The sequence below is a fragment of the Rhodanobacter sp. UC4437_H4 genome (genome assembly GCF_052978425.1).
The window spans coordinates 1,860,970-1,917,002 of sequence record NZ_CM129673.1 but is presented as its reverse complement, the minus strand read 5'-3'; the positions used below and the strand labels follow the sequence as shown (position 1 = coordinate 1,917,002).

At 69.9% G+C, this 56,033-nt stretch carries 53 protein-coding genes (2 of these 53 only partly in view); 42 read left to right on the top strand and 11 right to left on the bottom strand.

The window, feature by feature from the left end:
• The 7 genes from ACVCL3_RS08930 to ACVCL3_RS08900 all read left to right on the top strand — a co-directional run.
• Positions 1–235, top strand: the 3' end of a protein-coding gene (locus ACVCL3_RS08930) for a M14 family metallopeptidase (protein WP_447101040.1). The gene continues 692 nt to the left of window position 1, outside the view; 235 of the gene's 927 nt are visible here — the last part of the coding sequence; its start codon lies beyond the left edge, outside the window; its stop codon occupies positions 233–235.
• Positions 236–563: 328 nt separating this feature from the next.
• Positions 564–1,331, top strand: a complete 768-nt coding sequence (locus ACVCL3_RS08925) for a TerC family protein (protein ID WP_447097395.1) — start codon at positions 564–566, stop codon at positions 1,329–1,331.
• A 367-nt stretch (positions 1,332–1,698) separates the two neighbouring features.
• Positions 1,699–1,899, top strand: coding sequence for a hypothetical protein (locus ACVCL3_RS08920; protein ID WP_395116088.1), 201 nt, complete (start codon positions 1,699–1,701; stop codon positions 1,897–1,899).
• A gap of 73 nt (positions 1,900–1,972) precedes the next feature.
• On the top strand, positions 1,973–3,604 hold the full coding sequence (locus ACVCL3_RS08915; RefSeq protein ID WP_447101039.1) for a carboxylesterase/lipase family protein: 1,632 nt from the start codon (positions 1,973–1,975) through the stop codon (positions 3,602–3,604).
• Positions 3,605–3,697: 93 nt separating this feature from the next.
• Positions 3,698–5,887, top strand: coding sequence for a M3 family metallopeptidase (locus ACVCL3_RS08910; protein WP_447097393.1), 2,190 nt, complete (start codon positions 3,698–3,700; stop codon positions 5,885–5,887).
• A gap of 164 nt (positions 5,888–6,051) precedes the next feature.
• Positions 6,052–7,818, top strand: coding sequence for a sensor domain-containing diguanylate cyclase (locus tag ACVCL3_RS08905; protein ID WP_447101038.1), 1,767 nt, complete (start codon positions 6,052–6,054; stop codon positions 7,816–7,818).
• Positions 7,815–8,294: a YbaN family protein gene (locus ACVCL3_RS08900; protein ID WP_447101037.1), complete on the top strand. Its 480-nt coding sequence runs from the start codon at positions 7,815–7,817 to the stop codon at positions 8,292–8,294. The genes ACVCL3_RS08905 and ACVCL3_RS08900 overlap by 4 nt, the downstream gene beginning before the upstream one ends.
• A gap of 48 nt (positions 8,295–8,342) precedes the next feature.
• Here the strand turns inward: ACVCL3_RS08900 and ACVCL3_RS08895 are convergent, their stop codons facing one another.
• A complete protein-coding gene (locus ACVCL3_RS08895; RefSeq protein ID WP_395116098.1) occupies positions 8,343–9,032 on the bottom strand; it encodes a murein L,D-transpeptidase catalytic domain family protein in 690 nt (229 codons plus the stop codon).
• Positions 9,033–9,180: 148 nt separating this feature from the next.
• Here ACVCL3_RS08895 and ACVCL3_RS08890 point away from each other — a divergent pair, with 148 nt between their 5' ends.
• Positions 9,181–10,875, top strand: a complete 1,695-nt coding sequence (locus ACVCL3_RS08890) for a L,D-transpeptidase family protein (RefSeq protein ID WP_395116100.1) — start codon at positions 9,181–9,183, stop codon at positions 10,873–10,875.
• A gap of 318 nt (positions 10,876–11,193) precedes the next feature.
• Positions 11,194–11,439 (top strand): hypothetical protein, encoded by a 246-nt coding sequence (locus ACVCL3_RS08885; protein ID WP_395116102.1) that lies wholly within the window; start codon positions 11,194–11,196, stop codon positions 11,437–11,439.
• Here the strand turns inward: ACVCL3_RS08885 and tsaA are convergent.
• Positions 11,434–11,997 carry a tRNA (N6-threonylcarbamoyladenosine(37)-N6)-methyltransferase TrmO gene (tsaA, locus tag ACVCL3_RS08880; protein WP_447101036.1) on the bottom strand — a complete coding sequence of 188 codons (564 nt, stop codon included), beginning with the start codon at positions 11,995–11,997 and terminating at the stop codon, positions 11,434–11,436. The genes ACVCL3_RS08885 and tsaA overlap by 6 nt on opposite strands.
• A 45-nt stretch (positions 11,998–12,042) precedes the next feature.
• Here tsaA and ACVCL3_RS08875 point away from each other — a divergent pair, with 45 nt between their 5' ends.
• Positions 12,043–12,417 carry a YciI family protein gene (locus ACVCL3_RS08875; RefSeq protein ID WP_447101035.1) on the top strand — a complete coding sequence of 125 codons (375 nt, stop codon included), beginning with the start codon at positions 12,043–12,045 and terminating at the stop codon, positions 12,415–12,417.
• Complete coding sequence (locus ACVCL3_RS08870) at positions 12,417–13,136, top strand: HAD family hydrolase (RefSeq protein ID WP_447097387.1); 720 nt, start codon at positions 12,417–12,419, stop codon at positions 13,134–13,136. The genes ACVCL3_RS08875 and ACVCL3_RS08870 overlap by 1 nt, the downstream gene beginning before the upstream one ends.
• Positions 13,137–13,182: 46 nt before the next feature.
• On the opposite strand, the gene ACVCL3_RS08865 is transcribed toward ACVCL3_RS08870, so the two are convergent.
• A complete protein-coding gene (locus tag ACVCL3_RS08865; RefSeq protein WP_395116110.1) occupies positions 13,183–13,437 on the bottom strand; it encodes a hypothetical protein in 255 nt (84 codons plus the stop codon).
• A gap of 79 nt (positions 13,438–13,516) precedes the next feature.
• Positions 13,517–15,505: a winged helix-turn-helix domain-containing tetratricopeptide repeat protein gene (locus ACVCL3_RS08860; protein WP_447101034.1), complete on the bottom strand. Its 1,989-nt coding sequence runs from the start codon at positions 15,503–15,505 to the stop codon at positions 13,517–13,519.
• A 286-nt stretch (positions 15,506–15,791) separates the two neighbouring features.
• Between ACVCL3_RS08860 and ACVCL3_RS08855 the strand changes: the two genes are divergently transcribed.
• The 3 genes from ACVCL3_RS08855 to ACVCL3_RS08845 all read left to right on the top strand — a co-directional run bounded on the left by ACVCL3_RS08855 (position 15,792) and on the right by ACVCL3_RS08845 (position 17,666).
• Positions 15,792–16,823 carry a hypothetical protein gene (locus tag ACVCL3_RS08855; RefSeq protein WP_447097384.1) on the top strand — a complete coding sequence of 344 codons (1,032 nt, stop codon included), beginning with the start codon at positions 15,792–15,794 and terminating at the stop codon, positions 16,821–16,823.
• A 139-nt stretch (positions 16,824–16,962) separates the two neighbouring features.
• Entirely contained in the window at positions 16,963–17,421 is a 459-nt protein-coding gene (locus tag ACVCL3_RS08850) for a putative toxin-antitoxin system toxin component, PIN family (RefSeq protein ID WP_447101513.1), read from the top strand.
• Between the two features lie 56 nt (positions 17,422–17,477).
• On the top strand, positions 17,478–17,666 hold the full coding sequence (locus tag ACVCL3_RS08845) for a CPXCG motif-containing cysteine-rich protein (RefSeq protein WP_395116116.1): 189 nt from the start codon (positions 17,478–17,480) through the stop codon (positions 17,664–17,666).
• A gap of 85 nt (positions 17,667–17,751) precedes the next feature.
• Here ACVCL3_RS08845 and pncA read toward each other — a convergent pair whose 3' ends face one another.
• Complete coding sequence (pncA, locus tag ACVCL3_RS08840; protein ID WP_447101033.1) at positions 17,752–18,381, bottom strand: bifunctional nicotinamidase/pyrazinamidase; 630 nt, start codon at positions 18,379–18,381, stop codon at positions 17,752–17,754.
• 108 nt (positions 18,382–18,489) lie between these two features.
• On the opposite strand from pncA, the gene ACVCL3_RS08835 reads away from it, so the two are divergent.
• Both ACVCL3_RS08835 and ACVCL3_RS08830 read left to right on the top strand, forming a co-directional pair.
• Positions 18,490–18,861 (top strand): hypothetical protein, encoded by a 372-nt coding sequence (locus tag ACVCL3_RS08835; RefSeq protein WP_447101032.1) that lies wholly within the window; start codon positions 18,490–18,492, stop codon positions 18,859–18,861.
• 705 nt (positions 18,862–19,566) lie between these two features.
• Positions 19,567–20,175, top strand: coding sequence for a hypothetical protein (locus ACVCL3_RS08830; protein ID WP_447101031.1), 609 nt, complete (start codon positions 19,567–19,569; stop codon positions 20,173–20,175).
• Between the two features lie 223 nt (positions 20,176–20,398).
• Here the strand turns inward: ACVCL3_RS08830 and cls are convergent, their stop codons facing one another.
• The 4 genes from cls to ACVCL3_RS08810 all read right to left on the bottom strand — a co-directional run bounded on the left by cls (position 20,399) and on the right by ACVCL3_RS08810 (position 24,671).
• Entirely contained in the window at positions 20,399–21,790 is a 1,392-nt protein-coding gene (gene cls / locus ACVCL3_RS08825; protein ID WP_447097382.1) for a cardiolipin synthase, read from the bottom strand.
• 18 nt (positions 21,791–21,808) lie between these two features.
• Positions 21,809–23,176, bottom strand: a complete 1,368-nt coding sequence (locus ACVCL3_RS08820) for an FAD/NAD(P)-binding protein (protein ID WP_447101030.1) — start codon at positions 23,174–23,176, stop codon at positions 21,809–21,811.
• Between the two features lie 32 nt (positions 23,177–23,208).
• A complete protein-coding gene (locus ACVCL3_RS08815; protein ID WP_395116154.1) occupies positions 23,209–23,787 on the bottom strand; it encodes a cysteine dioxygenase in 579 nt (192 codons plus the stop codon).
• 227 nt (positions 23,788–24,014) lie between these two features.
• Positions 24,015–24,671 carry an energy transducer TonB gene (locus ACVCL3_RS08810; protein WP_395116156.1) on the bottom strand — a complete coding sequence of 219 codons (657 nt, stop codon included), beginning with the start codon at positions 24,669–24,671 and terminating at the stop codon, positions 24,015–24,017.
• A gap of 239 nt (positions 24,672–24,910) precedes the next feature.
• On the opposite strand from ACVCL3_RS08810, the gene ACVCL3_RS08805 reads away from it, so the two are divergent.
• Together ACVCL3_RS08805 and trhA are read left to right on the top strand one after the other, a co-directional pair.
• Positions 24,911–25,339, top strand: a complete 429-nt coding sequence (locus ACVCL3_RS08805; RefSeq protein ID WP_447099492.1) for a hypothetical protein — start codon at positions 24,911–24,913, stop codon at positions 25,337–25,339.
• Between the two features lie 94 nt (positions 25,340–25,433).
• Positions 25,434–26,102 carry a PAQR family membrane homeostasis protein TrhA gene (gene trhA, locus ACVCL3_RS08800; protein WP_447101029.1) on the top strand — a complete coding sequence of 223 codons (669 nt, stop codon included), beginning with the start codon at positions 25,434–25,436 and terminating at the stop codon, positions 26,100–26,102.
• Positions 26,103–26,111: 9 nt separating this feature from the next.
• On the opposite strand, the gene ACVCL3_RS08795 is transcribed toward trhA, so the two are convergent.
• Positions 26,112–26,594: a DUF456 domain-containing protein gene (locus ACVCL3_RS08795; protein ID WP_447097378.1), complete on the bottom strand. Its 483-nt coding sequence runs from the start codon at positions 26,592–26,594 to the stop codon at positions 26,112–26,114.
• Between the two features lie 198 nt (positions 26,595–26,792).
• Positions 26,793–27,569 (bottom strand): ferredoxin--NADP reductase, encoded by a 777-nt coding sequence (locus ACVCL3_RS08790; protein WP_395116162.1) that lies wholly within the window; start codon positions 27,567–27,569, stop codon positions 26,793–26,795.
• A 409-nt stretch (positions 27,570–27,978) separates the two neighbouring features.
• On the opposite strand from ACVCL3_RS08790, the gene ACVCL3_RS08785 reads away from it, so the two are divergent.
• The 24 genes from ACVCL3_RS08785 to ACVCL3_RS08670 all read left to right on the top strand — a co-directional run.
• On the top strand, positions 27,979–28,959 hold the full coding sequence (locus ACVCL3_RS08785) for a sigma 54-interacting transcriptional regulator (protein ID WP_395116164.1): 981 nt from the start codon (positions 27,979–27,981) through the stop codon (positions 28,957–28,959).
• A 263-nt stretch (positions 28,960–29,222) separates the two neighbouring features.
• A complete protein-coding gene (locus ACVCL3_RS08780) occupies positions 29,223–30,668 on the top strand; it encodes a C2 family cysteine protease (protein WP_447101028.1) in 1,446 nt (481 codons plus the stop codon).
• 243 nt (positions 30,669–30,911) lie between these two features.
• Positions 30,912–31,187 (top strand): hypothetical protein, encoded by a 276-nt coding sequence (locus tag ACVCL3_RS08775; protein WP_447101027.1) that lies wholly within the window; start codon positions 30,912–30,914, stop codon positions 31,185–31,187.
• 37 nt (positions 31,188–31,224) lie between these two features.
• Complete coding sequence (locus tag ACVCL3_RS08770; protein WP_395116170.1) at positions 31,225–32,742, top strand: phage tail sheath family protein; 1,518 nt, start codon at positions 31,225–31,227, stop codon at positions 32,740–32,742.
• A 10-nt stretch (positions 32,743–32,752) separates the two neighbouring features.
• A complete protein-coding gene (locus tag ACVCL3_RS08765; RefSeq protein WP_447097374.1) occupies positions 32,753–33,280 on the top strand; it encodes a phage tail protein in 528 nt (175 codons plus the stop codon).
• Positions 33,281–33,285: 5 nt separating this feature from the next.
• The gene (locus ACVCL3_RS08760) at positions 33,286–34,023 is read left to right on the top strand and encodes a T4 family baseplate hub assembly chaperone (RefSeq protein WP_447101026.1); all 738 of its coding nucleotides are present in this window, start codon (positions 33,286–33,288) and stop codon (positions 34,021–34,023) included.
• On the top strand, positions 34,020–34,766 hold the full coding sequence (locus tag ACVCL3_RS08755) for a hypothetical protein (RefSeq protein ID WP_447101025.1): 747 nt from the start codon (positions 34,020–34,022) through the stop codon (positions 34,764–34,766). The genes ACVCL3_RS08760 and ACVCL3_RS08755 overlap by 4 nt, the downstream gene beginning before the upstream one ends.
• A complete protein-coding gene (locus ACVCL3_RS08750; RefSeq protein ID WP_447101024.1) occupies positions 34,763–36,007 on the top strand; it encodes a DUF4255 domain-containing protein in 1,245 nt (414 codons plus the stop codon). The genes ACVCL3_RS08755 and ACVCL3_RS08750 overlap by 4 nt, the downstream gene beginning before the upstream one ends.
• On the top strand, positions 36,004–38,154 hold the full coding sequence (locus tag ACVCL3_RS08745; protein ID WP_447101023.1) for an ATP-binding protein: 2,151 nt from the start codon (positions 36,004–36,006) through the stop codon (positions 38,152–38,154). The genes ACVCL3_RS08750 and ACVCL3_RS08745 overlap by 4 nt, the downstream gene beginning before the upstream one ends.
• The gene (locus ACVCL3_RS08740; protein ID WP_447101022.1) at positions 38,151–38,438 is read left to right on the top strand and encodes a hypothetical protein; all 288 of its coding nucleotides are present in this window, start codon (positions 38,151–38,153) and stop codon (positions 38,436–38,438) included. The genes ACVCL3_RS08745 and ACVCL3_RS08740 overlap by 4 nt, the downstream gene beginning before the upstream one ends.
• A 1-nt stretch (position 38,439) precedes the next feature.
• A complete protein-coding gene (locus tag ACVCL3_RS08735; RefSeq protein WP_447101021.1) occupies positions 38,440–39,261 on the top strand; it encodes a hypothetical protein in 822 nt (273 codons plus the stop codon).
• Between the two features lie 13 nt (positions 39,262–39,274).
• Positions 39,275–41,389 carry an eCIS core domain-containing protein gene (locus ACVCL3_RS08730; protein ID WP_447101020.1) on the top strand — a complete coding sequence of 705 codons (2,115 nt, stop codon included), beginning with the start codon at positions 39,275–39,277 and terminating at the stop codon, positions 41,387–41,389.
• Positions 41,390–41,441: 52 nt separating this feature from the next.
• Positions 41,442–42,098 (top strand): hypothetical protein, encoded by a 657-nt coding sequence (locus ACVCL3_RS08725; protein WP_447101019.1) that lies wholly within the window; start codon positions 41,442–41,444, stop codon positions 42,096–42,098.
• Between the two features lie 28 nt (positions 42,099–42,126).
• Positions 42,127–42,735 (top strand): M15 family metallopeptidase, encoded by a 609-nt coding sequence (locus ACVCL3_RS08720; protein ID WP_447107252.1) that lies wholly within the window; start codon positions 42,127–42,129, stop codon positions 42,733–42,735.
• Positions 42,736–42,777: 42 nt separating this feature from the next.
• Positions 42,778–43,098 (top strand): LysM domain-containing protein, encoded by a 321-nt coding sequence (locus tag ACVCL3_RS08715; protein WP_447101018.1) that lies wholly within the window; start codon positions 42,778–42,780, stop codon positions 43,096–43,098.
• Complete coding sequence (locus tag ACVCL3_RS08710; protein ID WP_447101017.1) at positions 43,091–44,227, top strand: hypothetical protein; 1,137 nt, start codon at positions 43,091–43,093, stop codon at positions 44,225–44,227. The genes ACVCL3_RS08715 and ACVCL3_RS08710 overlap by 8 nt, the downstream gene beginning before the upstream one ends.
• Entirely contained in the window at positions 44,224–44,730 is a 507-nt protein-coding gene (locus ACVCL3_RS08705) for a phage baseplate assembly protein V (protein WP_447101016.1), read from the top strand. The genes ACVCL3_RS08710 and ACVCL3_RS08705 overlap by 4 nt, the downstream gene beginning before the upstream one ends.
• An 11-nt stretch (positions 44,731–44,741) precedes the next feature.
• Positions 44,742–45,065: a hypothetical protein gene (locus ACVCL3_RS08700; protein ID WP_447101015.1), complete on the top strand. Its 324-nt coding sequence runs from the start codon at positions 44,742–44,744 to the stop codon at positions 45,063–45,065.
• A gap of 8 nt (positions 45,066–45,073) precedes the next feature.
• Positions 45,074–45,433, top strand: a complete 360-nt coding sequence (locus ACVCL3_RS08695; protein ID WP_447101014.1) for a GPW/gp25 family protein — start codon at positions 45,074–45,076, stop codon at positions 45,431–45,433.
• Positions 45,430–48,168, top strand: a complete 2,739-nt coding sequence (locus ACVCL3_RS08690) for a putative baseplate assembly protein (protein ID WP_447101013.1) — start codon at positions 45,430–45,432, stop codon at positions 48,166–48,168. Before ACVCL3_RS08695 ends, ACVCL3_RS08690 begins: the two co-directional genes overlap by 4 nt.
• Positions 48,165–51,266 carry a putative baseplate assembly protein gene (locus ACVCL3_RS08685; protein ID WP_447101012.1) on the top strand — a complete coding sequence of 1,034 codons (3,102 nt, stop codon included), beginning with the start codon at positions 48,165–48,167 and terminating at the stop codon, positions 51,264–51,266. The genes ACVCL3_RS08690 and ACVCL3_RS08685 overlap by 4 nt, the downstream gene beginning before the upstream one ends.
• Positions 51,263–53,497 (top strand): hypothetical protein, encoded by a 2,235-nt coding sequence (locus ACVCL3_RS08680; protein WP_447101011.1) that lies wholly within the window; start codon positions 51,263–51,265, stop codon positions 53,495–53,497. The genes ACVCL3_RS08685 and ACVCL3_RS08680 overlap by 4 nt, the downstream gene beginning before the upstream one ends.
• 10 nt (positions 53,498–53,507) lie before the next feature.
• Positions 53,508–55,145 (top strand): DUF6519 domain-containing protein, encoded by a 1,638-nt coding sequence (locus tag ACVCL3_RS08675; protein WP_447101010.1) that lies wholly within the window; start codon positions 53,508–53,510, stop codon positions 55,143–55,145.
• 55 nt (positions 55,146–55,200) lie between these two features.
• Positions 55,201–56,033 carry the 5' portion of an esterase/lipase family protein gene (locus tag ACVCL3_RS08670; protein WP_447101009.1) on the top strand. The gene runs 667 nt beyond the window's last position, so the window shows 833 of its 1,500 coding nt (coding positions 1–833); its start codon is at positions 55,201–55,203; the stop codon falls past the right edge of the window.

Sequence of the window (56,033 nt, the reverse complement as noted above, 5' to 3'; positions counted from 1 at the left end):
CGCGCCGGCCGACCCCGACGGCACCATCATCGGCTCGCCGGTGGTGGCGCATGGCGTGATCGAATACGACTACGGCCGGCTCGGCCTGTGCGCCGGCATCACCGCCGCGCCGTTCAAGACCACCACCGAGGTCTACCCCGACAGCCCGCGCGCCACGCCCGCGCAATGCAACGACGCCCAGGTGGCGGCGGTGGTGGCAGCGATCGACTTTGCGCTGGCGCATCCGGCCGGTTGACGCCGGCCGCCCGGCGTGGTCACGCGCCGAGGCTGTGCTAGCATCGACCGCTGAAGGGGAGTAGCTCCCGATCGCTGTCGCCGTCATGACGGGCCTTGCGCCCCGGTGCAGCAGCAAATGGCACAGCCATTTGCGAGCAAGACCTTCGCCGTCCCACGGCGAAGGTGCGTCCTGCAAAGATGCCTTTCCGCCGTGGCCCCAGAGCCTCACCGGAGCATCAACCCGCCCTTTGGCGTCCAGAACCCATCGTGAAGCGCGCTTGCGCGCCTTCGCCGTTTCCGCGGGCCAGGATGCTTTCCGGCCGGCGCCCCTTCGATAGAGACCACCCATGGAACAACTGGCCAACCCCGAAATCTGGATCGCCCTCGCCACGCTGACCGCGCTCGAGCTGGTGCTGGGCATCGACAACATCATTTTCATCTCGATCCTGGCCGGCAAGCTGCCGCCGGAACGACGCGACAAGGCGCGGCGCCTGGGCATCATGCTGGCGGCCGTGTCGCGGCTGGGCCTGTTGCTGGCGATTGCCTGGATCGTCGGACTCACCGCGCCGCTGTTCGAGCTGTTCGGCCACGCGTTCTCGTGGCGCGACCTGATCCTGATCGGCGGCGGCCTGTTCCTGATCGGCAAGGCGACCCACGAGATCCACCAGAAGCTGGAGGGCGCCACCGAGCACGTCAGCACCGGCGGCGCGGCCGCGGCGACGGCCACCTTCGGCGGCGTGATCGTGCAGATCATGCTGCTGGACATCGTGTTCTCGCTGGACTCGATCATCACCGCGGTGGGCATGGTCGATCAGCGCTGGGTGATGGTCACCGCGATCCTGGCCTCGATCGTGTTCATGCTGATGTTCGCCAGGCCGCTGGGCGAGTTCGTCGAGCGCCACCCCACGGTCAAGGTGCTGGCGTTGAGCTTCCTGATCATGATCGGCCTGGTGCTGATGGCGGACGGCTTCGGCCAGCACATTCCGAAGGGCTACGTGTACGCGGCGATGGCGTTCTCGGTGTTCGTGGAGCTGATCAACCTGGCGATCCGCCGGCGCACGCAGCGCCCGGTGGCGCCGGTGGCGCTGCACGAAAAGTACGCACCGGGCGAGTAGCGGCACAGGCACGAAAAAAAACCCGCAGAGGGGAGTCTGCGGGTTGGGGGTCCATCTGTGTCGGGTGCGGAGGAGGAGGGGGAGCCTCGCCGCACGGTGGGAAGCGTGTCTCACGACATGGGGATAATGTACTAAGCGGTATGTTAATGGAGTGTGACTGGCCGGTGCGCCCGTGTGCAACCTCGCGGACGCAGCGGGCTGAACCGTTGTCCGGCCGCACGGGCGACGCTGTCCGCGGACAGCCGTCCGCAGCGGCAATCGACATCAAACATAAAGTAAATCAAAAGCTTGGAACAAATTTTCGGGTTGGCACGGCGATTGCTCTATGGACAGCACAGGGACTTTCTGTTCAATCGGAGAACGCGTCATGAAATTCGAATCCATCTTTCTGACCATGCTGTTCGTTGCCTGCTCCAGCGTCTGCGTGCTGGTGATGGGGGCAATGCTGGCCGCCAGCCCGTCGTCGTCGCAGCAGGCCAGCGCGCGCCGTGCCGCACCCGCGGTCGCCGTGCAGGCCGATTGCGCCAAGCCGGTTGCGATGGATGTGTGCGGCGCGGACGAGGTCTGAGGCGCTGCGCCCAGGGATGACATCGACCAGGCCGGCGCCTAGGCTGCAAGGCAGGTATTCACGGGCCGCCACGATGTTCGATCCGACTGCATCACCCGCGCCGCGGAAGGCGCGCCTGCTCGCCAGCGTCCTCGCCGGGGTGATCGGCCTCGCCGCCTTCGCGGCTCACGCCGCTGCCCCGCTGCCTCCGCCTCGCGTGTCACTGGCCGATGGCAGGATCGAAGGCAAGCTTGCGAAGGCGAACGGCATGGCGCTGGAAGAGTTCCAGGGTATTCCGTACGCGGCGCCGCCGATCGGTCCGCTGCGCTGGAAACCGCCGCAACCCGCTCCGGCCTGGAGCGGCGTGCGCCAGGCGACGCGCTTCGGCCCGCGCTGCATGCAGCTGCCGCTGTTCGGCGACATGCGGTTCCGCTCCGCCGGCATGGGCGAGGACTGTCTCTACCTCAACGTGTGGAAGCCTGCAGGCGCAACCGCCAGGCTGCCTGTGTTGGTGTATTTCTTCGGCGGCGGGTTCGTTGCCGGCGACGGCTCGGAGCCGCGCTACGACGGCGCCAGCCTGGCCAGCCGCGGCATCGTCACGGTGACGGTGAACTATCGCCTGGGCGTATTCGGCTTCTTCGCCACTCCGGCCCTCGCCGCCGAATCGCCGCAGCACGCGGCGGGCAACTACGGCTTGCTCGACCAGGTCGCCGCGCTGCGCTGGGTGCGCGACAACATTGCCGCTTTCGGCGGCGACCCGGCGCAGGTGACGATCGCCGGCGAGTCGGCCGGTTCGATCGCGGTGAGCGCGCTGATGACCTCGCCGCTGTCGCGCGGGCTGTTTGCCCGCGCGATCGGCGAAAGCGGCGCCCTGATCGCGCCGATCGCGCCGGTGCCGCTGGCGACGATGGAGCGCCGCGGCGAGGCGTTCGCGCAGCGTCTCGGCGCCGACTCGCTGACCGCGCTGCGTGCGCTGCCGGCCGACCGCCTGCTGCAGGCCACGCGCGAGCAGCACGGCGACGCCGACGCGAATCTCGACGGCTGGTTCCTGCGCGAGCCGCCCGCGGCCACCATGGCCCGCGGCGGGCAGGCGCCGGTGCCGCTGCTGCTGGGGAGCAATTCGCAGGAGGACCATTACACCGCGATCCTGAAAGATCAGCCGCCGACCCCGGCCAATTACCGCGCAGCGCTGAGGCGGCTGTTCGGCACGCAGGCGGCGCACGCACTGGCGCTGTACCCCGGCGACGACGCGACGCAGGTGAAATCCTCCGCCACCGCGCTGGCCGGCGACATGTTCATCGCGCACACCACCTGGCGCTGGATGGACCTGCAGCTCCGCCACGGCGGCGCGCCGGTGTATTTCTATTATTTCGACCAGCCGCGCCCGGCCAAGCTGGCGCCGGCGCCGGGTGAAACGCCCGATCCCGGCGCCGTGCACAGCGGCGAGATCGAGTACGCGCTGGGCAACCTGGCGGGCAATCCGGTCTACGCGTGGACGGCTGCCGACCGCGCCGCGTCCGCCACGATGGAAGGCTACTTTGCACAGTTCATCAAGACCGGCGATCCCAACGGCGCGGACCTGCCGCCCTGGCCCGCGGTGCGCGAATCCGCTGGCGGACTGCTGCGCCAAGTGATTGCGGCGCATTGCCGTACCGAGGTCGACCACGGGGCGGCGCGGCAAGCGTTCCTGCAGGCTTTCTTCGCCACGCATGCGGACCCGTTGTAGCGGATCTCGCGGTGTTCACCCATGGCTTTAGTCATGGGTGCGTGGCGCAGGCTTTGGGTAGGATCGGGGTTCCCCCACGTCGAGCAGACCTTGATGAAGCCCACCCTTTCCCTGGCGATGACGATCGCGTTGACCAGCTCCATGGCGGCCTATGCCGACACCGCGGCGGACAAGCAGCACGCCGGCGCACACGCCTCCCACGCGGCGGCTGCCGACGTCCGCGCCAATCCGTTCTTCGCCGAAAGCACGCTGCCGCTGCACTACCCCGCGTTCGACAGGATCAAGGACAGCGACTACGCGCCCGCGTTCGACCGCGGCATGGCCGAGCAGCTGCGTGAAGTGGCGGCGATCAGCGCCAACCCCGCTGCGCCGACCTTCGACAACACCATCATCGCGCTGGAGAAATCCGGCGACGTGCTGCAGCGCACCTCGACCGTGTTCTTCAGCCTGTCCGGGGTCGAGAACAACGATGCGCTGAAGAAGCTGCAGGCCGAGTACGCGCCGAAGCTGGCCGCGCACCGCGACGCGATCACGCTGGACCCGGCGCTCTTCGCGCGCATCCAGAAGCTGTACGACGCGCGCGCCAGCCTGGGCCTGGACGCGCAGGGCGTGCGGCTGATCGAGCGCTACCACACCGATTTCGTGCGGGCCGGCGCCAGGCTGTCCGACGCCGACAAGGCGCACCTGAAGCAGATCAACGGCGAGCTGGCCAGGCTCGGCACCAAGTTCACCCAGAACGTGCTGGCCGAGGTCAACGACTCGGCGCTGGTGGTGGACAGCCGCGCCGAACTGGCCGGCCTCACCGACGCCCAGATCGACGCCGCGGCCGCCGCCGCCAAGGCGAAGGGGCTCGATGGCAAGTACGTGATCGCCCTGCTCAACACCACCGGCCAGCCGCCGCTGGCGCAGTTGGAGAACCGCGCGCTGCGCGAGCGCCTGTACAAGGCCTCGATTACCCGCGGCAGCCGCGGCAACGCGTACGACAACACCGCGATCGTGTCGCAGGTGATGAAGCTGCGTGCGGAGAAGGCGGGCATGCTCGGCTACCCGACCTGGGCTGCCTACGTGCTGGCCGACCAGACCGCGAAAACGCCGGAAGCGGTCAACGCCATGCTCGGCAAGCTGGCGCCGGCGGCAGTCGCCAACGCCAGGCGCGAAGGCGTCGCGTTGCAGGCGATGATCGACAAGGAACAGGCGGCGAAGGGCCAGCCCACGTTCGCGCTGCAGCCGTGGGATTGGGCCTACTACACGGAGAAGGTCCGCGCCGACAAATACAATTTCGACGAGAGCCAGCTCAAGCCCTACTTCGAGATGAAGAACGTGCTGGAGAACGGCGTGTTCTACGCCGCCGGCCAGCTCTACGGACTCAAGTTCAAGCAGCGCACCGACCTGCCGGTCTACAACCCCGACGTGCTGGTGTACGACGTCTACAATGAAGACGGCAGCCAGCTGGCGATCTTCCTGGCCGACATGTACGCGCGCCCGTCCAAGCGCGGCGGTGCCTGGATGAACTCCTACGTGGACCAGTCCGGGCTCACCGGCAACCTGCCGGTGGTAGCCAACCACCTCAACATCACCAAGCCGACCAGCGGCCCGACCCTGCTGACCTGGGACGAGGTGACCACGGCGTTCCACGAGTTCGGCCACGCATTGCACGGCATGTTCTCCAACGTGAAGTACCCGCGCTTCAGCGGTACCAGCGTGCCGCGCGACTTCGTCGAGTTCCCCTCGCAGGTGAACGAGATGTGGGCCGACTGGCCCAGCGTGCTGGCCAACTACGCCAGGCACTACCAGACCGGCGCGCCGATGCCCAAGGCGCTGCTGGACAAGGTGCTGGCCACCTCGAAGTTCAACCAGGGCTTTGCCACCACCGAGTATCTGGGCGCGGCGATGCTCGACCAGAGCTGGCACCAGCTCGGCGCGGACAAGATCCCCGACGCCGGCGGCGTGATGGCGTTCGAGGCGGCCGCGCTGAAGGCCAACGGCACCGATTACGCGCCGGTGCCGCCGCGCTACCGCACGCCGTACTTCAGCCACATCATGGGCGGCTATGCGGCCGGCTACTACGCCTACATCTGGTCCGAGGTGCTGGATGCGAACACGGTCGAGTGGATCAAGAGCCACGGCGGCCTGACCCGGGCCAACGGCGACCGCTTCCGCGCGACCCTGCTGTCGCAGGGCGGCAGCAAGGATGCACTGCAGCTGTTCCGCGATTTCGCCGGCCACGAGCCGCGGATCGAACCGCTGCTGGAGCGTCGCGGACTGGACGGCAGCGCCGAGTGACCGGCGTCGCCTGAGGGCGGCATGACGAAGCCGCCCGGAGCGATCCGGGCGGCTTTTTCGTGGCGGCAGCGGCCGAAACTGCGGTCGCGTGCGTGGCCGATTCAGATGCGGACTGCTACGGTGGCCACACGATGTGCTGACCCGCGAGCCGATTGCCGCCCCGTATGTCCGCTGCCTCCCACCACGCTGACGAAACGCTGCGCCTGGCGACGCTGCGCGCCATGGGTGCGCTGGATACTCGCGCCGAGCCGCTGTTCGATGCGCTCGTGCGCAGCGCTGCGGCGGCGAGCGGGCGGGCGCTGGCGCTGATCGTGCTGGTCGATGCCGACGGCCGCGGGCTCGCCGTGCATGGGCCGGCGGCGGATATCGACGAGCCGAGCGTGCTGCGGGTGCTGGCCAAGGCGAGTTCCGGCGTGCTGGCGATTCCCGACGCACGGCTCGATCCGCGCTGCGCCGACGATCCTCTGGTTGCCGGCGCGGCGGGCATCCGTTGCTTCGTTGCCGTGCCGATCAGACCGGGCGAGAGCGCGAAGGCGGGCGCATTGTGCGTGCTCGATCGCGTGCCGGGTACGCTCGACGAGCGGCAACACGAGACGCTGCGGCAACTGGCCCGCGCGGTGGCACAGGTGCTGGAAACGCGGCCGATCGCGCACCGGAACAAGCCCGCACCGGTCGGCGCGGCACCGTCGCTGCGGCAGCCGCCGGAGTCGGCCCGCGAGACGGAACCGAAGCGGCGCACCCACGCAGCGCTGCTCGAACGCACCGGATGCCTGCTCGGCGCCGGCGGCTGGGAGCTGGACCTGGCCACCAAGGCGATCACCTGGTCGGACCAGACCTGCCGCCTGCACGACGTGCCGCCGGGTTTCCACCCGAGCCTGGAAGAAGCGGTGAGCTTCTACGATGCGGGGGCGCGGCCGGTGATCGACGCGGCCGTGCGCAAGAGCATCGACACCGGCGAGGGATGGGATCTGCAACTGCCACTGACCACCGCCACTGGCCGGAGGATCTGGGTGCGCGCGGTCGGCATCGTGGAACGCGCCGAGGATGGCACCCCGCTGCGGCTGGCCGGCGCTTTCCAGGACATCACCCTGCAGCGGCGCGCGATCGCGGCGTTGGAGGCCAGCGACCGCCGCTACCGCAAGCTGTTCCAGTACAGCCCCGGCCTGATCTGCACGCACGACCACGAGGGCGTGCTGCTGTCGGTGAACCCGGCGGCGGCCAAGTCGCTGGGCTATTCGGTGGGCGAGATGATCGGCCGCCCGCTGACCGATTTCATGTGCGCCGAACAGCGCCCGCGGTTCGCCGAATATCTGCTGCGCATCATGCGCAAGGACAGCGACACGGGCATGCTGCAGGTGATCGCCAAGGACGGCAGCGAACACGTTTGGCAGTACCACAACGTGCTGGACGACGACGTCGAAGGCGACGATCCCTACGTGCTGGGCCATGCGCTGGACGTCACCGAGCGCTTCCGCCAGGAGAGCCAGTTGCGCGAGTGGTCGATCCACGACGCACTGACCGGTTGCTTCAATCGCCGCTACCTGGCCGAGCTGACGGCCGGCCCGGCCGCGGGCTGGGGCTGCATCGTGTTCGACCTGGACCATTTCAAGCAGGTCAACGACACCCATGGCCACGCGCGCGGCGATGAGGTGCTGGTGGCCATGGCGACGTTCCTGCGCAACCATGTGCGGCCGCAGGATGCAGTGATCCGCCTCGGCGGCGACGAGTTCCTGGTGTTGCTGCGCGGTGCCGGCGAGGAGCTGACGCAAGGCGTGGTCGACCGGCTCGATGCCGATCGCGCCGCTGCGCCGATCGGCTTCACCATGGGCGCGACCACGGTGGTGCCGGGCGCCTCGCTGGAAGCCGCGCTGGGCGAAGCCGACCGGCGTCTGTACAAGGCCCGCGAAGGCCGGCCGAAGCGCGCAACGTGAAGTCGTCCGATCGCGGGCAGCCGGCGGAACAGGGCGGTGGACACGACCCGCACCCCGCGCATCCCCGCCACACCGGTCTGGTGCGCTGGCTGCTGCTCATCGCCGGCGGAGTGGCGTTGTTGCTGGGGCTGATCGGCCTGATGCTGCCGGTGATGCCGACCGTGCCGTTCCTGCTGCTGACGGCCGCGTGCTGGTCGCGCGCCTCGCCGCGCTGGCATCGCTGGCTGCTCTCGCTGCCCCGGTTGGGTCCGGCGATCGCGCGGTGGGAGCGCGAGCGCAGCATTTCGCGGCGCGCGCGCTGGATGGCGCTGGGCCTGGTCACGCTGTCGATGGCCGGCACGATCTGGTGGTTCCGCGGGCACGCCTGGTTGCCGTGGCTGCTGGCCGCGCTGGTGGTGCTGCTGTGGCTGCTGATCCTGCGCCTGCCGGTGACGCCGGACGAGGGTGGCGCGAGCCTGCGGCAGACTCGCGAGTGAGAGGTTGCCCGCCGCGCGCTCCGCGGGGAGGGCAACCGTGCGGATGGATCAGGGCGCGCCGAGCGCGGGCGTCATCGCCAGTCCGCCGCTGCACTTCAGGTAGGGCGAGGCGCCCAGCCACCTGGCATCGGGATAATAGGAGAACACGTACTGGCCGCCCTTGAGCGCGTCGATCAGCGGTCGCGCGATCGCGCTGCGCACCGCCGGGCAACCGTAGCTGCGACCGATGCGGCCTTGCTCGCGGGCCAGTGCCGGGTTGACGTAGGCCGCACCGTGGATCACCAGCGCGCGCGCCAGTGCGCGGTCGTTGGTACCCGGCTCCAGCCCTTGCAGGCGCAGCGAGTAGCCGTTGCGGCCGGCGTAGGTGTCCAGCGTGCGGAACAGGCCCAGGCTGGATTGCCGGCTTTCCGGCGCGTTGGAGAACCTGCTCGCCAGGTTCTCGCCGGTGTTGCGCCCGTGCGCCACCAGTTCCTGATACAGCAGCTTGCGCCGGGCCAGGTCGAACACCCACAGCCGCGGCTCGGTGGATGGCCGGGAATAGTCGATCACCGCCAGTCGCGCGGGCGGCGGCTGGCCTTGCGCCGCAGCGCAGTCGGTGGCCGCCAGCGCCAGCGCGATCACCTGCGGATTTGCCTGCGGCGCGAGTTTGCTGAGCGTGTCGCGCAGTGTCGGCGCGGTCGCGTGCGCCGTACCACAGAGCGGCAGCAGCAGGATGGCAAGGAGGCGCAGTCGACTCATCGGGACGGCTTGGGCTTGGGGCGCGAACAGGCGTCGATGCTAGCAGTCGATCGTTAAGAACCTGTCCCGTGCGACCGGTCGCCGCGCCCGCCTGCGCCGGCCGGCGGTTGTGCTATGACTGGTCGCATCCTCCCGCACAGGACTTTCCATGTCGTCCGGCTTTTCCCGCGCCGTTTGCGCTGCCGCCTTGCTGGGCTGGCTGGCGGTCGCCGCGGCGCCTGCACAGCCGGCCGCAGTCGAGTCGGTCGGCATGGAACAAGCCGTGGCCCCGCTGCCGGGCCCGGTGGCCGAGCAGATCCGCGAACGGATCGAGCAATGGCGCGTCGCGCAGGCCGATGGCGCGACGGCCGCGGCGCCGGTCGCCGCGGTGGCGGCGTTCTACGAGCAGAACCGGTTCGCGCCGGCATGGACGCGACCGGACGACCTCGACCAGTTGCTGGCCGCGCTGCGCGGCATGGCCGCCGACGGCCTCGACCCGCAGGACTACGCGCTGGACGAACTGCAACGTCGGCGCCACGTGCTGGACGACCCGCAGGCCACCGCGCAGCAACGCGCGCAGTTCGACCTGCTGGCCACCGACGCCTGTTTCACCGCGTTGCTGCACCTGTATCGCGGCAAGGTCGATCCGGCCACGCTGGACACGCACTGGAACTTCGACCCGCGCCAGCTCGATCGGGCGCGGGGCCTGCAGGCGGTGCGCGAGGCGCTGGCGCAGGGCACGATCGGCGAGCTGTTCGCGCGGGCGCGGCCGCAGCACCCGTACTACGCCCAGCTGCGTGCGGCGCTGGCGAAGTTGCGCGGGGTGGCGGCGCAGGGCGGCTGGCCCGTGATCGCCGACGGCCCCACGCTGAAACCGGGCAGCCACGATCCGCGCGTGCCGACGCTGCGCGAGCGCCTGCAACGGGTCGGCTTTGCGGTGGGCGAGGGCATGGATGACCTGTACGCCCCGGCGCTGGAAGCTGCGCTGAAACAATTCCAGCGCGAACATTACCTCGCCGCGGACGGCCACCTGGGCAAGGCCACCCTGGCCGCGTTGAACGTGCCGGTCACCACGCGCATCGAGCAGCTGCGCGCGAACCTGGAGCGCGCGCGCTGGCTGCTGCACCAGCTGCAGGGCGAGTTCGTGGTGGTCGACATCGCCGGCTACCAGGTCGCCTACTACAAGGACGGCAAGCCGGTATGGCGTTCGCGCGTGCAGGTGGGCAAGCCGTATCGCAGCACGCCGGTGTTCAAGTCGAAGATCACCTACCTCACGCTCAACCCGACCTGGACGGTGCCGCCGACCATCCTGAAGAACGACATCCTGCCGAAGCTGCGCAGGAACCCGGGCTACCTCGCCGCCAACCGCATCCGCGTGCTGGACAGCCAGGGCCGCGAGCTGTCGCCGGCCAGCGTGAACTGGGCCAACCCGCGCGGCATCGTGCTGCGCCAGGACGCCGGTCCGGGCAATTCGCTGGGCCGGCTGGTGATCCGCTTCCCCAACGACTACGCGGTGTACATGCACGACACGCCGCACCAGGAACTGTTCGCCAGCGAGCAGCGCACGTACAGCTCCGGCTGCATCCGGGTGGAACATCCGCGCGAACTGGCCGAGCTGCTGCTGGACGATCCGGTGCAGTGGAATCGCGCGGGCATCGACCGCGCGATCGACACGCTGAAGACGCAGACCGTGATGCTGCCCAGGCCGGTGCCGCTGCTGCTGGCGTACTGGACGGTGGACCTGCGCGAGGACGGCCGGGTCGGCTTCCGCCCCGACGTGTACCGGCGCGACCCGCCACTGCTCGCCGCGCTGGCGCGCCCGCGCGTGTCGCCGTGGTTGCCGGCGGCCGCGACGCCGCCTTGAGGCACCTCGAGATCCCTCGAACGTCCGTCATCCCGGCTTTCGCTGGAGTGACGGGCAAAAGCCGAGCTGTTCGAGGCTCCCCGGAACGAAAAAAAAGCCGCGCCGACGGGGGTGCCGGGCGCGGCCAAGGTCTGAACCGATCCACTGCCAATGCATCGGGCGCCGGCGACGGAGCGAGCCGCGCCGGCCCGGGCAGTTTGCCGGGCGCAGGTCTCACCGGCTGGGATTGCCCTGATCCCGGTCAGGGCGCCGGGCCGTGCCGGCCGCCATCATCGCCACCGGCGGATGTGCCGCCTCTCAACCCTGGAGACCGTACCGATGCTGTTTCAAGTGAAGGATCTTGCCGGTGACACCGGCGCCATCGCCGCCATCCTGCGTGCCCATGACGCCAACGCGCAGGTCACCGGCGATCCCGTCGCGGGACAGATCGACGTGGCGGCGCAGTTGACCTCCGGCCAGGTCATCACCGCCCTGCAGGAGGCCGGTTACGAGGCCAGCCGCGTGTCCGAGCCGCGGCAGATCCACGTCAGCGGCGGCAGCACCTGCTGCGGCAGCTGCTCATGAGCCGCTGACGTCCCCGCCGCGCGGCCGCGTGCGCGGCTTGCGCGGCCCCGGCGCGGAATGCCGGCCCTGCGCCGCGTCGATCGCGTCGATCCAGCCCGCGCGTGAACCCGGAAACGCATCCGCGTACGGCACGTACGGCTTGATGTCGAGGATCGGCGTGCCGTCCAGCAGGTCGACGCCGCGCACGCGCAACGCGCCTTCCTCCACCGCCACCAGCTCCACTGCCGACAGCCCGATCGCATTCGGTCGGTGTGGCGAGCGCGTGGCCAGCACGCTGCGCTTGCCACCGCCGCGCGGCGGGCGCACCTCGGCCTTCCAGCCCTCGCTGCGGTGGAACGCGAACAGCAGCCAGATCCGCTCGAAGCCGGCCAGGTCGCGCCAGGCTGCCGCCGGAAAATCCGCCACGAACGCGATCACCGCGTCGGCTGCGGCCCCGCTTTCGGTGCCGGCCACCACGGTGGGCTGGTGCGGCGCGTCGATGCGCTGCGCGTAGGGCGAACGCACGAAGGCGATCGGTCGGCAGGACAATTCGCTGAAGGTATCGGCGCGGGTGTTCATTGCGGCATTATCCCTCTTCGCCCCGCCTTCCCCGCCGAGGACGCCATGAAATATCTCGTGATGATCTATTGCGACGACCAGCTGCTGGACGCGCTGCCCGAGGGCGAGTTCGACAGCCGCATGAAAAGCTGTTTCGGCAAGGCCGACGCGTTGCGCGCGCAGGGGCAGTTGCTCGATTCGCAGCAGCTGGAAGCGCCGGGGACCGCGCGCACCGTGCGCGTGCGCGACGGCCGCACCAGCGTGGTCGATGGTCCGTATGCGGAGACCAAGGAATACCTGGGCGGCTTCAACCTGATCGAGGCGGCCGACATGGACGAGGCGGTGCGCATCGCGCAGTCGTTCCCGTGGTCGCAAACCGGCGCCATCGAGATCCGTCCGGTGCGCGACATGGATGCGGTACGCACGCGGGTGGGCGCCTGATGCTGCAACTGGTCGGCTTCGACGGCGACGACACGCTGTGGCACAGCGAGGGCTACTACCGCCAGGCCGGCGAGGCGTTCGCGGCGATCATGGCGCGCTACGTGGACGTGGCCGATCGCGATGTGCACGAGCGCATGCTGGCTACCGAGCAGCGCAACCTCAAGCTGTTCGGCTACGGCGCCAAGGGCATGGCGTTGTCGATGGTGGAAACCGCCATTGCGGTCTCGGACGGGCGCATCGGCGCGGCCGACATCCACGCCTTGATCGAGCTGGGCAAGACCGTGCTGCAGCATCCGGTGGAACTGCTGCCGGGCATTCGCGCCGCGGTCGAGGCGGTGGCGCAGCAGTACGAGGTGGTGCTGATCACCAAGGGCGACCTGTTCCACCAGGAGAAGAAGGTGGCGCAATCGGGCCTGGCCGACCTGTTTCGCCGCATCGAGATCGTCTCTGAGAAGGACGCCGCCGCCTACCGCCGCGTGCTCGGCGAGTTCGACCTGCAGCCGGCGCAGTTCGCGATGGTCGGCAACTCGCTGCGCTCGGACATCGAGCCGGTATTGCGCCTGGGCGGCTGGGGCGTGCACATGCCCTACCACGTGACCTGGGCGCACGAACTGGAAAACGGCCTGGCTGCCGACGAGCCGCGCATGCTCACCGTCGATGCGCCCGCGGCCATCCCCGCCGCGGTGGAACGGCTGCGCGCCCTGGCCGCCGCGGCGTAGGGCGGGCACCGTCCGCCGTCCACCGCCACGAGCCGGTCCGGCCCGCCTAATCGTCGAAGCCGGTGTAGTCCTCAGGAAAGATCGGCGTGCCGTCCGCCTCCAGTCCCGTCATGTCGGCCAGCGCCTTCGCCGCGGCGGCTTCGGCCACGTCCTTGTCGCGGAAGCTGCGGTTCTCGCAGATCGCGTAATACACCGGAAAGCCGTGGCGGCGCGGCGTGATCGCCAGCCACGCCGCGTAGCGCGAGCCTTCCAGGGTGGCGCCGGAGCGGGCCAGGTAGTCGTCGAACGCGCGCTCGGCCATGGTCGTCGGTTCCGCTCGGAAAGCCCGCATTGTATCGGCTGGGTCCGGGTTTGCCGCCGATCCCGGCGCTTCCTGCGCCTCAGCGGTTGCGCGTGCCGTTCGCGGCGCGGATCTGGTCGATGCTCAACGCTTCGCTTTCGCCCGGGGGCGGCAGGCCGATCCTTTCGCAGAAGGCGATGAAGCGCGGATCGTCGCGCAGGTTCAGGATGAACGGATCGGTCGGCAGGAACAGCAGATCGGCGGCCGAAGCATGCTGCAACCATTCCACGGCGTGGCCGGCATCGCCGCGCAAGGCGTAGATCTGCGCGATCAGATGCGGATCGGCGTTCGCCTCGGCCTTGCCGGCGAGGGCGTTCGCCAGCGCGGTGTCCGCGGCGGCGCGATCCGGCCCGATCTGGGCCGCCAGCGCCGTGTACGGGTCGCGGTACTTCGCGGGCATTTGCAGCGCGCTGCCCATGGCCTTGACCGCGTCGCCACGCGCCAGGGCAACCGCCATGCGCAGGAACAAGGATGAATAGCGCCAGTGCGCGTTCGTCTGCGGCAGGCTTTCGGCGGTGCCAAGGTATTTCTCCGCTTCGTCCAGCCGGCCGGACGCCAGCAACAGCTTCGCGTACTGCTGGTAATTGATGATGTACAGCGGTTCGATTGAAAGCAGATGCTGCCTCGACCGGATTGCCTCGCGCAGTTTCCCGACCTGGGCAAACACATAACCGCAGCCATTGAGGACGGTCCCGTCCTCCGGCGCCAGTTGCACGGCGCGACGGCATTCGGCCAGGGCGCCGCGATGGTCGAAGCTGTAGACCATCAGGTAGGCGCGGGCCGCGTGGGCCGCCCCCAGCCCGGGCGCCAATTGCAACGCCTGGTCCGCTGCGCGCCTTGCCTCGTTCATGTGCTGGCGGGCGGCCTCGGCGGGTTCGTTCGAGAACGTGGCGACGGTGCTCAGCGATCCCGACAGGTGTGCCCATGCCATCGCATAGCCGGGGTCGAGTTGCACGGCCTTGGCCATGTATTCGGATGCCCGGCGGAAATCCTCGTCGTGCCAATGCTTCAGGCCCTGCAGATAGGCGTTGTAGGCTTCGATGCTGCCGCTGGGCGGCCGGTCGTCATGCCTGACGGATTCGCCGGGCGACAGCAGCTTCACCTGCAACGCACCGATGACCGCGGACGCGATTTCGTCCTGCAGGGCAAACAGGTTCCGGTACGGGCGATCGTAGTGCTCGGCCCACAGCGTGCTGCCGTCGGCGGCCCTGGTCAGCGCGGCGTTGATGCGCACGACGTCGCCCACGTGCTGCACGCTGCCGCTGAGCAGGTAGGACACACCCAGCTTGCGGCCGATGGTGCGGCTGTCGTCCCTGCTGCCGCGGAACTGGAAAGCGGAATCGCGACCGATCACCTTCAGCCCGCCGAAGCGGGAAAGGGAGTTGATCAGGCTTTCCGACAAGCCGTCGGAAAAGAACTGCTGTCCCTTGTCGTTGCTCGCGTTGACCAGCGGCAGCACCGCGATACTGCGCTCCGGCGCCGGCTTCGGCGCGCTCGGCGCATGCGGCCACCACTGCCAGCCGGCCACCGCGAGCAGCGCCAGCAGCGGCAGCAGCCACCACATGGCGCGCGGCATGCCGTGCCGGTCGCCGGCGCGCCGCCGGGCCACCGGAGGATGTGACGCGGCGGGCGGCACCGGCACCGGCACCGGCATCGTCGGCGCTTGCGACGCGGGGACCGGGACGGCCCGTGACGGCGCGTCGGGCGTGGCTTCGGGAAGGTCGAAGCGGTAGCCCACGCCATGCACGGTGTGCAGGTAGCGCGCCACTTTCGCGTCCTCGCCAAGCGCATGCCGCAGCAGGGTCATCAGCCGGTTCAGCACCCCGGGGGTGACGTGGCGGTGGCCCCAGACCGCGTCGAGTATCTCGTCGCGGGTGAAGACCCGGCCGGGCGTGCCGGCGAGCAGCGCCAGCACGGCGAAGGCCTTCGGTTCCAGCGGCTGCCCGATGCCCCCGCGCAACAGACGCCGGCCGGCGAAGTCGATCGTGCAGTCGTCGAAGGCGAGCGGGGCGGGCGTTGACGGGTCCATGGCGTCCTGTGGCGGGTAGCGCACGAGAGTGGACGAAAACGGGTGCTGCGGGCGACCCCAATGTTTTCCCAAGGAATCCAAGCAAAGTCCAGTCTTTCCCGAGCGGCCGCCTCAAGACCCGCCGCGCCACACCCCCGAAGCTGGGCGCGCCGGCCCTCGCCGGCACGCTCGCGTGCAGTCGCGATGCCCGCGCCTGCACAGGGTGAGCGACGCGTCGCCATGGCGCAACCAGTCCGCGGGGAAGGGTTTTCTCCGCGGTCGTCCACACCCATGCAAGGAGAGACCCATGAACCGCAAGTACCCACAGTGCGCACTGGCCATCGCCGCCATCCTGTCCGCCAATGTCTACGCGCAGCACTACGGCGCGTGGAGCAACGCGCAGCTTGCGCCCGGCATCAACACCGCGGCCGCCGAAGGCTGTCCGATCGAGTCGCCGGACGGGGACAACCTGTACTTCATGTCCACCCGCAATGGCGGCCTGGACAACTGGCGCGCAACGTGGAATGTCGCGATGCGCAGCTGGGACCACGTCACCAACCTCGGCGCACCGGCGAATTCGCCCACGGCCGCCGACTACTGTCCCACGCCGTTGCCCGGCAAGTGGCTGCTGTTCGTCAGCTCGCGGCAGAACGCCGAGGATTGCACCGGCTGCAAGGCGATGCCGCCGCCGCCGCCCGGCAGCCCGCCGGCCGGCGACATCTTTCTGACCCGCGAGAATCCCGCGCACGGCTGGGCGACGCCGGTGGATCTGGGCGGCTATGCGGACGGTGGCCCGAACACCAAGGGTTCGGAATACAGCCCGTCGGTAGTGAAAACCGCCCAGGGTACCTTCCTGTACTTCTCCAGCGACGGCTATCCGGACAGCAAGGGCCATGACATCTACATGAGCCGCCAGCGTGCCGACGGCAGCTTCGGGCCCGGCGTGCGCGTGGCCGAGCTGAGTACCGATGCCGCCGACCTGATGCCCAACGTGCGCAGGGACGGGCTGGAAATCGTGTTCAGCAGCAACCGGGCCAGCGCCGATCCGCGCAACCAGGACATCTGGTACGCCACGCGCCCGAACACCGCTTCGCCATGGACGGTGCGCGGCCGGATCGAGAATCCCGCGGTCAACACGGCGGACGGCGCGGAAACCCGCGCCACGCTGTCCAGCGACGGCACCCGCCTGTACTTCGGCCGCAAGCACTTCGCCCAGGTGCCGGCCGACCCGGGCGATGTCTACGTCAGCACGCGCGTCAGGTTGACGTGGGGACGCGGCCACGACGAGCACCACGGGCGCGGCCGGTCCCACGATCACCACGGACACGGCACGCACTGAACCCTGCGTCGGCGGGACGGAACATGCGGTCGCGGCGGTGGTCGTCGCCGCGACCGCATGCGCAGCCGGAGCCCGCTCGTCCGTGTCGCGGGGGAGGCATCACGTGCATCGCGTGACCCGCTTGCCGCATCATGTGCCGATGATCGCCGCATTCCCGAACGTGCCCCGTGTGGTGCTCGACACCAACGTGTGCCTGGACATCTTCCTGTTCCACGATGCGCAGTCCGCCGCGCTGCACGTGGCGATGCGCGAGGGCCGCATCCAGGCGGTGACGCGCGCCGACTGCCGCGCCGAATGGCTGCGCGTGCTGCACTATCCGCAGGTGCCGCTCACCGCCGAAGCACGGCCCGGCGTCGAGGCCGCGTTCGATGCCCTGGTGCACTGCCTGCCCGACGATCAGGCCACGGCGTCGCCCGAGATGCCGCTTCCGCGCTGCGGGGATACGGACGATCAGAAATTCCTGGAACTGGCACAGGCCGCGGGTGCGCGCTGGCTGGTCAGCAAGGACAACGAGTTGCTGAAGCTGGCCCCGCGCTGCAAGCGCGACGCGCTGTTCTGGATCGGCCTGCCGCAGGCGTGGTCGTTGCGCCACGCTTGACGATCGCGTCACCCGGAGCCGTGCTTCACTGGCCCGGCCACCCGCGGAGACACGTCATGCTCACGCCCCACACCATCGACTGCCCGTACTGCGGGGAGCCCGTCGAAATCCTGCTCGACGCATCGATCCCCAGCCAGCAATACATCGAGGACTGCCAGGTATGCTGCCGCCCGATCACGCTGACGGTGGACGTGGACGACGACGGCGCGATCGCGGTGCGCGCCCGCGGCGAGAACGACGCCTGAGCGAACTTCATGCCAGCGCGCTCTTCGCGCGATGCTCTTGCGAACCCCGAATCCGTGGGAAGAGCATCGCGCACAGGGTGCGCTCCTACAGGGCGTCGATGTCCTGCGCGAGCAACGCGGCGCGGGTGGCTTCGTCGCTGGCCGGGGTGACCGGGCGGGTGAGCTCCCACAGCATGCGCGCGCGAAAGCCCAGCGCCACGGCGTCCTGCGCGGTCCACAGCACGCACACGTCGCGCGCCAGTCCGCACACCACCACCTCGTCCACGCCGCGCTCGCGCAGCCAGCCGGCCAGGCCGGTGCCGGGGCGCGTGCCTTGCGGGCCGTGGTTTTCGCGAAAGCCGCTGTAGGAATCCACGCCCGGGTCGCTGCCCTTGCGGATCACCGCGTCCAGCGCCGACCAGTCCACCTGCGGATGCAGCGCGGCGCCCGCCGTGCCCTGCACGCAGTGATCCGGCCACAGGGTCTGCGGCTGGCCATGCAGGGTGATCTCGTCGAACGGCGCACGGCCCGGATGCGAGCTGGCGAACGACGCGTGGCCGCGTGGATGCCAGTCCTGCGTGGCCACCACATGGCGATAGCGGCGCGCGCGCAGCAGCGCGTCGATCCCGTCGATGATCGCGTCGCCGTCGTGGCAGGCCAGCGCTCCGCCGGGCATGAAGTCGGGCTGCACGTCGACCACGATCAGGGCCGTCGTGGCGGAAACGGCGTGAGTCATGCAGACTGCTCCGGACAGGTGGAGCGGCAGTCTAGCGTGCGCGCGCGGCAGGCGGACACGCGCGCGGCATCCCGAAGGGGCAGCGCAGTGCATTACGACCAATCATGGATGGGCAGTGGCATCGTCGGCGGCCTGCAGGCCGGCGCGATCTCGGCAGCGGCCGGGCTACTGCTGTTCCTGGCGCTGCACTGGCTGGGCCGACGCCGCGGCTGGAGCGCCGCGCGCAAGATCGGCTGGGCGTTCCTGCTGGCGTGCGTGCTCACCGTCAGCGGCGACCTGTGGGACATGTTCTATCTCAACTACGCCAACCTGCAGTCGCTCGCCCTGCTGCAAGCGGTGCTGGCCGGCATGCACGATCCGGAGCACCTCGGCCTGCGCGTGCTGTGCGAGTTGCTCGGCGTGTCGCTGGGCATCGGCGTGGGGTACGCATCGTGCGGTGGGGATCGACGCAGCCGTGGCGGCAGCGACGCACGGACGTGATGGCGAGTTGACCGTCTTTCTCCGGGTGGCGAGCCTCGCTCTCGCGCGGTGAACTCAAGCCGTCGGCTGCACCCGATTTGCAAGTGATCGACGCGCCGATGGCACTCATCATCCGGGAGTCGCCTCCGTGCGCCGGTGCGTGACGCCAGCGCCATCGCATCGCCGTCCGGGAGAATTTCATGCCGACTTCAGCGCCAGTCCTGGCCAGGATCGCCTAGAGCGACAGCATGGTTGACCCGTAGCATGGCGCCCGGTTCGTCGGTGCGTCGGGAGCGCACTCCATGCGCATCCAATGCGTGATGAACCAGGCCACGGGGGGCCTTTGCTGGAGGGGAACATGAATACTTGCGCACGCAAATCGCGTCCGCGATGCGCCAGCCTGTCGCTGTTGACGCCCGGATGCAGTCTGCCGCGCTATGCGGCACCGACAAAGGCCCGGAAAAAGGCACCGGCACCCGCCGCGACTGCCTTGCGCACCACCAGCTTGTTGCCGACGGTACGGCATCAGCAGGCCCGCCCACTCAAGCCGAGCGGGCGCCCGCCGCAATCGTCGTCGAAGGCTCACCTGTACACCGACTACGGTCGCCCGGAGCGCAATCCGTCGGCTTCGCTGCGCATGAGCGTGGCGGCCGCCGCCACCCATGATGTCAACGCGTTTGCGTCGGCCGGCGGCAGCAGCCTGGTCATCATTACTACGGACTGGAGTTGTTCCTCGAGCATCCGTTTGACGGCAAGTGGTTCGGCAAAGTTGACTACCTGTTCTCGCGCAACTACGGCAACAGCGAGGGCCAGGTGCGTTCGGATATCGGTCAGGTGGACGTATCCGCCACGGTGGACTGGGATTATGCGCAGGTCATGGAGTACGCCAACGGCGAACTCTCCAACAGTCGTCGCCATCAGATCAAGGCGTATGGCTCCTACCAGCTGACGCCTGAGTGGATGTTGTCCGGCAACCTGGCCATCATTTCCGGTGCGCCGCGCAGTTGTCTTGGCATGTACGGCCTGGACGAGACCAACCCGGGACTTGGCTACGGCGCCTATTACCACTGGTGTGCCGGCAAGGTGTCGCGACCGGGCGACGCCGGCCACAACCCGTGGCAGTACACCGTCAGCCTGAGCGCCGAATACCGACCCTTGTGGGCCGACAAGAAGCTGGGCTTCAACGTGATGGTCTACAACTTGCTCAACAATCGGGTAACCACGCAGACCGACCCGTTCTACGGCGCGACCGGTGGCGAATACACCACCTACCGCATGGCAGTATCCCAGTCCCAGCCTCGTTACGTGCGCCTTGGCGTCAGTTACGACTTCTGACCGCGCGTGGCGCCGGCAGCATGGCTTGGCGGTATCGACAGGCCCGGCGCGTCGGACACTCCTCGGGAGCCCATGGAAAGGCGCTCCCGACACTCACGGTACGAAATGCACGTCAAGCGCGGGTTGCCGCGACAGGCCACCCGGCCCGGAGACTTTCCCCGAGGCTAAGCCGGCACAGGATGTGCCGGCTTCTTTTTCCGGTCGCGCGACGCTGCAGCCGCTCCTACAGCAACGGATCGAACAGCCGCGCCACGTGCATCGCGACGCGGCGAAGATACGACGCGTCGCGATACTCGCGCTCGTCGATCGCCACGGCACGACTGAAGTCCGTGCGCAGCATCGCTTCGACTTCGCCGGCGAACGCCCCGTCGACGACCAGCGCGCCGACTTCGAAGTTGAGTCGGAACGAGCGGCTGTCCAGATTCAGGCTGCCGATCGCGGCGGCATCGTCATCGATCAGCAGCGCCTTCTGGTGCAGGAAGCCCGGCTGGTAGCGGAACATGCCGATGCCGGCGCGCACCGCGTGGTAGGCGTGCAGGGTGGAGGCGAGGAACACGGTGTGGTGATCCGGTCGCGACGGGATCAGCACGCGCACATCGACCCCGCGCAGCACCGCCAGCTGCAATGCCGCGCGCACCGCGTGGTCGGGCACGAAGTACGGCGTGCTCAGCCACAGTCGCCGGCGTGCGGCGTGGATCGCCGCGGTGAAGAACAGCGAGCCGGTTTCCAGGCGGTCGGCGGGCCCGGCTGCGACCACCAGCGCGCTGGCGCGGCCTTCGTCCTGCGGTGCGTCCAGCAGCGGCGGCAGTTGCCCGGTGATCCATTGCCAGTCGTCGGCGAACACCTGCTGCAGGTCGGCCACCGCCGGCCCGCACAGTTCCAGCATGGTGTCGCGCCACGGCGACAGCGGCGGCTTGCGGCCCAGGTATTCATCGCCGGCGTTGAGGCCGCCGACGAAGCCGCGTGCGCCGTCGACCACCACGATCTTGCGATGGTTGCGGAAGTTGAGCTGGAAGCGGTTGCGCAGGCGATGCGTGGCGAAGCGGTGGATCGCCACGCCGCCCTCGCGCAGCGCCTGCACGTAGCGGCGCGGCAGCGCATGGCTGCCGACGCCGTCGAACAGCACGCACACTTGCACGCCGGCGGCCGCGCGCTGCAGCAGCACCTGCTGCAGGCGCCGGCCCAGCGCGTCGTCGTGGATCACGAAAAACTGCACCAGCAGACAATGCTCGGCCGTTGCCATCGCGGCCAGCATCGCCGCGAAGGTGCCTTCGCCGTCGATCAGCAGGCGCAGGCGATGGCCGCTGCGGAACGGCCGCCGCTGCAGCGCGCTGATCGCGGCGAAGCGTGCGCAGGCCGGCTCGACGGTCGCGGCTTCCGTGTTCGCCGTCACCGGCTGCGATGTCGGCGCGCCGTGGCCGGCGTGGTAGCCGAAGAACCGGCTGGAGCCCAGGTAGAGATAGGGCAGCAAGGTCACGTACGGCAGCAGCAACAGGCCCAGCATCCAGCCGATCGCACCCTGCGGCGTGCGTGCGTGGCGGATCGCGTGCAAGGCCGACAGCGCGCCGAGCAGATGCAGTGCGACGATGCAGGCGGTGAGGACGCTGGCAGTCATGGTGACGGCCGCGCCGGTTCAGCCGGCCAGGATCTGGTCGGCCAGGTTGCGGGCCTGCTGGCGGATTTCCGGCATCGCGGTGGATTCCCACAAGGTGCCGCGCAGCAGGCTGCCGATGGCGAACAGGTGCGGCCACGGCTGGCCGTCATGATGCAGGCGGCCATCGCGGCTGGCCACCAGGCCGAGGCCGAGCGGATCGCCGGTGACGTGGGCATTGGTGAGCAACTGGCGCACCAGTCGATGACGGCTGTGCCGCACGTCGGTGGCCAGCCCGGTGGTCTGGATCGCCAGGTCGGCGTGCTGTACCTCGCTGTGCCCGGCGTGCCGGAACTGCAACTGCAGGCCCTGACCGCTTGGCTCAGCGGCCTGCAGGCGGCCGCGTCGGCGCTGCAGGCGACCTTGCTGTTCGAGCGCGACGATGGCCTCGTGCACCTGCGGCGGCATGCGGTGGCGCGCACGTTCCCACGCCCAGCGGGCATGCCGCATGAAGCGCGCGCGCTGCTCGGGCGGCAGCTCGCCCCACAGGTCCGGCAGGTGTGGGCGCAGACTGTCGACGACAGTGCGCCACTCGATGCCATGCGGCGCGATCGCCTCCCGCAACAGGTGCATCCAGCGGCGGATCTCCGGTCCGTCGCGCATGGCATCCACCAGCTCGGCGCTGTCGCCGGCAGGCGTGCCGGCATGGGCCAGGTGCGCCTCGGGCAGCAGGCCATGGCGCGAGGTGGCGACGAAGGTGGTGTGTGGCCAGCGCGCGGAGAGTTCCAGCAACACGTCGACCGCGGTGAGCCCCAGGCCGATCACCGCCACGGTACGCGGTGGCGGCACCGCGTCGAGCTGCGCCAGCCAGGGCCACGGGTCGACGATGTAGCGACCGCTGTCCAGCGCGGCCGCGCTCACGCCCTTCAGCGGCTGCGGCGGCAGTGCACCCAGCGCCAGCACGGCGGCATCGGCGCGATGGCTGCGTTCGCCGTGGATCACGGTGACGCCGTCGCGTTCGGGCACCAGCGCATCGACCTCGAACGGCACCACGTTGACGTGATGATGGCCGCGCGCCATGCCCTGCTGCAGTGCGCGGGCCACCTCGGCCTCCAGGTAGTCGCCGTAGCGCCGGCGCGGCAGGAAATCGGTGCCGCCGATCGCCGGGTCGTCGCGCTGCACGAAATCCAGGAAGCCCTGCGGCTTGCCGGCGAACATGCCCATCGACGCGGCGCGCACGTTCAGCAGGTGGCGCTCCGAGCCGGTGCCGTAGGCCACGCCGCGCACCGATCCGCCGGCACCGGTGAACCAGTCCAGTTGCAGCGGTTGCGGCGGCTCGCGCTCCAGCAGCTCACTGAGCAGGCTGGCGGCCGCGGCGCCGCCGCCGATGATGGCGACCCGTCGAAACATGCGGTTTTCCTGTTCCCCTGGCGTGGCGTCGGTCAGGCCGGCCAGTGCCCGGCCACGGCGCAGTCGGTGGCCCGCGCGGTCCACGGCCCGGCGGGTGCGGTCTGCTCGTATGCCTGATAGTGGTTCAGTTCGCCGCCGTAGACGTGCAGGGTGAGCGCGGTCTCGTGCTGGGACAGATTGCGGCAGCGGTGCACGTGATTGGGGTCGCCCTCGAACCAGATGCCGTCGCCGGGGCCGAGCCAGTCGCGGCCCAGCGCGCGCAAGGTGCCCGAGCCCGGGTCGCGGCGCCACGACTGCACTTCCAGCGCACCGACCAGGGCCAGCTCCAGTCCCCACAGGCCGGCATGATCGTGCACCGGCGTGCAATGGTTTGCCGGCCACGCCATCACCAGCATGCTGACCGGCGGCTGGTTGCGCTGCGCCAGCTGCCAGCGACCGAGGCCCTGCCCGCGCCGCGGCAGGCGCGCCAGCCGCGCAGCGATCGCCGCGTTGTCGCGGTGCACCAGCTGCCCCAGCTCGCGTGCCATCGAAGCCAGGTCCGGGTGCGCCACGCTTGCGTGCTCCAGCGCGATCTCGCGCAACAGCTTCAAGGTTCGCCGTGGTCTGCCCATGCGGGCCTCCCAGCAGGATAAAGGGGCGCCAGTGGATCATGCGCCCGGTTAAAGTGGCGTAAGCCGGCCGGGGCGACGGGCTCCCCAATCGATCCGGCCAGGCTCGGAGTGGTCCGTGGAAATCCGGCGCGTGCCACCCACGCCCGTTATCGCAGGTTTTTCCGTTTTCCTCTCAACCGATCCGGCGCGGCTACGCTCAGAGAGATCGTGAAAACCGGCCGCCGCGGTCAGCCGCGCAGGGTGAACGTGACCGGCACGCTGGCCCAGGCGCGCGTCGCGTGCCCGTTGACGATGGCCGGCTGGAAGCGCCAGTGCGCCAGGACCTGCTCGCGGGCGCTGCGGTCGAGTTCCGCGTGGCCGCTGCTGCGCAGCACGCCGACTTCGAGCGGCTTGCCGGTCTCGTCCACCAGGACGCGCAGCACCACCGTACCCTCCAGATGCCCGCGCAAGGCATGCGCCGGGTAAGTGATGGGGTGGGCCAGGTAGGCGAGGCTGGCTTCGACCGCGGCGACGGGTGCCGGGGTGCCGCTGTCCGTTGCCGCAGCCGGCGCCGCGTCTTGCACGGGCGCGGCGAGCTGGCCGTCGGCGACTGGCATCGACGGTACACGGGCCACCACCGGATGCGGCATCACCTGCGGCGTGGGCAGCGCCTGGGGCAGCGGCTTGAGTTCCACCGGCGGCGGTGCCGGCGGCTGCGGGGACGGCGATATCAGGCGCACCAGCGCCGGCGGCGGGACGAGTCGGGGCAGGGTCGGCAGCGACACCGGCAGCGGCCGTGCGGCGATCAGGATCACGGCAAGGTTCAGTGCGATGGCCGCACTGAGCGCGGCGATGCGGGCGGGTTCCGGGCGGGCTTGGGCAAGCGGCAGGCTGATGGAAGACATGACGACCTCCTGGCTGCATGGCGGGAGCGGCAGTCACGCGGCTCGCGCCGGGGGATCGTGCTGTCGCGCCTGCAGCCTATGCCTGTTGCGCCGACGCGCGCAAGTGGACGGCTGGACGTCCATCTGCCGCCAGGCCTCGCGTACGGCGATCGGCGAACGACGCAGGTGGCATCGGGCGCAACCTCTGCGACAATCGTCCCGCGGCGACGGGCCGATTCCACGGGAGCCAAGACATGCGCATGAACATCTGGTGGGCCGCGGGTCTGCTGGCGGCGGCGTCGATGCTGTCGGTATCGACGGCGCGGGCGGGCGACATCTCGTGCAAGATGACGTTCCAGCTGTCCGGCTGGTCGGTGTTCTACAAGACTGCCAGGGGCACCGGCACGGTCCGTTGCAGCAACGGCCAGAGCCTGCAGGTGAAGCTGCGCGCCAAGGGCGGCGGGCTGACCTTCGGCAAGACGAAGATCACCGACGGCATCGGCAAGTTCACTGGCGTCAGCAACGTGCGCGACGTGCTGGGCCACTATGCCGAAGCGGTGGCGCACGCAGGCGCGGAGAAGTCGGCGGCGGCGCAGGTGCTGACCAAGGGCAATGTCTCGCTGGCGCTCAGCGGCAAGGGCGAGGGCTGGAACCTCGGCGTGGCGTTCGGCGCGTTCATCATCGAATAGCGACACCGCGCGTGCGACCCTGTGCCAAGGCATGCAGGGGCGCACGTGCGCGATCAAGGTGTGTCGGCGCACCCCGCGCCACCGGAGGTTTCCGATGTCCGCCACGTCCGGCGCAGTCATTCCCAGCTACAGCTTCGGCGATGAGCTGGCCAGCAGCATCATCCACGGGCTGGGCATCGTGCTCAGCATCGCCGGGCTGGCCACCCTGGTCGCGTTCGCGGCGCTGCACGGCAATGCGGTGGCGGTGGTCGCCTGCGCGGTGTTCGGCGCATCGCTGGTGCTGCTGTACACCGCCTCCACGCTCTACCACTCGATCCCCGCGGCGGGTGCCAAGCCCACCCTGCGCGCACTCGACCACATCGCGATCTACGTGCTGATCGCCGGCACCTACACGCCGTTTACCCTGATCGCCCTGCCGGCCACATGGGGCTGGAGCCTGTTCGCGGCGGTATGGGCGCTGGCGCTGGCCGGCAGCGTGCTGGAGCTGGGCCTGCTCAAGCGCTACCACAAGCTGGCGGTGCTGCTGTACGTGGGCATGGGCTGGATCGGGATGGTCGCGTTCAAGCCGCTCAGCGAACACCTGCAGGCCGGCGGCACCGCGCTGCTGGTGGCCGGCGGGCTGGCCTACACGCTGGGCGTGCCGTTCTACCTGTGGCGGCGGCTGCCGTTCCACCACGCGCTCTGGCACCTGTTCGTGCTGACCGGCAGCGTGCTGCATTTCCTCGCGGTGTTGCTGTACGTGATCCCCGGCCCGCAGCGCTGAGAGGCGTGTTCAGCCCAGCAGCATGGCCAGGCCGAACAGGCCGACCATCAGGAACGACAGCACCAGCTTGAGCAGCGTGCCGAACAGGAGCCCGAGCCAGGTACCCACGCCCACGTGGGTCGCGCGCAGCACGCTGTTGCCCGAGGACAACTCGCCCAGCAGCGCCCCCGCGAACGGCCCCAGGACCAGGCCGGGGATGCCGAAGAACATGCCCACCACGGTGCCGATGCCGGCGCCCCACAACGCGCGCCGGCTGGCGCCGACGCGCTTGGCGCCCAGCGCGCTGGCGACGAAATCGACGACCACCCCGACCGCGCCGATCGCGCCGATGGCCAGCAGCCACCACAGCCCGAGATGGCGGTAGCCATCCACCGCCGCCGCCAGCCAGATCCCGCCGAACACCATCGGAATGCCCGGCAGCACCGGCAACACCGAGCCGGCCAGACCGCCGAGCATCAGCAGGGCGGCGAGGATGTAGAGGGCGATTTCCATGGCGGGCTTCCGTTGGCGCGGTCACGCGGGAGTCACGGCCGCACGGCCATGGGGGTGGGGACACTATGGCATGCAACCGCGCGTCGTTCGCACCATTCGCGGCCGTGGCCGGTCATCGGCGAACTGCAGGAACGCACCGTGTGCGCGATGCTTGCTTTTACGTGACGACCAGGTTGCGCACAGGGTGCGCTCCCGCAGCTATTTCTCGACGAAGGCGCGTTCGACCACGTAATCGCCCGGCTCGCGCGTGCGCGGCGAAGCTTCGAAACCGCGGCCGTCGAGCAGGGTGCTGAGGTCGTCGAGCATGGCCGGGCTGCCGCACAGCATCACGCGGTCGGTTTCCGGGTTGAGCGGCGGCAGCCCGGTGGCCGCGCTCAGCGCGCCGTCGACGATCGCATCGGTGATGCGGCCGTGGTGGCGGAACGGCTCGCGCGTGACGGTGGGGTAGTAGATCAGCTTCTCGCGTACCAGCTCGCCCAGGTATTCGTGCTGCGGCAGCTCATGCTCCAGGTAGTGCGCGTAGGCGAGATCGTCGATGCGGCGCACGCCGTGGGCCAGCACGATCCGTTCGAAGCGCTCGTAGGTGTGCGGGTCGCGAATGATGCTGAGGAACGGTGCCAGGCCGGTGCCGGTGCCGAGCAGGTACAGGTTGCGGCCGGGCTTGAGGTCGCCGAGCACCAGCGTGCCGGTGGGCTTGCGCGTGACGATCAGCGGGTCGCCGGGCTTGAGGTGCTGCAGGCGCGAGGTCAGCGGGCCGTCGGCGACCTTGATCGAGAAGAACTCCAGGTGTTCCTCCCAGCTGGCGCTGGCGATGGAATAGGCGCGCATCAGCGGGCGGGTTTCCGCCTCCAGGCCGATCATCACGAACTGGCCGCTGTCGAAGCGGAAGCCGGGGTCGCGGGTGGTGCGGAAGCTGAACAGCGTGTCGTTCCAGTGCTGCACGTCGATCACGTGCTCGGTTGCCATGGCCACCATCAGGGGGTTTCTCGTCCGGGTGATCGGCGGCGCAGGGCGCCGGCCGTCGGGTTGCAGGAGGTCGTGGCCGCGGCCATGCAGCGGGGCGCGAAGCGCGCGGCGGTCAACCTGCAAGGATACGCCAGCACCCCGGTGATCGCCGAATCGGATTCCGTGACGGGTTGCCGCATCCCCCGTGCGGGCATCGTGTATCAGGTGATCGTAGGTCGCCGCCTACATCCTTGGCCTCCCGCGGATGGCAGCAGACGCGTTCTTGAACTACAGCCGCCGGCTGCGCATACTGCGACCGTTGCTCCGATCCGGCGGCGCCAGGCCGGACGGGAAGGAAGCCAGGGGGATTCCTAGGCACGCCGATCACGGCGCGGCGGGGTTTTCTTGAGGTCGACTTCGGGAGCTGATGATGCCGATCATGATCGGCCAATCCCAGGCAATCGTCGCGGTGCGCGCGCAGTTGCAGCGCTTTGCCGCCTGCGACGTGCAGGTGCTGATCGAGGGCGAAACCGGCACCGGCAAGGAAGTCGCCGCGCGCGAAATCCACTACGCCAGCGCTCGCCGGGATTTTCCCTTCGTGCCGGTCAATTGCGGCGCCATCCCCGACAGCCTGATCGAGAGCGAACTGTTCGGCCATGGCCGCGGCGCCTTCACCGACGCCAAGGTGGCCCAGCCCGGCCTGGTCGACCATGCGCGCGGCGGCACCCTGTTCCTGGATGAGGTCGATGCGCTCTCGGCCAAGGGCCAGGTGACCTTGCTGCGCTTCCTGCAGGACAGCGAGTACCGCCCGGTCGGCGGCGGTGCCATGCGCACCTCGGATGCGCGCATCATCGCCGCCACCAACAGCTGCCTGGCACGGCAGGTGGAGGCCGGCCGCTTCCGGCGGGATCTGCAGTACCGGCTCAATGCGCTGTACCTGCAGTTGCCGCCGCTGCGCGAGCGCGAGGGAGACGTTGCCCTGTTGGCGCAGCATTTCCTGCACGCGGTGGCGATTCGCCTGCACGGCCCCTTCAAGCACTGGAGCGAGCCGGCGATGGCGGCGCTGCAGGCACATGCCTGGCCGGGCAACGTGCGCGAGCTGGACAACGTCGCGCTGCGTGCCTACATGTGCAGCGACGACGCCATCGTCGGCCTGACCGCGCTGGCCGCAGCCGATCCGGCCTTCATCGGTCCGCGACCGCAGCCGCGGCGGCGGGCGAACGAACCGGAGCTCGGCTTCCGCGTGGCCAAGACCCGTGCGATCCACCAGTTCGAGCACGACTACCTGGTGCAGCTGATGCAACGTGCCAGCGGCAACATCAGCGCCGCCGCGCGGCTGTCCGGCACCGAGCGTCGCCAGCTCGGCAAGCTGCTGGTCAAGCACGGCATCGGCATCAAGGCTTTCCGCACGCGCCAGTGAATTTCCGAGGCCGCCGCGGCCGCGGGTGCGCCGTTACCCATGGCGCGCGCGGAACGGGTCAGCACTGCCCCGGCATCGAGCCGCGGAATCGTTCGCGCCCACCTGCCGCGCCATTTTTCGTCCTCCGTTCCATGGCATGCCTGTTGCCAGTCCAGCGATGGACTGGCGCCGCGGGGAGGTGACGAATCCCGCCGGGCCGGCCCCGCGTCGCGATCGTTGCTTCCGGGCCGCGCAAGGCGCGCCACCTGGCCGGGGAGAACGAGATGGCAACGTCGAAAACCAGCAAGTCGAAAACCGCATCCAGCCGACCCCCTGCGCGGTCGGCATCGGCCCGTGCGCGCACCGCCGCGGCCAGCGGGGGACAAGGGCAGAACTGCGCGGTGATCAACCCCTACGCACTGGCCGAGCTGGTCGCCGGCCAGCCGATTCCGTGGAACGAGGTTCCCGATGTGCCCCGCGTGCTGGAACAGGTGCTGGCCACGCCCTACGAGGAGCTGTTCGATCCCAAGTTCGGCGGCCCGCTCTACATCGGCATGGCACTGGACGCGAACCTCAAGCTGGTGCCGCAGCGCTCGCCGCTGCTCGACCTGCCACCGCGCGGCGAAGGCAACGACGCCACCGGCGGTGGCCTGGAGAGCGTCGACCAGTACGCCACGCTGGCCGCGCTGGCCAGGGCGGGCGCGCTGAAATCCATCCTGGATTGGCCGATCCTGTGCGCCGACCTGTCGCGCTTCGCGCGACTGCAAGTGGTGCTGCGATTGCCGCCGGCGCTGCGCGACTTGCAGCTGGGCAACGCGCTGTCCGCCGACGTGGTGCGTGCGATCACCGTCGACACCCACCTGGTCAAGCAACTGGCCGTCACTGGCTGGACACCGCCGGGCGCGCACTGGGCCGCATCGGGCGACTTCTTCAACGAGACCGCCGAGTTCTTCGATCCGGTGCAGGGCGCCGTGGCCAATTGCTATTACATCGCGGCGCTGTCGGCGGTGGCCTGGGCCACGCCGTTCCGGCTGGCGCACCAGACCCGCGCCACCGGCCCCAGCCAGGCGCAGTTCAACGACCAGATCAGTTTCTGCGAGCCCGACTCCGGTGGCACCCTGGACCGCGCGATCCAGGTGACCGAAGCGGTGCCGTTGACCGCGGGCGGCTACCCGATCTACTGCCGCTCCAGCGAAAGCGGCGAGAGCTGGCCGGCCATCTACGAGAAGGCCTACGCCAAGCTCAAGACCGGCACCGCCACCGACATGCCCGACATCACCCAGACCGCCTGGGGCGATTGCGTGTGGGCCACCGCCCAACTCAACGGCGGCACGCGTCACTACTACAACACCGCCGACCACAGCGCCGACGAGCTGTGGCAACTGCTGCGCTCCAACTGCCTGTCGTATCGCACCTTCAATCCGATGACGGCGTGGACTTACTCGACCGGCGATGCGGCGCCCGACCATGTCGACTACGCCAGCGCCCACGTGGTGGGCTCGCACTGCTACACCGTGCTCGGCTGGGCGTACGCCCGGTGCCGGCGCTGGATCGTGCTGCGCAACCCCTGGGGCAACACCGAGGCCACCGCCAGCGTGCTGGACGCCACCATCTCGATGTACGACGTGAGCTGGTGGCGGCCAATCACGCTGAAGACCACCGATGGCGTGTTCGCGATGGAGATCGGCGCGTTCAAGAAATACTTCGCCGGTTTCGGCACCGCCCATTGAACGCGCCGTGGCCGCCCTCCGCACCAGTCCGAAGCCTGCGCCGCGTCTGCCCCGTGGCAAGCGGCGCGGGAGAAGCAACCGGGCAAACCGGGTGCAATCGTTCGCGCTGCGCCTCGGGGCCGGGTCAGTCCTGACCCGGTCGCATCGCCGCCGGCGGGGCCGCGGCCCGGCGCCATGCCGTTTTCACGCCGGCGGCCACTGGCACACTCGTTGCCAGAGTCGACGCAGATGCGGGATGTCGCCATGACCAAGCCCTCGACTAGCGGGTCCCCGGCAAGCGATGACGACGAGATTCGCCATTCGGTGCTGGCGTATCTGCAGGATCACCCGCGCGCGGCAGACACCTTGCGCGGCGTCGTCAACTGGTGGTTGCCGCAGCAGCGCTACGAGAACAGCCGCCAGCGCATCGAACAGGTGCTGGCGGCGCTGGTGGCGGAGGGCCTGCTGCATCGCGACCGGCTCCCCGATGGCGAGGTGTTGTACGCGTTGAACGAGCACCGGCGACCGCCGCCGCATTGATCGCCACAGGGGTTTTCACTTTCGGAGGACCGATCCCATGCCATCTGCGCTCACCTATCCGGGCGTCTACATCGAGGAAATTCCCAGCGGCGTGCGCACCATCACGGGGGTGGCCACGTCGATCGCGGCGTTCGCCGGCTGGGCGCCGCGCGGGCCGACCGGGCGCGCCGCCCTGGTGCTCGGCTACGCCGACTTCGCGCGCCAGTTCGGCGGCATCGACAGCCGCAGCCTGCTCGGCTACGCGGTCAACCAGTTCTTCGCAAACGGCGGCCAGCAGGCTTACATCGTGCGCCTGGTCGACGCCAGCGCGAAGGCGGCCAAGGTCACCCTCGACGGCAAGCTGCTGCTTGCCGCGAGCAGCGAAGGTCTCTGGGCCAACGACTTCGCCGTGGTCATCCGGAAATCGAGCTTCGACGCCAGCCGGTTCCGCCTGAGCGTGGTGAACTGGCAGCTCGACCCTGCCGGCGTGGCGGTGGAGACGTTCGACAACCTGTCGATGAAGGCCGACGACGCCCGCTTCGTCACCAGCGTGCTGGCCGCGCAGTCCGCCTACGTCACGGCTGCGGTGCAGGGTGGAGCCACCGATCCGCCCGCGGATACCGCGGCCGGCAACATTCCCGACGGCGCGAAGCTGGCCGGCGGCGCCGACGGCACGGTGCTGGCGCCGAACGACCCCGCGTTCGAGACCGCGCTGCTGCCGCTGTCCGGCACCGGTGGTCTGTACCAGCTCGATCGCGTCGACCTGTTCAACCTGCTGTGCGTGCCCGGCGAAACCGGTACCGGCACGATCTCCGCCTTGCAGAAATTCTGCCGCGATCGCCGCGCGTTCCTGATCGCCGACAGCGCCGATGGCACCACCTTCGACACGCAGAAGGACGGCCCCGGCGACATCACCGGCGACGACGCGATCAACGCCGCGTTCTACTACCCGTGGATCATCGCCGCCGATCCGCTGCAGCAAAACCGGCCGCGCGCGTTCCCGCCCAGCGGCTTCGTGGCCGGCATCTACGCGCGCACCGACGCAGCGCGCGGCGTGTGGAAGGCGCCCGCCGGCAGCGAGGCCAGCGTGACCGGCGCGCTCGGCGTCGGCACCGTGCTCACCGATGGCGAAAACGGCGTGCTCAATCCGCGGGCGATCAACTGCATCCGCAACTTCCCGGTCTACGGCACCGTGGTGTGGGGCGCACGCACCCTGCAGGGCAACGACGAACGCGGCTCGGAGTGGAAGTACGTGCCGGTGCGGCGCACCGCACTGTTCATCGAGGAGAGCCTGTATCGCGGCACCCAGTGGGTGGTGTTCGAGCCGAACGACGAACCGCTGTGGTCGCAGATCCGCCTCAACGTGGGCGCCTTCATGCAGAACCTGTTCCGCCAGGGCGCGTTCCAGGGCAAGACGCCGAACGACGCGTACTTCGTGAAGTGCGACAAGGAAACCACCACGCAGAACGACATCAACCTCGGCATCGTCAACATCGTGGTCGGCTTCGCGCCGCTCAAGCCCGCCGAGTTCGTGGTCATCCAGCTGCAGCAGATGGCCGGCCAGATCCAGTCTTGAGGAAACCACCATGGCTCAGTTCAGCGTCAATGCGCAGCGCTTCGATCCGTACAAGAACTTCAAGTTCCGGGTGAAGTGGGATGGCCGCTACGTGGCCGGCATCAGCAAGGTGTCGGGCCTGAAGCGCACCACCGAGGTGGTCAAGCACCGCGAGGGCGGCGACCCCAGCAGCACGCGCAAGTCGCCGGGACGCACCGAGTACGAGGCGATCACCATCGAGCGCGGCGTCACCCACGACACCGAGTTCGAGAAGTGGGCGAACAAGGTGTGGAACTTCGGCGCCGGGCTCGGCGCGGAAGTCTCGCTGAAGGACTTCCGCAAGGACCTGATCCTCGAGGTCTACAACGAGGCCGGCCAGCTCGCGCTCGCCTACAAGCTGTACCGCTGCTGGGTCTCGGAGTACCAGGCGATGCCCGACCTGGACGCGAACGCGAACGCGGTGGCGATCCAGCACCTGAAGCTGGAGAACGAGGGCTGGGAGCGCGATGTCGGTGTGTCGGAGCCGGCCGAGCCGAGCTTCACCGTACCCGCCGGCTGAGCGCCATGCACACGCCCACCCCCGCGCAGCTGCTGCAGGTCTGGGAACGCGGGGGCGAGCCGTCCGCCGCGGCACGCGGACTGTTGCTGCTTGGCTGCAGCTGCGACGACGAAGCCCCTGTCGATGCACTGGCGGCGATGCCGCTGGGTCGGCGCGACGCGCGGCTGCTCGAATTGCGCGAGCGCCTGTTCGGCGCCGCGATCGACGCGGTGGCGACATGCCCGCAATGCGCGGCCACGGTCGAAGCGACGTTCCGCTGCGACGACCTGCGGCTGCCGGATGCGGACGCCGCCGCCTCCACGCTGGAGCACGCCGCGCACGGCATCCGCGTGCAGTTCCGCCTGCCCGACAGCCGCGACCTGCTGGCGCTGGAAAGCTGCGGCGACGCCGGGGCTGCGCGCGCGCTGCTGCTCGAACGTTGCGTGCTCGCCGCGCAGCATGGCGGCGAATCGCTCGAGCCTCGCGTTTTGCCGCACGAGCTGCAGGCGCAGATCGCGCAGGCGATGGCGCAGGCCGATCCGCAGGCCGACCTGCAACTCGCGTTGCGCTGCCCGGACTGCGGCCACGAATGGCAGCCGCTGTTCGATATCGCGCGCTTCCTGTGGCAGGAGCTGCACGCCTGGGCGCTGCACATGCTGCGCGAGGTGGACACGCTGGCCGCCAGTTACCACTGGGCCGAGGCCGACATCCTCGCGCTGAGCCCCCGCCGCCGCCAGGCCTACCTGGAGCTGTGCGCGCCATGAGCGATTTTCTCGACCGGCTGGCGGCACGCGCGATCGGCAGCGGGGCGGCGCTGGCGCCACGGCTGCCGTCGCTGTTCGAACCGCTGCAGCGGGCGCCGGTCATGCCGTCGGCCGACGAGAGCGAGGCGCCCGCGCGCGCTCGCGAGGCGAGCCCGGCAGTGCCGCCAGTGCCGGATGTCGCACCGCCACCGCGCGCGCCGACCCATGCGCGCGAGTCGATCGAGCCACGTGCCGCCCGCGTCGCGCCGGTGGAACGCCCGGCGTTGCCGACGACGGCAGGCACCGCCGCCGATGTACCGCACGCGCCGATGCCGTCGCCGCCGCGCGCGGCCTCGCCGGTGCGCGCCATCGGCGCCGAACAGGCCAGCACGCCGCCCACGCCGGAACGTCCGGCGGTCACTTCCTCGTTCGCCTTCCCGCGCCCGCCGCGCGTGGCGCCCACTCGCCGGGAAGCCGCATCGACGCCCGCACCGAACGGCGTCTTGCTGCCTGCACCAGCACCGGTGTTTGCCGCGACCGGCGCGGCATCCACGCGATCCGAACGCACCGTCGCCGCGCGGGCCGCTGCCGCGCGAGCCGAAGGCAAGGCCGATGCAGCGCGCGAGCCGGTGGTACACGTGAGCATCGGCCGGCTCGAAGTGCGCGCCACGCCGGCGGCTGCCGCGCCGCCGCGTCGTCGCGACGGCCCGCAGCCGGGCAGCCTCGACGACTACCTGCGCCAGCGCGGCAAGGCCTCGCCATGAGCAACGTGCTGGCCATCGCCGCGACCACGCGCACGCTGCGCAACCTGCTGCTGGCGCAGATGCCCGTGCTGGATGCGGAACTGAGCGACCTGGAGGTGACCCTGCAGCCGCCCGACGTGGCGCGCAAGGGGATCAGCAAGGCGCAGCTCAACCTGTTCCTGTACCAGGTGGTGGCCAACGCGGCCTGGCGCAACCTCGACCTGCCGGGGCAAGTGCGTCCCGGCGAGACCGCGCCGCCGCCGCTCGCGCTGAACCTGCATTACGTGATCACCGCCTGGGGCCGCGGCGAGAACGACAACGATGCGCTCAGCCACCGCGTGCTCGCCGCCGCGATGAGCACCCTGCACGACCGCGGCGTGCTCGACGGCAACGACATCCGCAACGCGCTGCCGGACAACGACCTGGCCGGCCAGATCGAGCGCGTGCGCGTCACCCCGCTGCCGCAGAGTGTGGACGAGCTGTCCCGGCTGTGGACCGCGTTCCAGACCAACTACCGCGCCTCGGCCGTCTACGAGGCGGCGGTGGTGCTGATCGACAGCCAGGCGGCGATGCGTGCGCCGCTGCCGGTGCTGCGGCGCGGCCCGGAGGATCGCGGCGTGATCGCCACCGCGTCCGCCGCCGCGGTGCTGGATGCGCTCGATTACCCGCGCCATCAGGCCGCCGTGCGCCTCGGCGAGGACATCGTGCTGAACGGTCGCCAGCTCGCGGCGGATCATGCGCTGGCCCGCTTCAGCAGCCTGCGCCTGGACGCGCCGATCGATCTCGCCCCGCTGCCCGGCGACGCCGCCGGCACGTTGCGCGTGCATCTCGCCGACACCGCCGACGATGCCGATGCCGTCGCGCGCTGGGCGCCGGGCATCTACACCGTGGCCCTGCTGGTGCAGCCGCCGGGACTGCCGCCGCTGCTCAGCAACGAGTTGCCGCTGGTGCTGGCGCCGCGCATCACGCTCGGCTCGCTCGCCGCCGCGGCCGGCGACTTCGCCTTGAACCTGACCTGCACGCCGCGCATCCGCGACGGCCAGCGCGTGTTCCTGCTGTTCGGCGACCGCCTGCTGGCGCCGGCCAGCCTCGGCAACCCGGCCGACACGCACCAGCCGACCGCGCTGGTCTTCCAGCTCACCGGCGTGGCCGCGGGCAGGTACACCGTGCGCCTGCGCGTGGATGGCGCCGACAGCATCCCGGTCGACTTCAGCGGCAGCACGCCCGCATTCGCCGCGGACCAGCAGGTGGTCGTGTCATGAACGACTACGCGCCGTGGCTGGAAGCGAACGACCGCTACCTCGCCGGTGCGCTGGCCGAGCTGCGCGCGCGGCTGGAGCGCGCCGCGCAACGGCACGATACGCCGCCAGCGGCACCGGCGGCGGCCACCGCGCTGATGGAATCCGCGCCGGCGGTGAGCGCGCCGGCCGGGCCGAAGCATTCCTGGGTCGCGCGGCTGTTCAGCGCCCAGCACGCACCGCCGCCGCTTGCGGCGGCGAATGCCGACGAACCGTCCGCCGCCCGACCGCTCGTCGCCGCCGTGCCGGATGACGGCACGGCCGCTGCCGCGCCGGGCGCTGACGAGGGCAACCACACCCCCGCGCTGGCCGTGCTCGCGAACCGCCTCGGCCTGTCCGCGTTCGAGCGCGACGTGCTCCTGCTGTGCATCGGCATGGAACTGGACACGCGTTTCCCCGCGCTGTGCGCGCAGGCCCAGCACGATCCGGCGCGGCCGTATCCCACCTTCGTGCTGGCCTTCGCCGTGCTCGATGCGCCGAGATGGGACGCGCTGTCGCCGCAGCGGCCGCTGCGCTACTGGCGCCTGCTCGACATCCACCAGCCCGGCGCGCAGCCGCTGATCGGCGCGGCGCTGAGTGCCGACGAGCGCGTGGTGAATTTCGTCAAGGGCATGAACTACCTGGACGACCGGCTGACGCCGCTGCTCACCGCCTTGCCGCCGGCCACGCTGCCGCCGTCGCAGCAGGCGGTCGCCGATCAGCTGCTGGACAGCCTGCACCACGTGCCGCCGGGCGAGCCGCTGCCGCTGGTGCAACTGCTGGGCAGCGACAGCGTCAGCAAGCAGGCGATCGCGCAGGCCATTGCCGCCGCGTTCGGCGCGCAGGCCTATCGCTTGTCGGCGGAGCTGCTGCCGGCCGCGGTCGCCGAACAGGAAACCCTGCTGCGGCTGTGGCAGCGCGAAAGCCAGCTGCTGCCGCTGGCGTTGTACCTCGACGCGGCCGAGGTCGAACACGGCGACGCCGCTGCCGCGTGGGTCAAGCGTTTCCTCGCGCGCACCGACGGGCTCGCCTTTGTCGACGCGCGCGAGCCGTGGGCGGGTGCGGCCACGCATGCGCTCAGCGTCGACGTGGTCAAGCCCACCGCCGTCGAGCAACGTTCGCTGTGGCAGCGCCTGCTCGGCGACGCCGCCGGCGCGCTGCCGCAGCAGCTGGCCGGCCATTTCGATTTCAACCTGGGCAAGATCGAGCAGATCGCGCACGGTGCGCTGGCGGCGGCCGAGGGCAAGCCCGCCGCGCTGGCGCCGACGCTGTGGCAGGGCGCGCTGGCACACACGCGGCCGGCATTGGATCAACTCGCCCAGCGGATCGAGCCGAAGGCCGGCTGGGACGACCTGAAACTGCCCGACAGCGAGAAGGCCCTGCTGCGCCAGATCGCCGACCAGGTCGCCCAGCGCACGACCGTCTACGACGACTGGGGTTTCCGCCAGCGGATGAATCGCGGGCTGTCGATCAGCGCGCTGTTCACCGGCGAGAGCGGCACCGGCAAGACCATGGCGGCGGAAGTGCTGGCGCAGGAACTCGGCCTGTCGCTGTACCGCATCGACCTGTCGGCGGTGGTCAGCAAGTACATCGGCGAGACCGAGAAGAACCTGCGCAAGCTGTTCGACGCGGCCGAGGACGGCGGCGCGATCCTGTTCTTCGACGAGGCCGACGCGCTGTTCGGCAAGCGCAGCGAAGTGAAGGACAGCCACGACCGCTACGCCAACATCGAGGTGAACTACCTGCTGCAGCGGCTGGAGTCGTTCCGCGGGCTGGCGATCCTGGCCACCAACATGAAGGGCGCGCTGGACAGCGCGTTCCTGCGCCGGCTGCGCTTCGTCATCAACTTCCCGTTCCCCGGCACGGCCGAACGCAAGGCGATCTGGGCCTCGGTGTTCCCGCCGCAGGCCGCGGTGGGTGCGCTGGACCTGGAGCGACTGGCGCGTTTCGCACTCAGCGGCGGCAGCATCCAGGGCATCGCGCTGAACGCGGCGTTCATGGCGGCCAAGGGCGGCGTGCCGGTCGGCATGCCGCTGCTGCTGGATGCCGTGCGCACCGAATACCGCAAGCTGGACAAGCCGATCAACGAAGCGGACTTCCGCTGGCTGGAAAGCGCCGGAGGCAAACCGTGAGCATCGAGCTGCACATCGAGCGGCTGGTGCTGGACGAGGCGCTGCTCGGCGGCGAACGCGCGGGCAACGTGCGTGCCGCGCTCGAAGGCGAGCTGGCCCGCTTGCTGACGCGGCCAGGCGCCGTCGACGCGCTGCGCGGTCTCGGCGCCGTGGCCACGCTGCCGGCGGCGACGCTGCCGGCGGCCAGCCATCCGCACGAGCGCCTCGGCCCGCGCATCGCCACGGCGGTGCAGCACGGCCTCGGCATCACGCCCGCCGCGCGCGTCGCGGGCAAGGAGCATTGACATGAAAGCGATCCCCAAACCCCGTCCCGACGGCATCGTGCGTTTCGGCAAACGGAAGGCCAGACGCGACGACCGCAACCTGATGTTTGCCGCCCTGCTGAAGGCGCCGCCCGTGCTGCCGGCCGAATACGACTTCGACGTGGTCCACCACGGCATCCCCACGCCGATGTTCGGCAACGACCAGTACGGCGACTGCGTGATCGCCGGCCGCGCGCACCAGACCCTGCGCTTCGAGAAGGCCGAGCAGAACAAGCTGATCGCGATCAGCGACAACGACGTGCTGCACGAATACTTCGGCGAAACCGGTGGAGCGGACAGCGGCCTGGTCGTGCTCGATTCGCTGAAGAAGTGGCGCAGCAAGGGCTGGCTCGCCGCGAAGCGGCGCTACAGGATCAAGGCCTTCGCGCAGATCGACCAAGGCAAGCGCAGCGAGGTCAAGCGCGCGGTGTTCATGGACATCGGCGTCGGCCTCGGCTTCAGCCTGCCCGACGCGGCGCTGACCCAGTTCTACGCCGGCAAGCCATGGGCGGTGGTGGGCGGCAAGGCCGGCCAGCCGAATCCGCGCAACGGCCACTACGTCTACGTGCCCGGCTACACGAAGAGCGGCCCGGTCTGCGTCACCTGGGGCCGCAAGCAGCAGATGAGCTGGGCCTTCCTCGTCAAGTACTGCGACGAAGCCTACGCGGTCATCGACGCGATCGACACCGCGAAGAAGAAGCGCGGACTGGATGCGGGCAAGCTCGACGCCTTCCTCGCCGGGTTGCGCAAGACGAAGCGGGCGGCGAAGAGGGCGGCTGCGCGCACCGGAGGCGGACGTGGCTGAGCGCAGCGCCAGCATGGCGGCGGCGCAGGTGGCCCCGGCAACCGCCTTCGTGCTGCAGCGGAAGTGCGGCTGTGGCCGGCATGTGCCGGGCGGCGGAACGTGCGCCGAATGCGCCCGCAAGCGCCATCCCTTGCAACGCAAGGCCGGGCCATCCCTCGCGTCCGGCACCCAGGCACCGGACGCGGTGCTGGCCGTGTTGCGTTCGCCCGGAACGCCGCTCGATCCGGCCGCCCGCCAGTACATGGAGCCGCGGTTCGGCCGCGATTTCTCCGCGATACGCGTGCATGCCGACGACAGTGCGGCGGCTTCGGCCAGGGCCGTGGGCGCGCTGGCATACACCGTGGGGCAGCACATCGTGTTTGCCGAGGGGCAGCTCGCCCCGCGCTCCGCCGCGGGGCGCCGCCTGCTGGCGCACGAGCTGACGCATACCCTCCAGCAGGGCACGTCACCGGCGTCGTTGAGTCCCCGGCTCGCCGTCGGTGCGGTGGATTCGAGCGCCGAAATCGAGGCGGATCGCGTTGCCGACCGGGTGGTGACCGGTGCCGCCGTGCCAGCCGTACGCGCCGCGCCTTCCGCCGCCTTGCAGCGCCGGCCCGGACCGACGCTGGCCGACACGCCGGATGTCGCCGACGCCGAACCGGATTTCAAATCTCCGCAACTGCGAGGCGGTCGCGGGCGTGCTGCCAGCGTCGATGGCGGAAAGCGTGGCGACGACCAGGTCGTCATTCGCATCATCCGCTATCTGTGTGCCTGCGCCGGACGCAACGTCACGCGCACGAGGGCATCCGCGCAGCTGACCCCGAATCCCGGCGTGACGCTGGAGATCTGCAGCGGCAAGGTCACCGCGCGGGTCACTGGCGACATCGTTCCCAAGACTCTCACGACGGGTACGGCGAAGGTCGGCGTGGACGTCAACGTCGCAGGCAACGTGAATGTCGGCGTGCAGGGGCAGGTGCAGAACACCGGCAAGGAGCCGCAGGCCGGCGGTTCGGCGGATGTCCGCGTCAAGCTGCCGAACGGCGGCCAGATCGGCGGCAGCGGGGGAGTCCTGAAGGGAACGCAGTCGGGAAAACTGGACATACAGGCGGGGGCCGGCTACGAAACGCCGGGTGGCACCAGGATCGGCGTTCAAGTAACCGATACGCCGGGCGGCCCCTTCACGATCACCGGTGGCGTGGGCGGAAATCTTCCCGGCCAAACCGTCAGCGACCAGACCTGCCGCGAATGCCGCTGCCCGGTTTCCTACCAGTGCTACGAGGACATTCCACCGCGCGATGTCCAGGAGCCGGTCACCGTGGATGTCGTGCAGCGCGGCCGGTTGCGCTACTACTTCAGTCTGGACAGCGACCGCGACACGCTTGATCCGCAGTTGAAGGGAGAGTCGAAGCACACCCTCGATGAGGTAGCACAGCAGGTCGCGGCGGGAAGTCAGGTCAATTCCATCAGCGGCTATGCCTCGCCGGAAGACAACCGCGAAAAGCCCGAGCCGAACCAGAAGCTCTCGCTGTCGCGCGCACGGCGCCTGCGCGACCTGCTGGCTCAACGGCTCGGTACGCGCGTCCCGCTGCCGGCGCCGATGGCCGGTGGCGAACTGCTCGGTCGCGTGCCGACGATCGCGCCGGGCAGCAGCCTTGCCGACGCCCTGCGCGACGTGGGCTTCGGCGATGCGGAAGACGTCACCCAGTTCCTGGTCGGCGGCGACATCCCCAACCCCCGGCTTGCTGATCAGTTCCTTGGCCTGCTCGATCGCGTCACCGACCCGGGTGAGCGGTTGAAGCTGTTCGGCGTGGCCGCCGATTCACCGGCGGCACCGAAGCTGCTGGCCGCGATCGAACAATTCCGCAAGAACCGGGGCCGGGGGCGTCGCCCATGGGAAGGCATCTTCGGCTACCTGCGCTACGCGACGGTCGAGCTCGGCACCATGCACAAGGAACAACGCATGGAGCAGCACCGGACCAGCGGCTCGCTCACCCCCATGAACGAGGCGGCCTGCAAGCCCTATTCGCGCCAGGCGGAGGACGCGGGCAAGTTCGGCCCGGCCGAGAGGGAGCCGGACAGGAATGCCGATTGTCCCCTGGGCGAACCACGCAACCAGCCGGAGACCGCAAAGCAATGCAACTACGACTGACTCTGCATGGGCCGGGCCGGCTGGACCGCTTGCCTGGCTGCGGCCACCAGCCATGAGCACCTTCCCCGGCTCCCCGCGCATTCTCAAGGGCGGCATCGTGCTGATCGACGCGGCCAGCTCGGCGGTGCTGCGGGTGATAGCGCTGCAGTACAACCCCGATTCGCTCACGCGCTCGCTGCAGGTGCAGGCGGTCAGCGCGGATGGCGGCGATCGTTCCGAGGTGCTGCGCCTGAAGGGGCCGCCGGTGGAGACGCTGAAGCTGGAGGTGGAGATCGACGCCACCGACCAGCTGGAATTTCCGGAGCAGAACGGCGGGGTCGCCGAGTCCGGCATCTTCGCCCAGCTGGCGGCGCTGGAAACCATGGTCTACCCGAGCAGCGGGCAACTGCGCGCGAACGATGTGCTGGCGCAGATCGGCACGCTGGAAATCGTGCCGATGGAGACGCCGCTGGCGCTGTTCGTGTGGAGCAAGTCGCGCATCCTGCCGGTGCGCGTCACCGAGTTCGGCATCACCGAGGAAGCGTTCGACACCGCGCTGAACCCGATCCGCGCCAAGGTCAGCCTGGGGTTGCGCGTGCTGTCGGTGAACGACGTGCCCTCCGGGCACAAGGCGGCCAGCCTGTTCATGAGCTACCTGCAGCAGAAGGAGCGCCTGGCCGGCCGCGCGGGCGGCCAGCTGTCCGCGCTCGGCTTGAGCGGCGTGCCGTGAATACCCCGCGAACACATCGGAGAACGACATGCGCATCGAGGAAATGATTGCCGCCGTCCAGCGGACCCTTGGCGTCGAGGTGGACGGCAAGGCCGGCCCGCAGACCTGGGGCGCGATCTACGCGCGGCTGGTGGACAAGAAGATCGATCAGATGAAGCCGGCCGAAGCCGTTTCGCCGGTGGACGATCGCAGCGAGAAGGTGATCGCCACGCTGCTGCCGCAGGTACGCCCGATTGCGCGCGCCCTGGTGCAGAAGGCGGCTGCCGCCGGCATCAGCATCCGCGTGATCAGCGGCTTGCGCAGCTACGAGGAGCAGGCGGCGTTGTATGCGCAGGGGCGCACGGCGCCGGGGAAGAAGGTGACCAACGCGCGCGCCGGCTACTCCAACCACAACTTCGGCATCGCCTTCGACATCGGCGTGTTCGAGGGCAACCGCTACCTGCCGGAGTCGCCGAAGTACAAGGCCGTCGGCGCGCTGGGCATGGACCTGGGCCTGGAGTGGGGCGGCAACTGGAAAACCATCGTCGACCAGCCGCACTTCCAGTTGCGACCCGCCTGGGCGGCCCACGAAAGCGAGCAGCAGATGCTGGCCGAACTGCGATCGAGGAAGGATCGCGGCGAGGCGGTGTACGCCTGACATCACCGGAACGATCGACACGCCCGCGACGGAGCAGCCTCCATGACCTCGAATTTCCCGCCCACCAGCCGCTACGCGCTGACGCCCACGACCAGCCTCGTGCGCGCCGACGGCAGCATGGTGACGTACCTGAAGCGCCGCTTCGTGCCGCCGCCGGAAAGCCTCGCCCTGCTGCAGTGGCATCGCGTGGTGCAGGGCGAGCGGCTGGACAACATCGCGGCGAAGTACCTGGGCGATCCGGAACAGTTCTGGCGGCTGTGCGACGCGAACCGCGCGCTACGGCCGGAGGAGCTGACCGAAACCATCGGCAGGAAGCTGCGCATCACCTTGCCCGAAGGCATCCCGGGGGTGCCGCATGCTTGAGGGAATCCACCTGACCTTGCTGGTCGGCCCGGTGGTGCCGGTGCCGGTGCCGCAGCTCGTGCTGGATGCGCTGACCCGGATCGAGGTGAACGCGCCGGACGAGGCGGCCGGTGCGTTCACCCTGCAGTTCACGCTGAGCGTGCAGTCGCCGCTGCACACGCTGTTTCTGCTCTCGGGCGGCGGCGTGGTGCCGCTGCTGCGGGTGATCGTGGTGGTCACCGTGAACGGCATGCCGCAGGTGCTGATCGACGGCGTGGTGACCCGCACCGAAGTGGTGCCCGGCGCGGACCAGCGCCACACCACCTTGCAGGTCACCGGCGACGACCTCACCACGGTGATGACCAAGCTCGAATTCTCCGGCCTGCCCGGGGTGCCGTACCCGGCGATGCCGGCCGAGGCGATCGTGGCGCTGCTGCTGGCGAAATACGCCTTCCTCGGCATCGTGCCGCTGGTGATCCCCAGCATCGCGATGGACGTGCCGATCCCGACCAACCGCATCCCGACCCAGCAGGGCAGCGACCTGGACTACATCCGCCTGCTGGCCGAGCGGGTCGGCTACGTGTTCTACCTCGAGCCCGGCCCGCTGCCCGGCATGAGCACCGCGTACTGGGGGCCGAAGATCAAGGTGGGTGTGCCGCAGCCGGCGCTGAACGCGGACATGGACGCGGCCAGCAACGTCGACGAGCTCAGCTTCAGCTACGACGGCAACGCGCGGCAGCTGCCGGTGGTCTACATCCAGAACGAGCAGACCAAGCTGCCGCTGCCGCTGCCGATCCCGGACATCGGGCCACTCAATCCGCCGCTCGGCCTGATCGATCCGCCGCCGCAGCAGTTCCGCCCCTTGCCCGAGACCGCGAAGTATTCGCCACAGCGCGCGCTGCTTCTGGGCATGGCCGAGGCGGCAAAATCGGCCGACACCGTCACCGGCAAGGGCAGCCTCGACGTGGTGCGTTACGGCCGCGTGCTGAAGTCGCGCCAGCTGGTCGGCGTGCGCGGCGTGGGGCCCGCATTCGACGGCCTGCACTACGTCAGCCAGGTGCGTCACACGATCAGGCGCGGCGAGTACAAGCAGAGCTTCGAGCTGTCGCGCAAGGGACTGGTCTCCGCCGTGCCGCTGGTGCTGCCATGAACAAGTTCTTCGGCAAGTACCGCGGCACCGTGATCCAGAACGTGGACCCGGAACAGCGCGGGCGCATCCAGGCGATGGTGCCGGACGTGTCCGGGCTGATCCCGTCGAGCTGGGCGATGCCGTGCGTGCCGGTCGCCGGCAAGCAGAGTGGCGTCTACGTGGTGCCGCAGATCGGCGCCGGCGTGTGGATCGAGTTCGAGCAGGGCGATCCGGATTATCCGGTCTGGGTCGGCGGCTTCTGGGGCAGCGCGGCGGAAGTGCCGGCGCTGGCGCTGGCCGGCAATCCGGCCAGCCCGAGCGTGGTGCTGCAGTCGGGCCTGCAGAACACCATCGCGATCAGCGACGTGCCGGGGCCGGCCGGCGGCATCCTGCTGAAGAGCGTCACCGGCGCGATGATCATGGTCAACGAGGTCGGCATCACGATCTCCAACGGCCAAGGCGCCACCATCGTGCTCGCCGGGCCGACGGTGACGGTCAACAACGGCGCGCTGGTCGTGACCTAGGGAGATGCGCGATGCCGGGCTTCCTCATCCATGTCGGCGCCAGCGTGCTCTGCTCGCACGGCGGGCAGGCGAAGGCCACCGCACCGAATCCGCGCGTCACCGTCAGCGGCCAGCCAACGGTGACGATGCCGGCGCCGTGGCTGGTTGCCGGCTGCGCGCTGCCGCCGCCGACGGCGGCAAACGGGCCATGCGTCAGCGCGCAGTTCGTCACTGCCGCCACCCGCGTGACTTCCAACGGCCAGCCGCTGCTGCTCATCGACAGCCAGGCGATCTGCGCGCCGACCGGCACGCCGCTGCTGATCGTCGCCAGCCAGACGCGCGTCACCGCGATGTGAGGAAGGCCATGAACATCGACTACCCGTTCCATTTCGACAACCGCGGCCGCAGCGCGGAAACCGATGACGACGAGCATGTGCGCGACATGATCGAGCAGTTGCTGTTCACCAATCCCGGTGAACGCGTCAACCGGCCCGACTTCGGCAGCGGTCTGCTGCAACTGGTGTTCGCGCCGAACAGCCCGGAGCTGGCCGCCGCGCTGCAGTTCACCCTGCAGGCGGCATTGCAGCGCTGGCTGGGCGACGTGATCGACGTGGGCAAGCTCGAAGTCAGCAGCGAGGACGCCACCTTGCGCGTCGACCTCAGCTACACCGTGCGCGCCAGCGGCGACACGCGCAGCGACAGCTTCGTGCGGAGCCTGCCATGAACCGCGCGAACGCCCATGCGAGTCCCCGCACGATCGGCTGCGCGCCGCTGCCGGCCTGCAGCGTGCCGGCGCGGCGCGAGAAGCTGCGGCTGGCCGGCACGCTCAACGGCATCGACTACGTCGAGGTCGGCGACGATGGCACCAGCCTGTGCGTGCATTTGTTCGGCGAGATCCCGCAAGGCCTCGGCGTGACCAACGTGCGCATCAGCGGCGGCGACCGCATCACCGGCCTGCGCGTGCTCAGCGTGAACCCCGAGCTGGAACCGGACATGCACGATGACGCCTGCCTGCGCGTGGTGCTCGACCGCGAAGGCGACCACACCGCGTACTGCCTGTGCCTGGTGGATGCGGCCTCCGGCAATGACCCGGCGAGCTGGCAGGCCTATCCCGGCTTCGATCCGCGCTATGCCTGCGTCCCGCTGCACTTCCGCCTGGACTGCGCGAAGACGCTGGACTGCGCCGACGAGACGCCGTGCGTGTCGCCACCGTCGCCCGCGCCGGAGATCAACTACCTCGCCAAGGATTACGCCAGCTTCCGCCAGCTGTTCCTCGACCGCCTCGCGCTGGGCATGCCGGCGTGGCAGGAGCGTCACGTGCCGGACCTCGGCATCGCGCTGGTGGAGACGCTGGCGTACACCGCCGACTACCTCAGCTACTACCAGGACGCGGTCGCCACCGAAGCCTACCTGGGCACCGCGCGCCGACGCATCTCGGTGCGCCGGCATGCGCGGCTGGTCGACTACCGCATGCACGAAGGCTGCAATGCGCGCGCGCTGGTGACGCTGGCCTGCAGCAACGACCTGAGCCTCGAACTGGCCAACCTGCTGCTGCTGGTGCCGCCGCCGGGACAGGATCATCCGCAGCCCGGCGTGATCGACGCGGCCCAGCTCGACGTGGCGCGTGCGCAGGGCGCGCTGATCTACGAGCCGATGCCGCTGGACGGCATGACCACGTTCGACGTGGTCGCCGCGCACAGCGCGATCCGGCTGCACAGCTGGGGCGACGAGCTGTGCTGCCTGCCACGCGGCAGCACACGGGCGACCTTGGTCGACACGCCGCCACCCACGCCGGAAGCGCCGCCCGTCGTGCTGCTGGCGACAACGGACACCGCAAGCGCGCCGACGCGCGCGCTGAAGCTGGCCGTCGGCGACCTGCTGATCTTCGAGGAAGTGCGGGGACCGCAGACCGGCAACCCGGCCGATGCCGATCCCGCACACCGGCACGCGGTGCGCCTCACGGACGTCCGGACGTCCGTCGATCCGCTGGACGGCACGCTGCTGCTGGAGGTGGCGTGGGATACCTGCGACGCGCTGCCGTTCGACCTGTGCCTGTCGGTGCGCACGCCGGCGCCGGACTGCGCATGGCTGCACGACGTCAGCTTGGCGCGCGGCAACGTGCTGCTGGTCGACCACGGCGAGCACGTGCGCGGGCAGTGCACGTCCGCCGCGATCTGCATGCCCGACGGCCGCGACGGCGATTACCCCGGACTGACCGCCGCGCTCGCCGCGATGCCGGATGCCTGCACGCGCTGCGGCACGCTGGCCGAGGACTGCTGGCTGGTGCCGGGCAGCACGCAGTACGGCTGCTGTCATTGCGACGGCGCGGTGCAGGACGTCCGCCGTTCGCCGTCCGACACCGGCCACGTGCTGCCGGATACGCCGCTGACCTGGGCCGAGCCGTTGCCGCCGCACGCGCCGGTATGCCAGCTGCTGGCGCGCGATCCGCGGCACGCGCTGCCGCAACTCACCGTCCACAGCGGCTCGCTCGACGAGGTGCTGGTGGCCGGCACGCCGGACTCGCGCTGGCAGTGGCTGCCGCGCCAGGACCTGCTGGCGAGCGGTCCGGACGACCGCCACTTCGTGGTCGAGATCGACGACGACGGCGCCGCCCACCTGCGTTTCGGCGACGGCGTGCTTGGCGCGCAGCCGCAAGCCGGCGATTTCTTCCGCGCCGCCTCGCGCATCGGCAACGGCCCGGCAGGTAACGCGGGCCGCGACAGCATCGTGTGGCTGGCGTTGAAGTCAGGCGTGCTGTCCGCCGAGCTGCAGCCGCGCAACCCGCTGCCGGCCGGCGGCGGCACCGCGCCGGAGAGCCTGGCCGAGGTGAAGCTGTATGCGCCCGGCGCATTCCGCGCCAAATCGCTACGCGCAGTCGTTGCCGACGACTACGCGAGGTTCGCCGCGCAGGCGCCGGAGCTGCAGGGTGCGGCCGCCGCGCTGGCGTGGAGCGGCAGCTGGTACGCCGCCGACGTGGCGGTCGATCCACTGGGCCGCGAGGACCTGCCGGCGGGCCTGGCGCGGCGCATCCGCGCACAACTGGAGCGCTACCGCCGCATCGGCCACGACGTCGAGGTGCATGCGGCCTGCTACGTGCCGCTGCGCATCGCGTTGTTCGTCTGCGTGCTGCCGGACTTCCTCGTCGCCCACGTCGAGGCCGAGCTGCGCGACCGCTTTGGTTCGGGCCTGCGCCGTGACGGCACGCCCGGCTTCTTCCATCCGGATCGGCTGAAGCTGGGTGCACCGGTGTTCGTCAGCGCGCTGCTGGCCGAGGCGCAGGCGATCACCGGCGTGGCCCACGTCGAAGTGTCGTGCCTGGCGCGCGCCGACGACCCGACCGACGGCGTACCCGACGACGGCGTATTGCACCTGGCCGCGCGCGAAATCGCCCAGCTCGACAACGACCCGGATCATCCCGACCACGGCAGCATCAGCTTCAACATGGGAGGTGGCCGATGAGCTGCTGTAGAGCCTGTGGCAAACACGCCTGCGCCTGCGGTTGCGGCGCGATCGCCGGCACGCCGTTGTCGATGACCAACCGGCCGGGGCTCAACAGCCTCGCGTATCGCGTCGGCACCTATGCCGACTTCCGCGCCACCATGCAAGCCGACTTGAGCGATGCCGCACTGCCGGCGCTGGCCGGGCTGCGCACGCGCGAGCAGGACGATCCGGCGATGGCGCTGCTCGATGCGTGGGCGGTCGGCGCCGACGTGCTGAGCTTCTACACCGAGCGCATCGCCAACGAAGGCTACCTGCGCACCGCCACCGAACGCCGCTCGGTGCTGGAGCTGGCGCGGCTGCTCGACTACCGCCTGCGCCCCGGCGTCGCCGCCAGCGTGTACCTCGCCTACACGGTGGAGAAGGATTCGCCGCCGGTGACGATTGCCGCTGGCGCACGCGCGCAGTCGGTGCCCGCGCCGGGCGAGCAGATGCAGACGTTCGAGACCGCCGAGCCGCTGGATGCGCGCCACGAATGGAACGCGCTGCAGCCGCGACTGACCCGGCCGCAGAACATCACGCTCGACAACGTCGCCGGCCTCGGCGAGCTGTGGATCGCGAGCACTGCCAGCAACCTCAAGCCGAACGATCGCCTGCTGTTCCTGTTCGGCGACCTTGCCAGCGGCGTGCAGGCGATCCGCCTGGTGCAGTCGGTCGAGGTGCAGCAGCAGAGCGGGCGCAGCAGGGTGCTGTTGCGGCCGGTCGATGCGGCGACGGTGGGGATCGTGGCGGCGGCGAGCAAGGCGATCGCCGCGTTGAACGCGTCGGCCGCCGGGCCCCATCGCGAAAGATGGCTGGAAGGCATCGAGTCCGCGCGCAGGGATCTGCTGCTGGGCGGCGACAACGGCGGCAGCTTCGACGCGCTGATGAGTCGCCGGCTGGATGGCATTCCCGCCGGGCCGCCGGCCGTCGACGATTTCGAGAACGCGGTGGATGCGGCGTTCGGCACGGCTCCGCCGTCCGCCGGGTCGCCGGGCGGCTTCGGCGCGCTGTTCGGCGCGCTGACGCTCACGCCGACCCTGCAGCCGGCCAGCCGTTTCCGCCTGCAACGCAACATCGCCAGCGCGCTGGGCAAGGCCAGCGACGTGCGCCCGCAGCTGCTGCTGAATTTCGAGGCGCGGCTGGCCGACAACTTCTACCGCGCCTGGACCAGCGTGCCGCAGGGCGAGCCTTCGCCGGCACTGAGCGGCGTCCATGCACTGCGCGTGTCCGCGCCGCTGTTCGGCTACAACGCGCCGCAAAGCATCTCCATCACGCAGACGCCCGATGGTCATGGCGGCTCGACCTCGAAGGTCGCCACCACCGAGCTTTCGCTGGACGAGGATCCGAATGTCGTGCGCCTGGACAATGGCTACGACGGTGTGATGGCGGGCAGTTACCTGGTCATTCAACTGTCTGGCGACGTTCCCACGGTGGCGCGGGTGAAGAGCGTGCAGGTTCATCCGCAGCTGAGCTACGGCATCAGCGGCAAGACCACCGAGATCACGCTCGATGATCCGTCGGCTGATGGCGACTCGGTGGTGTGGCAGGTACCCAGCATGACGGCCTTGCGCAGCACGCAGGTGCATGCGCAGAGCGAACTGTTGTCGCTGGCCGAACTGACCATCGCCGACACGGTCGGCCGGGTTGCCGATGACGGCGCATCGCGCACGACCAGGGACAGCGCCACCCGGCTCACCCTCGACACCGCCGTCGACGGCCTCAAGGCCGGCCGCTGGGTGATCGTCGAGGGCCAGCGCAGCGACGTGCCGGGTACCGATGCGGTGACCGCCGCCGAGCTGGTGATGCTGGCCGCGGTGGAGCAGGGCACGGATGCAGGCCTGCCCGGCGATACCGTGCACAGCACCCTGGTGTTCGCCAACCAGGGCCTGGCATACAGCTACGTGCGCGACAGCGTGGCGGTGCATGCCAACGTGGTGCGCGCCACCCATGGCGAGACGCGCAACGAGGTGCTCGGCAGCGGCAATGGCGCGCTGTCGATGCAGGCATTCGTGCTGAAGCAGTCGCCGCTGACGTACGTTTCCGCCGCCACCGTCGACGGCGTGCAGAACATGCTCACGCTGCGCGTCAATGGCATGCAGTGGCACGAGACGCGCAACCTCGCCTTCGCCGGCGCGGCCGAGCGCAGCTTCGTCACCGCCATCGACGACGGCGGCAAGACCACGGTGCAGTTCGGCGACGGCACGCACGGCGCGCGGTTGCCCACCGGCATCGAGAACATCGTCGCCACCTACCGCAACGGCATCGGCACGCCGGGAAACGTGCGCGCGCAGCAGGTCAGCCTGCTGGCGACGCGGCCGCTCGGCGTCAAGGACGTGATCAACCCGTTGCGTGCTTCCGGCGGCGCCGACGCGGAGACGCGCGATCAGGCGCGCCGCAACGTGCCGCTGGCAGTGCTGGCGCTGGACCGGCTGGTCTCGGTGGCGGACTACGCCGACTTCGCGCGCACCTTCGGCGGCGTCGGCAAGGCGGCGGCGGTCAAGCTCGGCCACCGGGTGCAGGTGACCATTGCCGGTGCCGCCGATGCGCCGATCGACCCGAGCTCCGACCTCTACCGCAACCTGCTGCAGGCACTGCAGCGCTACGGCGATCCGTCGCTGTCGGTGCAACTGGACGTGCGCGAGCTGCTGGCGCTGACCGTGAGCGCGAAGGTGGGGCTGTTGCCGGACTTCGCGTGGGAGTCGGTCGAGCCGGCCGTGCGCGCGGCGCTGCTGGATGCGTTCGGCTTCGAGCGGCGCGCGCTGGCGCAGGCCGCCTACCTCAGCGAGCTGGTCGCCTGCATGCAGGCGGTGCGCGGTGTGGCCTGGGTCGACGTGGACGCGTTCGGCAGCCTCGACGAGGCGACTCTGCTGGCCGGCTTCGGCGTGGGCGGCGACAACAAGAATGGAAACGGTTCGTCGCTGCACGCCCAGGCGATCGTCACCGCCACCACGGTACCGCCGCGCGTGCAGGTGCTGCCCGCCCGCTACGACGACACCGGCGCGCTGCGCCCGGCGCAGCTGGCCTACCTGCCGGCGAACGTCCCCGACACCTTGCTGCTGCAGGAGGCCACGCCATGACTGCGCGCCCGGATCGGCTGTACGACCTGCTGCCGGTGGTCTATCGCATGCGCGATGCGGAGCAGGGCTGGCCGCTGCGCGACTTCCTGCGCGTGCTGGCCAGCCAGGCCGATGTGCTCGAGCAGGACATCGCCCGGCTGTACGACAACTGGTTCATCGAGACCTGCGACGACTGGGTGGTGCCGTATATCGGCGACCTGCTCGGTTACAGCTTGTTGCCCGAAGCGGCCACGCTGGGCGAGGACGGGCGCCGCGACGCCAGCCTCGGCCGCGTGCTGGCGCCGCGCGCCGACGTGGCCAACACGATCGACGCGCGGCGGCGCAAGGGCACGCTGTCGCTGCTGGAGGACCTGTCCCGCGACGCCGCCGGCTGGCCGGCGCGCGCGGTGGAGTTCTACCGCCGGCTCGGCTGGATGCAGCATCTCGATCACCAACACCCGCGCCGCGGCGGCACCGCCGACCTGCGCGATCCGGGGCGGCTGCAACGCATCGGCTGGGCCGACGGCGCGTTCGATCCGTTCGCGCACAGCGTCGATGTGCGGCGCATGGGCAGCGTGCATCGGCGCGGCCGCCACCACATCCCCGCCGTGGGCGTGTTCGCCTGCCGTCTGCGCAGTTATCCGGTGACGTGCACGCCGGCGTACTGCATCGAGGAACGCGGGCCGCAGTGTTTCAGCTTCAGCGTGCTCGGCAACGACACGCCGCTGTTCCAGCGTCCGCTGGAAGAGAGCGAACCCACCCACATCGCCGACGAGCGCAACCTGCCGCTGCCGTTGCGCCGCCGGCGTTTTGCCGAGCGCGGCCCGCTGGCCGATTACGCCAGCGTGTCGGCGGAACTCTACGGCGACGGTCGCAGCGTGCAGGTGTGGGCGCCGGACTGGCCGGCGAAAGGGCAGGGAACACCGGTGCCGCGCGAGGCGCTGATCCCGGCAAATCTGTCCGGCTGGCGCGGGCAGGTGAAGCGAGGGCGCGTGGCGCTCGATCCCGAACGCGGCCGCCTGCTGTTCCCGGCCAACCAGCGGCCGAAGCGCGGCGTATGGGTGAGCTACCAGTACGGCTTCGCCGCCGACCTCGGCGGCGGCGAATACGCGCGGACCACGCCGGAGCTGGAAGGCGCCACCCGCTACGTGGTGCATGCCGCCTTGCCGGATCACGCGGCGAGCGGCAACTGGCCGGCCGGCCACTTCGGCAGCATCGCCGACGCGCTGGCGGCGTGGGTGCAGGCCAAGGCAGCCACGCCGACGCTGCGCGCGCTGGTGATCGAACTGGCCGAAAGTGGCGTGTACGAGGGCAGCATCGACCTGCAGCTCGATGCGGGCGAGGCGATCCAGCTGCGCGCCGCCGAGCGCACGCGGCCGGTGCTGCGCCTGCTCGACGTGCGTGCCAGCCAGCCGGACGCGCTCAGCGTCAGTGGCCGCGCCGGCAGCCGCGTGCTGCTGGACGGCTTGCTGATCGTGGGCCGCGGCATCGAGGTGCGCGGGCCGGACGAGGAATCCGCTGCTGGCGGCGACCTGTGCGAGCTGCTGATCCGCCACTGCACGCTGGTGCCGGGCTGGGCGCTGCACTGCGACTGCGACCCGAAGCGCCCGGGCGAGCCCAGCGTCACGCTCGATGGCACGCGCGCGGCGCTGCGTGTCGAGCACAGCATCCTCGGCGCGATCATGGTGATCAGCCCCGAGCGCCGCGGCGAGCCGCCGCCGCTGGAACTGTGCGACAGCATCCTCGACGCCACCGGCATGGAGCGCGTGGCGCTGGGTGCGCCGGACGAGGCGGTGGCGTACGTCGAGGCCAGCTTCCGCCGCTGCACGGTGATCGGCGAAGTGCAGGCGCACGGCATCGCGCTGGCCGAGGATTCGATCTTCGCCAGCCCGCTGCGCGTGCTGCGCCGGGAGCAGGGCTGCGTGCGTTTCTGCCACGTGGCGGACGGTTCGCGCACGCCGCGTCGCTTCCATTGCCAGCCCGATCTGGCGCTGGCCGCGGTGGCGCCGGAGCAGCGCGCGCACGAACGGCTGCGCGTGGTGCCGCAGTTCCGCAGCCGGCGCTACGGCACGCCGCACTACCTGCGCCTGGCCGACGGCTGCTGCGCGGAGATCCGCCGCGGCGCGTCCGACCGTTCGGCAATGGGCGCCTGGCACGACCTGTACGAACCGCAGCGCGAGGCGAACCTCGCGGCGCGGCTGACCGAATACGTTCCGGCGGGCACGGACGCCGGCATCCTCTTTGCGAGTTAGGAGATCGACCATGAAAGGCGACTTCGCACGCGTCAGCTTCGACCCGACCCTGCATTACAGCCAGGTGTTCCAGCAGCAGGGACGCGTGCTGCTGGAGGCGGACTGGAACGAACAGGCGCACATCCAGCTGCACCTGCTGCGCAGCCTGGTGCGCGACCTGGTCGGCCCGTGCTGGGCGGCGGGTGGCGGCTTCGCCATCACCGACAGCACCACCAAGGCCGATGGCAGCAGCAAGCCGTTGCCGCTGACCGACTGGCAGCTGGCGCCGGGGCATTTCTACGTCGACGGCATCCTGTGCGTGAACGAGGCCGCGTGCACGCTGGCGCAGCAACCGAACGCGCCGACCCCCGACTATGGTGTGGCCGACGGGAAGAGCGGTTTCGAGAATCCGCCGGCGGGTTTTGCGCTGTGGCTGGACGTGTGGGAGCGGCACCTGTGCGCGGTGGAAGCGCCGCGCATCGCCGACGTGGCGCTGGACGGCGTCGACACCGCGTCGCGCGCGCAGGTGGTATGGCAGCTGCGCCTGCTCGACCAGCCGTGGGCGCAGCAGCAGCTCGACGACGTCACCGCGGCACTGAAGACGCGCCAGCAGGCCGCCGGCAGTTCTGCCGACGCCGCTGCGATCAAGCAGCAGCTCGTCGAGGTGGCGCAGTTGCGCAAGGGTCTCGACGGCGGCAACCAGACCAACGCCTCGCCCTGCGCGTTGCTGCGCCAGCTGCTCGGCGCGCGTGCGGCGTACGCGTTGCCGCGATTGCGCGCGGAGCTGGGTCCGCAGGAGTCCGATGACGATCCCTGCGTGATCGCCGCCGACGCGCGCTACCGCGGCTGCGAGAATCAGCTGTACCGGGTCGAGATTCACCAGGGCGGATTGGCCGGCGCGGCCAGCTTCAAGTGGTCGCGCGAGAACGGCTCGGTGGTGTTTCCGGTCATGCGCAGCGACCTCGGTGCGGCGGCCGATGACGGCAGTGCGCCGCTCACGGTGACGCTGGCCCGGCTCGGTCGCGATGCCCGGCTCGGGCTGGCGGCGAACGACTGGGTGGAGCTGGTCGACGACCGCTACACGCTGGGGCAGCGCGCGTACCCGCTGCTGCAGGTGATCGCGATCGACCTGGCAAGCTGCAGCGTCACCCTGAACGTGCCGAAGAACACCACGCCGTGGCCGCTGGACGACGACCCGCGCCGGCATCCGCTGCTGCGCCGCTGGGACCAGCGCGAGGCGGTGAATGCGCAAGGTGTGCTGGCCGTGGCCGAGGGCGCGCCGATCGCGCTGGAGGACGGCATCCAGGTCAGCTTCGAAGCGGGCGGGCTGTATGCCACCGGCGACTACTGGCTGATTCCCGCGCGGGTGGCCGGCAACGGCCAGCTCGACTGGCCGATGACGGGTACGGCGCCCGCCGCGCTGCCGCCGCGCGGATGGCATCACCACGCGGTGCTCGGCGTCAGCGGCGACAACGGCGGCTACGACGAATGCTGCTGCCGCTTCGACAGCCTGTGCGAGTTGCTGCGTGCCTCGACCAAGGCCACGCCCGGCACGACTACGCACACGTTGTTCGCCGCGCCCACGGCCGGTGCGGTCAAGTCCACGGTGGCGGGCGGTGCCAGGCGCAAGCGGACCCGCAAGCCGGTGAAACCCGCCGGCCCGGCCTGAGCATTGTCGCGCCGATGTCTTTTCCGCCCGAGAACATCAAAGAGGAAACGGCCCCATGGATCCGCTGACCGCCCCCTACTTCCCGATCATCTACGTCCGCGGCTACGCGATGACGGCGAACGAGATCGCCGACACCGTCGCCACGCCGTACATGGGCTTCAATCTCGGCTCCACCAAGGTACGCCAGGCTTGGGACGGCACCGTGCGGCGCCACGTGTTCGAATCGCCGCTGGTGCGGCTGATGAAGGACTACGGCTACCGCGACACCTACACCGATGGCAGCGAGATCGACGGCGAGCTGCCGGCGCGCAGCGTGGTGATCTACCGTTACTACGAAACGGCCGATACCGACCTTGGCGACGGCAAGGTGCTGTCGATCGTCGAGGCCGCCACCGGCCTGCGCGACCTGATCCGCAAGTTGCGCTACCAGGTTTGCGGCGCCGACGCGGCGCGGAAGAAGGCATTCCGCGTGTACCTGGTCGCCCATTCGATGGGTGGACTGGTATGCCGCAGCTTCCTGCAGAACGACAAGATCAGCACCGGCGCCGACCGTGCCATGGTCGACAAGGTGTTCACCTACGCCACGCCGCACAACGGCATCGAGATGGCCGGCTTCAACGTGCCGGCGGTGCTCGGCCTGTGGGACATGAACAACTTCAACCGCAAGACCATGGCCGGCTACCTCGGCCTGAAGGGCACGCCGGAGCGCGTGGACACGCTGGACGGCAAGTTCGATCCGCAGCAGTTTTTCTGCTTCGTCGGCACCAATCACCGCGACTACGAAGCCGCGCTCGGCGTGTCGCGCAAGCTGGCCGGCGAGATGAGCGACGGCCTGGTGAAGATCGAGAACGCCACCGTGAGCGGCGCGCCGCGCGCGTTCGCCTACCG

What these genes read in the sequence shown, in the direction of transcription:
- ACVCL3_RS08885 (WP_395116102.1), top strand. Translation starts at nt 11,194, where the DNA reads ATGCTGTTTCAAGTGAAGGATCTTGCCGGTGACACCGGCGCCATCGCC.
- ACVCL3_RS08710 (WP_447101017.1), top strand. Translation starts at nt 43,091, where the DNA reads ATGCTTGAGGGAATCCACCTGACCTTGCTGGTCGGCCCGGTGGTGCCG.
- ACVCL3_RS08860 (WP_447101034.1), bottom strand. Translation starts at nt 15,505, where the DNA reads ATGGACCCGTCAACGCCCGCCCCGCTCGCCTTCGACGACTGCACGATC.
- ACVCL3_RS08680 (WP_447101011.1), top strand. Translation starts at nt 51,263, where the DNA reads ATGACTGCGCGCCCGGATCGGCTGTACGACCTGCTGCCGGTGGTCTAT.
- ACVCL3_RS08810 (WP_395116156.1), bottom strand. Translation starts at nt 24,671, where the DNA reads ATGTCTTCCATCAGCCTGCCGCTTGCCCAAGCCCGCCCGGAACCCGCC.
- ACVCL3_RS08760 (WP_447101026.1), top strand. Translation starts at nt 33,286, where the DNA reads ATGCACACGCCCACCCCCGCGCAGCTGCTGCAGGTCTGGGAACGCGGG.
- ACVCL3_RS08865 (WP_395116110.1), bottom strand. Translation starts at nt 13,437, where the DNA reads ATGGCCGAGCGCGCGTTCGACGACTACCTGGCCCGCTCCGGCGCCACC.
- ACVCL3_RS08895 (WP_395116098.1), bottom strand. Translation starts at nt 9,032, where the DNA reads ATGAGTCGACTGCGCCTCCTTGCCATCCTGCTGCTGCCGCTCTGTGGT.
- ACVCL3_RS08730 (WP_447101020.1), top strand. Translation starts at nt 39,275, where the DNA reads ATGGCGGCGGCGCAGGTGGCCCCGGCAACCGCCTTCGTGCTGCAGCGG.
- ACVCL3_RS08915 (WP_447101039.1), top strand. Translation starts at nt 1,973, where the DNA reads ATGTTCGATCCGACTGCATCACCCGCGCCGCGGAAGGCGCGCCTGCTC.
- ACVCL3_RS08735 (WP_447101021.1), top strand. Translation starts at nt 38,440, where the DNA reads ATGAAAGCGATCCCCAAACCCCGTCCCGACGGCATCGTGCGTTTCGGC.
- ACVCL3_RS08750 (WP_447101024.1), top strand. Translation starts at nt 34,763, where the DNA reads ATGAGCAACGTGCTGGCCATCGCCGCGACCACGCGCACGCTGCGCAAC.
- ACVCL3_RS08805 (WP_447099492.1), top strand. Translation starts at nt 24,911, where the DNA reads ATGAACATCTGGTGGGCCGCGGGTCTGCTGGCGGCGGCGTCGATGCTG.
- ACVCL3_RS08835 (WP_447101032.1), top strand. Translation starts at nt 18,490, where the DNA reads ATGGGCAGTGGCATCGTCGGCGGCCTGCAGGCCGGCGCGATCTCGGCA.
- ACVCL3_RS08905 (WP_447101038.1), top strand. Translation starts at nt 6,052, where the DNA reads ATGTCCGCTGCCTCCCACCACGCTGACGAAACGCTGCGCCTGGCGACG.
- ACVCL3_RS08685 (WP_447101012.1), top strand. Translation starts at nt 48,165, where the DNA reads ATGAGCTGCTGTAGAGCCTGTGGCAAACACGCCTGCGCCTGCGGTTGC.
- ACVCL3_RS08850 (WP_447101513.1), top strand. Translation starts at nt 16,963, where the DNA reads ATGATCGCCGCATTCCCGAACGTGCCCCGTGTGGTGCTCGACACCAAC.
- pncA (WP_447101033.1), bottom strand. Translation starts at nt 18,381, where the DNA reads ATGACTCACGCCGTTTCCGCCACGACGGCCCTGATCGTGGTCGACGTG.
- ACVCL3_RS08845 (WP_395116116.1), top strand. Translation starts at nt 17,478, where the DNA reads ATGCTCACGCCCCACACCATCGACTGCCCGTACTGCGGGGAGCCCGTC.
- ACVCL3_RS08715 (WP_447101018.1), top strand. Translation starts at nt 42,778, where the DNA reads ATGACCTCGAATTTCCCGCCCACCAGCCGCTACGCGCTGACGCCCACG.
- ACVCL3_RS08780 (WP_447101028.1), top strand. Translation starts at nt 29,223, where the DNA reads ATGGCAACGTCGAAAACCAGCAAGTCGAAAACCGCATCCAGCCGACCC.
- ACVCL3_RS08875 (WP_447101035.1), top strand. Translation starts at nt 12,043, where the DNA reads ATGAAATATCTCGTGATGATCTATTGCGACGACCAGCTGCTGGACGCG.
- ACVCL3_RS08675 (WP_447101010.1), top strand. Translation starts at nt 53,508, where the DNA reads ATGAAAGGCGACTTCGCACGCGTCAGCTTCGACCCGACCCTGCATTAC.
- ACVCL3_RS08770 (WP_395116170.1), top strand. Translation starts at nt 31,225, where the DNA reads ATGCCATCTGCGCTCACCTATCCGGGCGTCTACATCGAGGAAATTCCC.
- ACVCL3_RS08695 (WP_447101014.1), top strand. Translation starts at nt 45,074, where the DNA reads ATGAACATCGACTACCCGTTCCATTTCGACAACCGCGGCCGCAGCGCG.
- ACVCL3_RS08690 (WP_447101013.1), top strand. Translation starts at nt 45,430, where the DNA reads ATGAACCGCGCGAACGCCCATGCGAGTCCCCGCACGATCGGCTGCGCG.
- ACVCL3_RS08775 (WP_447101027.1), top strand. Translation starts at nt 30,912, where the DNA reads ATGACCAAGCCCTCGACTAGCGGGTCCCCGGCAAGCGATGACGACGAG.
- tsaA (WP_447101036.1), bottom strand. Translation starts at nt 11,997, where the DNA reads ATGAACACCCGCGCCGATACCTTCAGCGAATTGTCCTGCCGACCGATC.
- ACVCL3_RS08705 (WP_447101016.1), top strand. Translation starts at nt 44,224, where the DNA reads ATGAACAAGTTCTTCGGCAAGTACCGCGGCACCGTGATCCAGAACGTG.
- ACVCL3_RS08795 (WP_447097378.1), bottom strand. Translation starts at nt 26,594, where the DNA reads ATGGAAATCGCCCTCTACATCCTCGCCGCCCTGCTGATGCTCGGCGGT.
- ACVCL3_RS08870 (WP_447097387.1), top strand. Translation starts at nt 12,417, where the DNA reads ATGCTGCAACTGGTCGGCTTCGACGGCGACGACACGCTGTGGCACAGC.
- ACVCL3_RS08700 (WP_447101015.1), top strand. Translation starts at nt 44,742, where the DNA reads ATGCCGGGCTTCCTCATCCATGTCGGCGCCAGCGTGCTCTGCTCGCAC.
- ACVCL3_RS08725 (WP_447101019.1), top strand. Translation starts at nt 41,442, where the DNA reads ATGAGCACCTTCCCCGGCTCCCCGCGCATTCTCAAGGGCGGCATCGTG.
- trhA (WP_447101029.1), top strand. Translation starts at nt 25,434, where the DNA reads ATGTCCGCCACGTCCGGCGCAGTCATTCCCAGCTACAGCTTCGGCGAT.
- cls (WP_447097382.1), bottom strand. Translation starts at nt 21,790, where the DNA reads ATGACTGCCAGCGTCCTCACCGCCTGCATCGTCGCACTGCATCTGCTC.
- ACVCL3_RS08790 (WP_395116162.1), bottom strand. Translation starts at nt 27,569, where the DNA reads ATGGTGGCCATGGCAACCGAGCACGTGATCGACGTGCAGCACTGGAAC.
- ACVCL3_RS08785 (WP_395116164.1), top strand. Translation starts at nt 27,979, where the DNA reads ATGATCGGCCAATCCCAGGCAATCGTCGCGGTGCGCGCGCAGTTGCAG.
- ACVCL3_RS08855 (WP_447097384.1), top strand. Translation starts at nt 15,792, where the DNA reads ATGAACCGCAAGTACCCACAGTGCGCACTGGCCATCGCCGCCATCCTG.
- ACVCL3_RS08920 (WP_395116088.1), top strand. Translation starts at nt 1,699, where the DNA reads ATGAAATTCGAATCCATCTTTCTGACCATGCTGTTCGTTGCCTGCTCC.
- ACVCL3_RS08720 (WP_447107252.1), top strand. Translation starts at nt 42,127, where the DNA reads ATGCGCATCGAGGAAATGATTGCCGCCGTCCAGCGGACCCTTGGCGTC.
- ACVCL3_RS08910 (WP_447097393.1), top strand. Translation starts at nt 3,698, where the DNA reads ATGAAGCCCACCCTTTCCCTGGCGATGACGATCGCGTTGACCAGCTCC.
- ACVCL3_RS08890 (WP_395116100.1), top strand. Translation starts at nt 9,181, where the DNA reads ATGTCGTCCGGCTTTTCCCGCGCCGTTTGCGCTGCCGCCTTGCTGGGC.
- ACVCL3_RS08925 (WP_447097395.1), top strand. Translation starts at nt 564, where the DNA reads ATGGAACAACTGGCCAACCCCGAAATCTGGATCGCCCTCGCCACGCTG.
- ACVCL3_RS08815 (WP_395116154.1), bottom strand. Translation starts at nt 23,787, where the DNA reads ATGGGCAGACCACGGCGAACCTTGAAGCTGTTGCGCGAGATCGCGCTG.
- ACVCL3_RS08755 (WP_447101025.1), top strand. Translation starts at nt 34,020, where the DNA reads ATGAGCGATTTTCTCGACCGGCTGGCGGCACGCGCGATCGGCAGCGGG.
- ACVCL3_RS08745 (WP_447101023.1), top strand. Translation starts at nt 36,004, where the DNA reads ATGAACGACTACGCGCCGTGGCTGGAAGCGAACGACCGCTACCTCGCC.
- ACVCL3_RS08820 (WP_447101030.1), bottom strand. Translation starts at nt 23,176, where the DNA reads ATGTTTCGACGGGTCGCCATCATCGGCGGCGGCGCCGCGGCCGCCAGC.
- ACVCL3_RS08765 (WP_447097374.1), top strand. Translation starts at nt 32,753, where the DNA reads ATGGCTCAGTTCAGCGTCAATGCGCAGCGCTTCGATCCGTACAAGAAC.